The organism is Allobosea spartocytisi, from assembly GCF_014764685.1.
In the GTDB taxonomy this organism is placed as follows: domain Bacteria; phylum Pseudomonadota; class Alphaproteobacteria; order Rhizobiales; family Beijerinckiaceae; genus Allobosea; species Allobosea spartocytisi.
Window position 1 is genome coordinate 113,311 of record NZ_JACXWY010000012.1, and the last position, 49,774, is coordinate 163,084.

Below are 49,774 nucleotides of genomic sequence, written 5' to 3' on the forward strand. Positions count from 1 at the left end.
GCATGCGCCGCCGGCCGTCTGAGCGACCCTCCCCCGAGCCTCCGGACAAGGACAAGCCACTCACGACGGAGGGCGCATCGGTTGACAGAGATGAAATGTTATACTGTAACAAATTATCCTTTGTCCAAACCGGGCTCCTTCCGATGGCCGCATCTTCTCTCCTCCTCGACCGGCGCCTGCCGGTCACGGTCCTTTCCGGCTTCCTTGGCGCCGGCAAGACCACCTTGCTCAATCACATCCTGAACAACCGCGAGGGCCGGCGCGTCGCCGTCATCGTCAACGACATGAGCGAGGTGAACATCGACGCCGATCTCGTGCGCGAGGGCGGGGCCAACCTCTCCAAGACCGAGGAGAGCCTGGTCGAGATGAGCAATGGCTGCATCTGCTGCACATTGCGCGACGATTTGCTGACCGAGGTGCGACGCCTCGCCGAGGAGCGCAAATTCGATTACCTGCTGATCGAGGGCACCGGCATCGCCGAGCCCCTGCCGATCGCCGCGACCTTCTCCTTCCGCGACGAAGAGGATCGCTCGCTCGACGACGTCGCCCGGCTCGACACGATGGCGACGGTGGTCGACGCGCTCAACCTGCTCAAGGACTATGACAGCCGCGACTTCCTCGGCGATCGTGGCGAGACGGCCGGCGAAGGCGATGAGCGCACGCTGGTCGATCTCCTGGTCGAGCAGATCGAATTCGCCGATGTCGTGGTGATCAACAAGGCGAGCGAGGTCTCGGCCGAAGAGCTGGAGAGGGTCAGGCAGGTGGTGCGCGGGCTCAATGCCGATGCCCGCATCGTCGAGGCCGATTTCGGCCGCGTGCCGCTCGACCGATTGCTCGATACGAAGCTCTACAGCGAGGAGAAGGCGCAGACCCATCCCCTCTGGCACAAGGAGCTCTATGGCTTCCGCGACCATGTGCCGGAGACCGAGGAATACGGCATCCGCTCCTTCGTCTACCGGGCGCGCCGGCCGTTCCACCCGCTGAAGCTGCATGAGCTCATGGCTCAGCGCCTCCCGGGCGTGATCCGGGCCAAGGGGCATTTCTGGCTGGCAAGCCGGCCGCATTGGGTCGGCGAATACTCGCTGGCCGGGCGGATCACCCGCACCGAAGCGATGGGGCGCTGGTGGGCGGCGGTGCCCCGGGAGCGCTGGCCGCGCTCGGAGGAGTTCCAGTCGCTGATGCGCAAGCACTGGTCGCCGACATGGGGCGACCGGCGCCAGGAAATGGTGTTCATCGGCGGGCCGGAGATGGACGAGGCGACGATCCGCGCCGAACTCGATTCCTGCCTGACCGGCAGCCCGGCGACCGGGCTGACGCAGGCGCTGCTCGGGCTGGAAGACCCGTTTCCGCGTTGGGATCGCGACGCGGCCTGAACCTCAGGCCGCCGCGGCCGAACTCGGCGCGGCCCGCATCAGCATGCCGAAGAGGTCGCGCGGATCATCGGGGTCCGCGATCAGGTCGAGATCAACATAGGTGCCGGCCTCGCGGATGCGCTCATGGACATAGCGCAGCGCCGAGAAATCCTCGATGGCGAAGCCGACCGAGTCGAACAGCGTGATCTGGCTGGAATCGGTGCGGCCTTGAGCCGCCCCGGCGATGACCTTCCAGAGTTCCTCGACCGGGTGGTCGGGATCGAGCTGCTGGATGTCGCCCTCGATGCGGGTCTGCGGGGGATATTCGACGAAGATCGAGGACCGCAGCAGCACGTCGCGGTGGATCTCGGTCTTGCCGGGGCAATCGCCGCCGACCGCGTTGATATGGATGCCGGCGCCGACCATGTTGTCGGTCAGGATCGTGGCGTATTGCTTGTCGGCGGTGACGGTGGTCACGATCTGCGCGCCCTCGACCGCTTCCATCGCGGTGGTGCATCGGGTGATCCGAAAACCGTGGCGCGCGAGGTTGCGGGCGCATTTCTCGGTTGCGGCCGGATCGACGTCATAGAGCCGCAGATTCTCGATGCCGAGCAGGGCGCGGAAGGCGAAGGCCTGGAACTCGGACTGCGCGCCGTTGCCGATGATCGCCATGGTCGCCGCGTTCTTGGGCGCGAGGTGTCTGGCCGCCACCGCCGACATCGCCGCCGTGCGCAATGCCGTCAGGATGGTCATCTCCGAAAGCAGGACCGGATAGCCGGTCGCGACATCGGAGAGCAGGCCGAAGGCGGTGACCGTCTGCAAGCCGGCCTTCATGTTCTTGGGATGGCCGTTGACGTATTTGAAGCCGTAGAGCTTGCCGTCGCTGGTCGGCATCAATTCGATCACGCCTTCGAGGCTGTGCGAGGCGATGCGCGGCGTCTTGTCGAAGATCTCCCAGCGCCGGAAATCCTGCTCGATGTAAGCCGCGATGTCGGACAGCATCCGCTCGATGCCGATCGCGTGGACCAGCTTCATCATGTGGTCGACGCTGACGAAGGGCACGACGTTGAGCTGCTGAATCATGGGTCCCCGCGCTGTTCTTATGGAGAAGCCATTGTCCGTGTTTTCAGCGGCAGGTGATAGAAGCCAAATCGACCTGATCGGTGCCGATATTGATCGGATCGATAAAGTCGATTATCCATTATGAGCAATGGATGATATCGACCAGCGCCTCATCACCCTGCTGCGCCATGACGGGCGCCGCAGCATCTCGGACCTCGCCGCCGATCTCGGCCTGACGCGGGCGACGGTGCGCGCCCGGCTGGAGAAGCTGGAGCAATCGGGCGAGATCATCGGCTTCACCGTGATCCTGCGCTCGGACGCGATCGACCTGCCGGTGCGCGGGATCACCATGATCGAGATCGCCGGCCAGGCGGCCGATGCGGTCATCACCGCGCTCTCCGGCTTCAGCGAGGTCTCCAGCATCCACACCACCAATGGCAACTGGGACCTGGTGGTCGAGCTCGGCACCTCCGACCTGATCGCCTTCGACCAGGTGCTGCGGCGCATCCGCCTGATCCCCGGCGTCACCAACAGCGAGACCAGCCTGCTGCTGGCGACGCCGCGCAGCGTCAAGGCACGGCTCTGAGCACACTCATCTCCACCGTCATCCCGGGCGAAGCGAAGCGTAGACCCGGGATGACGCGGTGGTTCTCGTGAAGAACAGGCCCGGCACGTCCTCGCACAAGAAGCGCCACTGCATGGCCGCCATCCGCAAACGCGGCGCGGCACCCGGTGACAGGCGCGGATCCGCCCCCTAACGTTATGCCCCGTCAGATACAGCGTCGATGGCGGCCGGCGATGCATGATCGCGCAAGGCGGCCCGTTCGCATCCGACACCGACAGTTCCCGCTCGGGGCATCGATCGCCAGCCGCTTCCGGCAGGCTGTCCGCGCGCCCGAGCCAAGACAAGGCAGGAGACCAGACCATGGCGCATGAGCTCGAATTCTATATCGACGGCCAGTGGGTGAAGCCCTCGGGCAACCGCACGCTCGGCGTGATCGATCCGTCGAACGAGGAGGTCTTCGCCACGATCGCGCTCGGCGAGCAGGCCGATGTCGACAAGGCCGTCGCGGCCGCCCGCGCCGCCTTCCCGGCCTTCGCCGCGACCTCCAAGGCCGAGCGCCTCGCCCTGATGCGCCGCCTCGCCGAGGCCTACAAGAAGCGCTACGACGCCATCGCCGACATCCTGTCGCGCGAGATGGGCGCGCCGAAGGAACTGGCCCATCGCGCGCAGGCCGCGATGGGCACCGCCCATCTTGCCAAGATGATCGAGACCCTCGAAAACTTCGAGTTCGAGGAGCTGCGCGGCACCACTCTGATCGCCAAGGAGCCGATCGGCGTCGTCGGCATGATCACGCCGTGGAACTGGCCGCTCAACCAGATCATGTGCAAGGTCGCGCCCGCGCTCGCCGCCGGCTGCACCATGGTGCTGAAGCCCTCCGAGATCGCGCCGCTCAACGCCATCATCTTCGCCGAGGCGATGGACGAGGCCGGCGTGCCGAAGGGCGTGTTCAACCTCGTCAACGGCGACGGCCCGACGGTCGGCGAGGCCATTTCGCGCCATCCCGGCGTCGACATGGTCTCCTTCACCGGCTCGACGCGGGCCGGCATCCTCGTCGCCAAGGCAGCGGCAGACACCGTCAAGCGCGTGCACCAGGAACTCGGCGGCAAGTCGGCCAATATCATCCTCGACGATGCCGATCTCAAGAAGTCGGTGAAGCTCGGCGTCGAGAGCGTGATGCGCAACTCCGGCCAGTCCTGCAACGCGCCGACCCGGATGTTCGTGCCGGAGAAGCTGCACGAGGAAGCCCTCGCCATCGCCAAGCAGGTCGCCGAGCCGCTCAAGGTTGGTGCTCCCTCGGCGGACGGCGTCTTCCTTGGCCCCGTCGTCAGCGAGGTCCAGTACGAGAAGATCCAGCGCCTGATCGAGGCCGGCATCAAGGAAGGCGCGACGCTGGTCACCGGCGGCACGGGCCGTCCGGAGGGGCTCAACCGCGGCTACTATGTGCGCCCGACCGTGTTCGGCGGCGTCACCGACGAGATGACCATCGCCCGCGAGGAGATCTTCGGCCCCGTGCTGTCGATCCTGCCCTACAAGAGCGACGACGAGGTCGTCTCGCGCGCCAACGACACGCCCTACGGCCTGGCGTCCTATGTCCAGTCCGGCTCCCAGGAGCGCGCGCGCAAGATCGCCTCGCAGATGCGCTCGGGCAATGTCTACATCAACTACCCGGCCTGGGATGCGGGCGCGCCCTTCGGCGGCTACAAGCAGTCCGGCAACGGCCGCGAATACGCCGATTTCGGCCTCGAGGAGTTCCTCGAGATCAAGGGCACGGTCGGCTACGCCGCCGCCTGATCTGATCGCGACCCGATAGACAACGAGGCCCGGTGGACGCAACGCCACCGGGCCTTCATCTTATCCGCCATTCAATCGATTGAGAGGCTTGAGTCATGGTCAATCCCAACCGCTATGACGCGATGCGCTACAACCGCTGCGGCCGCAGCGGACTGATGCTGCCGGCGCTTTCGCTCGGCCTCTGGCAGAATTTCGGCGAGACCGGTGCCCGTGCCAATATGCGCGAGATCTGCCGCACGGCCTTCGACCTCGGCATTACCCATTTCGACCTCGCCAATAATTACGGCCCCCCGCCCGGCTCGGCCGAGACGGCCTTCGGCGAGGTCCTCCAGCAGGATTTCGCCGGCTATCGCGACGAGCTGGTGATCTCGACCAAGGCCGGCTACCGGATGTGGCCCGGCCCCTATGGCGAATGGGGCAGCCGCAAATACCTGATCTCCAGCCTCGACCAGAGCCTGAAGCGGATGAAGCTCGACTATGTCGACATCTTCTACTCGCACCGTTTCGACCCGAACACGCCGCTGGAGGAGACGATGGGGGCGCTCGACGCCATCGTCCGCCAGGGCAAGGCGCTCTATGTCGGCCTATCCTCCTACAACTCGAAGCGCACGCAGGAGGCAGTCGCGATCCTGCGCCGGCTCGGCACGCCCTGCCTGATCCACCAGCCGAGCTATTCGATGCTCAACCGCTGGATCGAGGAGGACGGTTTGCTCGACACGCTCGACGCGGAAGGGATCGGCTCGATCGTGTTCTCGCCGCTGGCGCAGGGCATGCTGACCGACAAGTACCTGAAGGGCGTGCCGGCCGGCAGCCGCGCCGACAAGAAGGCGCCCTCCTTCCGCGAAGGCTTCCTCAGCGACGACAACATCCAGCACATCGCGGCGCTGAACGAGATTGCCAGGGCACGCGGCCAGAGCCTCGCCCAGATGGCGATTTCCTGGGTGCTGCGCGGCGGGCGCGTCACCTCGGCCCTGATCGGCGCGAGCCGGCCGGAACAGGTGACGGATTGCGTCGCGGCGCTGGGGAACACCGAGTTTTCGACCGAAGAGCTGGCGGCGATCGACAGGCATGCGGTCGATGGCGGGATCAATATCTGGGCGGCTTCGGCGGAGCGGTAGACTCAGCCGTCATGCTCGGGCTTGACCCGAGCATCTCTCAAACCAGAGCCCTCTCGTTCCGAGGTTCTCGGGTCGCCGCTATGCGGCGCCCGAAAATGACGGCCTTGGTCAATCCTCCTCTGGCACCGCCGCGATCGGCAGCGCGCTGGAGCGCTTCACCTGGCCCAGCGCGAAGCTCGACTCGATCGAGGCGACGCCGTCGAGGCGGGTGAGCTTGTCCTTGAGGAATCGCTCATAGGCCGGCAGGTCGCGCACCACGATGCGCAGCAGATAGTCGCGCTGTCCGGTCATCAGGTAACAATCGACCACCTCGGGCCAGCGCGCCACGGCCTGCGAAAAGCGGTCGAGCTCGTCCTCGCGCTGGCGTTCCAGCCTGATCGAGACGAAGACGCTGATCGGCAGGCCGACCTTGGTCTGGTCGATGATCGCGGCATAGCCCTGGATGACGCCCGCCTCTTCGAGGATGCGGATGCGCCGCGCGCAAGGCGAGGCGGAAAGGCCGACCCGCTCGGCCAATTCCTGCACCGAGAGGCGCGAATTGGTCTGCAATTCCGCGATGATCTTGCGGTCGAGCGCATCGAGGCGCGGGCGGGCCATCCTTGTCCTCCGGCGGATCAGGTTCCGCCGTTCTACAGGACGGCGAGCATTCCGCCATCGACATAGATGATCTGGCCGTTGACGTAGTCGGAGGCCGGCGCGGCGAGGAAGACGGCGGCACCGATCAGTTCCTCCGGCTTGCCCCAGCGCTTCGACGGGGTGCGGCCCTTGACCCAGGCGTCGAACGCCGGGTTCTCGATCAGCGCCTGGTTCATGTCGGTCAGCATGTAGCCGGGGCCGATGGCATTGGCCTGGATGCCGTGCTCGGCCCATTCGGCGGCCATCGCCTGGGTCAGCATCTTGATGCCGCCCTTGGCGACCGTATAGGGCGCGACGGTGGCCCGGGCCAGCGCTGAGGTCAGCGAGCCGATGTTGATGACCTTGCCGTGGCCGCGCGCGATCATGCGCTTCGCGGCTTCCCGGCCGATGACGAAGGCCGAGGTCAGGTTGGTGTCGATGACCCGCTGCCAATCGGCCGTCGCCAACTCGACCATCGGCTTGCGGAACTGGATGCCGGCATTGTTGACGAGGATGTCGACGGCGATGCCGGCGGCGTCGAAGCCGGCGAAGGCCTTGACGACGGCGTCCTCGGAGGTGACGTCGAAGGGCGCGGCGTCGGCCTCATGGCCGGCCTGACGCATCTCCTTGACGGCGGTCGCGACCCGTTCCGCATCCGTGCCGTTGACGAGAATGCGGGCGCCGGCCGCCGCCAGCCCCTCCGCCATGGCGCGGCCGAGCCCGCGAGAAGAACCGGTGACGAGGGCCGTGCGGCCGGTGAGATCGAAGAGGCGATTGGTCATCACGTCATCTCAGAGGCTGGAGCGGCGGACCGTCAGGTCCGAGCGCTCGAACACCGCCGGCAGCAATTCGACGCCGAGGCCCGGAGCCTCCATCGGGTAGACATAGCCACCCTCGATCCGCGGCATCTCGGTGACCAGCTCCTTGTACCAGCCGGTGTAGAAGGCGCGTACCGATTCCTGGATCAGCGTGTTGGGCTGGCTGAAGGAGGCGTGGATCGCCGCGATGAAGCCGACCGGGCCGATGCAGTCATGCGGCGCGAAGGGGCGGTGATAGGTCTCCGCCATCGCCGCAATCTTGCGGCCTTCGGTGAGCCCGCCGGTCCAGCACAGATCGGCCATCACGACATGCATCGCGTCGCGGTCGAGCATGTCCTTGTAGGGAAAGCGCGAGCCCAGCGTCTCGCTCGCGGTCACCGAAACTTTGGTCGAGCGGGCGAATTCGGCCAGCGCCTGCGGCGAGTTCATCCGGATCGGGTCCTCGTACCAGCTCGGCTCGTATTGCTCGAGCACGCGTGCGATCTTGATCGCGGTCGGCAGGTTCCAGAGCGAGTGGAACTCGACCATGATCTCGATTTTGTCGCCGACGGCCTTGCGGATCTTCTCAAAGGGCTCGCAGGCCTTGCGCATCTGGTCGGGCGTGATGAACAGGCCCTGGTTCTCGATCGCCGGGGGATCGAAGGGCCAGATCTTCATCGCGGTGATGCCGCTTTCGAGCAGGCTTTCGGCGACCTCGTCGGCACGGGTCATGAAGCCGTGCAGGTCTTCATAGGGGCCCTCGGAGTGCCCGAAATTCCAGGTCGAGACCGGCTTGATGTTGTGCGAGCGGACATATCCATAGCCGGCACAGGTGTTGTAGATGCGCTGCTTGTCGCGGCAGAGGCCGCCCAGCATCTGGTGGACCGGCTGGCCGCAGACCTTGCCGAAGATGTCCCAGAGCGCGATGTCGACGGCCGAGGTCGCGCGCGATTCCGCACCCGTCGAGGCCTGCGCCATCGGCAGGTTGGTCATCTCCTTGTGCAGCGCCTCGATATGCAGCGGGTTCTTGCCGAGGAGCCGCATGGCGAGCGTGTCGTGGAGATGGGCCTCCACCGAGGCCGCGCCGTAGAAGGTCTCGCCGAGGCCGATCACCCCCGCATCGGTGTGCACGCGCACCCAGAGGACATTGGCGAACTCCTCGGTCCGCAACGTCTCGATCGCTGTGATTTTCAAAGTCCGCCTCCCTGGCGAGGGCTGGCTTCGACTTTGGTCGTGCCCTCCCATCCTTTACCCGCGCTTCCGTCGGCCTAGGATGGCGACGGAGCGTGCCGACCATAAGAGCGCTTGTAAAATATCACAACATGTTTATCGTCGCCGGCAAGCATGGGCCGGCAAGAGCCCGCTGCGGAGGAAACATGGCAAGACGCAAGGAGGAGCCGAAGCTCGCCGAGCTCGATGCGCTCGAGCCGCTGCCGCGCCGCAACCGCCTGAACTTCTTCGAACTGGCTTATGAACGCATCGAGTCGATGCTGATCGATTGCCAGCTCAAGCCCGGCCGCCTGCTGACGATGCAGGATCTGCAGGATCTGACCGGCTTCGGCCGCACCCCCGTCCACCACGCCGTCAACCGGCTCGCGGCGGACACGCTGATCAATATTCGCCCCCGGCATGGGCTCCAGATCGCGCCGATCGACCTGGCGCGCGAACGCGTGCTGCTCAAGCTGCGCGGCGATCTCGAGCGCTTCGTCGCGCGGCTCGCCGCCGAGCGCGCCGGGCCGACCCACCGCAACCAGATGCTGCATATGGCCCGGCTGCTCCGCGACCGCCGCGAGGAGCTGACGCTCGCCGAATTCAACAGCCTCGACCGGCGCATCGACCAGATGATCCTGGCGGCGGCGGGCGAGCCTTTCCTCGAGCATACGCTGAGGCCGCTGCACACCATCTTCCGACGCATCGGCTTCATCCATCACAGCTACATGCCCGGCCAGCACAATCTGGACGGGACCATCGACCATCATCTCGCCCTGCTCAACGGCATCGCCTCGTCGCAGGCCGAGCGCGCCATCGCCGCCTCCGAAAAGCTGATCGCCTTCGTCGACACCATGTTCGACGAGATGGAGGAGAACATCGATCCCTCCCTGCTCGACTGCAGCGTCGAGCCGCTGCTGCCCCGCTAAACTCCCGAACCGCCGGACATCCGAGACCATGCGCATCATCTTCCACGGCGAAAACGCCGCCAGCTTCAGCCACGGCTTCGCCGACCTGCTCGGCGGGCCGGCCGAGATCCAATTGCTGCCGGATGTGCTGGAGACCGAGGCGGAGCAGGCGGCCTATGCGCAGGCGCAGGCCATCATCGGCGTGAAGTTCGATGCGAGCCTGCCGGTGCCGGCGGGGCTCAAGCTCTTCCATGTGCCGGGCGCCGGCTACGATGCCGTCAATCTCGACCTGCTGCCGGCTTCCGCCGCCGTGTGCAACTGCTTCGGCCACGAGCAGGCCATCGCGGAATATGTGATGAGCGCCCTCCTCGCCCGCGCGATCCCGCTCACTGATGCCGACCGGAGGCTGCGCCAGGGCGACTGGGCCTATTGGGCCGGCGCGCCGGAGCGGGTGCATGACGAGATCGCCGGCCGGACCATCGGCCTCCTCGGCTTCGGCCATATCGGCAAGGCGATCGCCGCCCGCGCCAAGGCCTTCGAGATGCAGGTGCATGTCGCCAACCGAAGCCCGGTCGCGCCCTCGCCCCTCGTCGACCGCGCTTTCACCCTCGACCAGCTCGCTGCCTTCTGCGGCTCGGTCGATGTCGTCGTCGTCTCGGTTCCGCTGACGGAGGAGACCAAGGGCATCGTCGGCGCCGCGGCCTTCGCGGCGATGCGGCCCGACGCCGTCGTGGTCAATGTCGGGCGCGGGCCGACCATCGACGAAGAGGCGCTTTACGACGCCCTGAAGAGCCGCCGCATCGGCGGCGCGATCATCGACACCTGGTACCGTTATCCACAGGCTGGGGACGCCACGCCGCTGCCGTCGAAACTGCCTTTCCACGAGCTTTCAAACGTTTTAATGACCCCGCATATGTCCGGCTGGACCAGCGGAACGATCCGGCGGCGCCAGGCGGTCATTGCTGGTAACATCAGGCGCCGTTTCTCCGGCGAGCCGCTGGAGAACGTCGTCCGAAGGGGACAGTGAACCGAGAGGCATAACCACTTCTCGCCCATCAACCGGCCACAAGAAGCCGGGGACCAATCAGCGCGAATGCACCACAACGGGAGACGTCCAGTGAATATCCTCAAGCGTATCAAGATCGCCGGCGTGGCTCTCGCGCTCGGCGCCGGCATGCTCGCGGCGAGCCAGGCCTCGGCCCAGACGGTCACCGACATCATCAAGCGCGGCTCGGTGAAGATCGGCGTGCTGATCGGCGCCCCGCCCTATGGCTCGGTCGACTCGCAGGGCAACGCCATCGGCTATGACGCCGACGTCATCGCGCTGATCGGCAAATATCTCGGCGTCAAGGTCGAGATGGTGCAGCTCACCCCGCCGGCCCGCATCCCGGCGCTGGAGGCCAACAAGGTCGACTTCCTCGTCGCCACGCTGGCGCCCACGCCCGAGCGCGCCAAGGCGGTGATGTTCTCCATCCCCTACAGCGCCTTCCAGACCGGCATCTACGCCAAGAAGAACGTCGCCATCAAAACCTGGGACGACCTCAAGGGCCGCAAGGTCGGCGTCAACCGCGGCTCCAGCGTCGAGCGCGAGTTCACCAGCCGCGAGAAGGAGCTGAACCTCACCATCCTGCGCTTCGAGGACGACGCCACCACCATGCAGGCGCTGTTCTCCGGCCAGGTCGAGGCCATCGCCGGCCCCGACGCCCAGGCCAACGCCGCCATGAAGGCGCGCGGCGAGACCGAGACCGAGCTGAAGTTCGTGTTCGGCGTGCAGCCGAACTCGATGACCATGCGCAAGGACGCCTGGGAGCTGCGCCAGTGGCTCAACAACTTCATCTACTACGTCAAACAGAACGGCGAGCTCGACGCGATCGCGCAGAAGTGGGTCGGCAGCCCGCTGCCGCCGCTGCCGACCTTCTGATCCAACCCTCCGATCGGACCTGCCGGCGCGCCTGAGCGCGCGCCGGCGACCCTCGACCTCGCAGGCCGAAGGAGCGCGCCGTTGCTCTTCCAAGACGTCCTTTCCAAATGGCCGATGATCCTGCACGGGGTCTGGCTCACGATCGCGCTGTCCTTCATCGCGATCGCGCTCGGCCTCGTCCTGGCGACGGGCATGACCGCGTTGCGCAGCCTGGCGGGCAGCTGGGCCGGCTATCTCGTCGACGCCTATGTCGAGCTGATGCGCAACACGCCCTTCCTGGTGCAGCTCTTCATGATCTTCTTCGGGCTGCCGCAGTTGGGTATCCGCCTGAACGGGCTCGAAGCCTCCGTTCTGGCGATGACGCTCAATCTCGCCGCCTACGCCACCGAGATCATCCGGGCCGGCGTCGATTCCATCCATAAATCGCAGATCGAGGCCGGTCTCGCGCTGGCGATGACCAAGTGGCAGGTGCTGAAGCATGTCATCCTGCAGCCGGCCTTCGCCCGCGTCTGGCCGGCGCTGTCGAGCCAGTTCGTGCTGATGATGCTGGCCTCCAGCATCTGCTCCTTCGTCTCGGTGCAGGAATTGTCCGGAACGGCGGCGATCATCGAGCAGGACACGTTCCGCTCGTTCGAGACCTATATCGTCGTCACCGTGCTCTACCTCGTGCTGGCGCTCTCCTTCAAACTCTTCCTGAACTGGCTCGGCCGAAAGCTCTTCCCGCAGGTGTCGGGCCTTGCCCGGCTCACCGAAGCGCATGGGGAGGCCGCCTGATGCAGACCTTCGGTTGGCCCGAGGCCTATTTCATCCTGCGCTCCGCCGGCTGGACGCTGGCGCTCACGGCAATCGCCTTCTTCATCGGCAGCATCATCGGCGGCGTCTTCGCGATCATGCGCCTGTCGCGGCTCCGGTGGCTGCGCCGCTTCGCCGCCAGCTACATCCTGGTGATCCAGTCGATCCCGGTGCTGATGGTGCTGTTCATGAGCTATTACGGGCTCTCGGCGCTCGGCATCGAACTGCCGCCCTTCCTCGCGGCCTCGGCCTCGCTGTCGATCTATGTCTCGGCCTATCTCGCCGAGATCTGGCGCGGATCGATCGAATCCGTGCCGCGCCAGCAATGGGAGGCCTCGGCCTCGCTGGCGCATACGACGGCGCAGACCTACCGCCATGTCATCCTGCCGCAGGCGGTCCGGATTTCACTGCCGCCGACGGTCGGCTTCCTCGTCCAGCTCGTGAAGAACACCTCGATCGTCCAGGTCGTCGGCTTCGTCGACCTGATGCGCGCCGGCATGCTGGTCAACAACGCGACCTATCAGGCCTTCCAGATCTTCAGCCTGGTCGCGCTGATCTATTTCGCGATCTGCTTCCCACTGTCCCGGCTCAGCCGCCATCTCGAAAAGGTGATGAATGCCAGCCGTTCTCATTGAAGACATCCACAAGCGCTTCGGCTCGCTGGAGGTGCTGAAGGGCGTCTCGCTCAGCGTCGAGGCCGGCCAGGTGGTCGCCATCATCGGGCGCTCCGGCTCGGGCAAGTCGACGCTGCTGCGCTGCATCAACGGGCTCGAGAGCTTCCACGCCGGCAAGATCGAGGTCGCCGGGCACCTGACGACACAGGATCCGAAGAAGCTGCGCGAATTGCGCAAGGATGTCGGCATCGTGTTCCAGAGCTACAATCTGTTCCCGCACCTCACGGTCGGGCAGAACATCATGCTTTCGCCGCGCATCACCAAGGACGTGCCGCAGGCGGAAGCGCTGGCGCTGGCCAAGGAGGTGCTGGCGCAGGTCGGCTTGTCCGAGAAGTTCGACAGCTATCCGGACAATCTCTCCGGCGGCCAGCAGCAGCGCGTCGCCATCGCCCGCTCGCTGGCGATGAAGCCGAAGGTGATGCTGTTCGACGAGGTCACCTCGGCGCTCGACCCGGAACTGACCGGCGAGGTGCTGCTCGTCATGGAGAAGCTCGCCAAGGGCGGCATGACCATGCTGCTCGTGACCCACGAGATGAACTTCGCCCGCACGGTCGCGAACACCACCGTGTTCATGCATCAGGGCAAGATCTGGGAGCAGGGTCCGTCGAAGGAGCTCTTCGCCAACCCGCAGACGCCGGAGCTCAAGGCCTTCGTCAGCGCCGGCGCGCATTGAGCCTCGGCGGCCACGCCCGTCATGGCACCGGCTCGACCGGCCTCCAGGCCGTGGCCGTATCGTAGAAGAAGCGCTCTTCGACGATGCGGTCGCCGCGCCAGCGCTGGATCGCAAGCTCGTCGAGCCGGCGCGTGACACCGTCCTTGCCCGTCGCGTCGAAGGTCCAGTGGACGACCACCCGGTCGCCATCGACCAGCACGGCGCGCGGCGGATGGGTGTGCATGCGCTCAAGGCGCGCGAGCGCCCGCGCCTCATGCTCCATCAGCAGATCCCGGCCGCGCCGTGGCTCGGCCATGTTCTCCTGCATGGAAGCGTCTTCCCAGTAGAAGTCGCGGATCGCGGCGACATGATCGCCTCCGACAACGGCCGCGATGAAATCCTCGACACGCGAACGCTCGGGCATAGCTCTTCTCCAGAGAGAGGCCCTCGTTCTCGCAAGGGCGGAGGCACTGGCTTGTCAGCAGCGGCTGCGCTATCGACGCATACAATAGCAAGAATGTATGGCATGAGGGATCAGCCATGGCGCAAGCCGCGACAATGCCGTCATGGCTCGGTGAGCTCGACCCCGCTGCCGGGCCGCGCTACCTGCAAATCGTCGGGCTGATCGAACGCGCTGTCTCTGATGGACGCCTGCGGCCCGGTGACCGGTTGCCGCCTCAGCGGAAACTGGCCGAACTCCTCGAGGTCGACCTCACCACCGTGACCCGCGCCTTCGGCGAGGCGCGCGAGCGCGGGCTGCTCGATGCGGTGACGGGGCGCGGCTCCTTCATCTCGACCCGGCAGGAAGAGGCCGGCCCGCCGCTCGACCTGAGCATGACGATCCCGCCCGCGCCGAAAGGCGTGCGGCTGGGCGAGATGATGGAACGCGGCATCGCCGAGTTGCTGGCGCGCAGCAACGCCGACCAGCTGATGAACTACCATGCCGGCAGCGGCTCGCTGGCGGAGCGGGCGGCCGGCGCGGCCTGGCTTGCGCCTTTGATGGGTGCCCTGCCGCCGCAAAGGATCGTGGTGGCGCCCGGCGCCCAGACCGCACTCACCGCCCTGTTCCAGATGCTCGCCGCCCCCGGCTACACCGTCCTGATGGAACCGCTCGCCTATCCCGGCCAGATCGACGCGGCCCGCCGGCGCGGCCTCGCCATTGCACCGGTGGCGGAGGACGGCGATGGCCCCTTGCCGCAGGCGCTGGAGGAAGCCGCCCGCCGTTCCGGTGCCCGGCTGTTCTGCCTGACGCTGACGCTGCACAACCCGACCTGCCGGACTGTTCCACTCGGACGGCGGCAGGAGATCGCAGCCATGGCGCGCAAGCTCGACCTCACCTTGATCGAGGACGACCCCTACAGCCTGCTTGCGGGTGATGCACCGCCGCCCCTCGCCGTGCTGGCCCCGGAGCGGACATGGCATGTCGCGACCTTGTCAAAGGTGCTCACCCCCGGCCTGCGCACTGCCTTCGTCGTGCTGCCCGACGGCATCGAGGGCGACGGGCTTGTTGCTGCGTTGCGGGCCGCCGCGCTGATGCCGGCTCCCTTGATGACGGCTCTCGCCGCCCACTGGATCAGGATCGGTGCCGCGCAGGATTTGCTCGACGGCGTGCGCCGCGAGGCGGCCGAGCGGCAGGCGCTGGCGCGTGCGATCCTGCCTGCCTTGATGCAAGCGCATCCGCATGCGCTGCATCTCTGGCAGCCGCTGCCTCCGCATCGGGACCGGCACCGGCTGATCGAGAGCGCGCGTCAGGCAGGGCTCGGCGTGATGGCCTCGGATGCGTTCGCGACGGGCGAACAGGTGCCGGACGCGATCCGGGTCGCGCTCGGAGCCGTACCCGAGCGCGCGCGCCTTGCCGAGGCGCTGCGCCTGCTCGCCGGAATCATCGCCGGGGAACGCGCGCCGGCCTGAGCCGAGCCAATGGCCGGGTCAGGCGGCGGGGCTGTCCTTCGGCGTGGCGGGAGCCGCGAGGCGCCCTTCCTCGGCCTTGTGGAAGAACTGCGAGGCGACGAGCCAGCCCTTCAAGGGCTGCAAGGGCGGGATGCAGGTCAGCAGGATCAACGGCAGCGTCGTGACGAGATGCACCCAGGTCGGCGGGTTGTAGTTCAATTCCAGCCAGAGCGGGAAAGCCGCCGCGGGGATGCAGACGAACATCATCACGAAGAAGGCCGGACCATCGGCCGGGTCGGCGAAGGAATAGTCGAGGCCGCAGACCTCGCATTTCGGCTTCAGCTTCAGGAAGCTCTCGAACATCTTGCCCTGCCCACAGCGCGGGCAGCGGCCGCGCAGGCCGGTCTGGAGCGGAGAGAGTGGCGGCCAATGCTCGCCGGACATGGAACGTCTCCTCGGGACGGCGCCGTTCGCTCGGCGTCGCCCCTCAGATCATCCTCGATGAAGACAATGTCAAGATTGTATGCATCTTAGCCGGCGACCTGCGCGGATCGGTCGCGGCTCCTCAGATGTGCAGGGCGTGGCCGAGCGCCTTCATCGCGGCCTCCGGGAAAGCCTCGCCCAGCGTCGGATGGGCGTGGATCGTGCCGGCGATATCCTGCAGCGTCGCGCCCATCTCGATCGCGAGGCCGAAGGCGGCCGAGAGTTCCGAGACACCTTGCCCGACTGCCTGGATGCCGAGCACCAGCTCGCTGCCGGCCTGCGCCACGACGCGGACGAAGCCAGCCTCGCCATGGCGGGTCATGGCGCGGCCATTGGCGGCGAAGGGGAACTGGCCGATCTTGAGCTCGTGGCCGGCGCGCTTGGCTTCATCAGGCGAGAGGCCGACCGAGACAATCTCGGGATCGGTGAAGCAGATCGCCGCGATGCCGCGCTTGTCCCAGGCACGCGGCAATCCGGCGACGATCTCCGCCACCATCTCGCCCTGCGCCATGGCGCGATGCGCGAGCATGGGTTCGCCGGTGACGTCGCCGATGGCGTAAATGCCGCGCATCGCCGTCTCGCAGCGCTCGCCGATGCGGATAAAGCGGCCATCCATGTCGAGCACGAGGTTTTCGAGGCTTAAGCCCTCGGTCACCGGCTTGCGGCCGACCGTCACCAGGATCTTGTCGGCCGGCAGGCTGCGCTCCTTGCCATCCGCCGTCTCGATGCGCAGGCCGTCGCCCTTGGGGGTAGGCCCGAGCGCCTTGGCGCCGGTGAGCACCTCGACGCCGAGCGCGGTCAGGCGCTTGGAGATCGGGCCAGTCAGCTCGGCATCGTAGAGCGGCAGGATCTTGTCCTGCGCCTCGACGACGGTGACCTTGGCTCCGAGCTTGGCGAAGGCTGTGCCCAGCTCCAGCCCGATATAGCCGCCGCCGACGACGACGAGGCGCTTCGGCACCTCCGTCAGCGCCAGCGCGCCGGTCGAGGAGATCACGCTCCCGCCGAAAGGCAGGAAGGGCAATTCGACCGGGGCAGAGCCGGTGGCGATGACGATGGCCTCGGCCTGAATCGTCTTCGGGCCGGTCTCGGTCTCGACGACCACGGTCTTGCCGTCGCGGAAGCGGGCCTTGCCGTGGACGATCTTGACCTTGGCCTTGCGCAGCAGCGCCGCGACGCCGTTGTTGAGGCGCTGGACGATGCCGTCCTTCCAGGCCACCGCCTGCTTCAGGTCGAGCTTCGGCTCGGCCGCCGTCAGGCCGAAGGGCGTCTTGCCGGCCGCTGCTTCCGCCGCCTTCTCGAACTCCTCGGCGACATGGATCATCGCCTTGGAGGGGATGCAGCCGACATTGAGGCAGGAGCCGCCGAGCTTGGTGCTCTCGACAATGACGGTGTCGATGCCGAGCTGACCGGCACGGATGGCGCAGACATAGCCGCCGGGGCCGGCACCGATGACGAGGAGCTTGCAGGTGATTTCTGTCATGGCGTGCTCCTCATAGATCCACGAAGAGCGTGGCCGGGTTCTCCAGCAGCTCCTTCAGCCGCTGCACGAAGACGGCCGCGTCCCAGCCATCGATGACGCGGTGGTCGAAGCTCGAGGAGAGGTTCATCATCTTGCGCGGCACGAAGGTGGTGCCGTCCCAGACCGGGCGCACGACCATCTTGTTGACGCCGACGATGGCGACCTCCGGATAGTTGATCACCGGCGTCGTCGCGATGCCGCCGAGCGCGCCGAGCGAGGTGATGGTGATGGTCGAGCCGGTGAGCTCGTCGCGCGTCGCCGTGCCGTCGCGGCCGCGCTCGGCGAGGCGGGCGAGCTCGATGCCGCAGCCCCAGAGATCGCGGGCCTCGGCATGCTTCACCACCGGCACGATCAGGCCGGTCGGCGTCTGCGTGGCGATGCCGATATTGATCGCGGCATGCTGGCGCACGATCCCGGCCTCGTCGTCATAGAGCGCATTCAGCGCCGGCTGCTCGGCCAGCGCCTTGACCATGGCGCGCATCAGGAAAGGGAGCAGCGTCAGCTTCGGCCGCTCCGGCGTCGGCTTCCTGTTCAGCGTCGCGCGCAAATCCTCCAGCGGCGAGACGTTGACCTCTTCGACGATGGTGATGTGCGGGATGCGCGATTTCGACAGCGCCATCTTCTCGGCGATGCGGCGGCGCAGGCCGACGACCTTCACCTCGGTGACGGCGCTCTGCTCGACGAGCCCGCCGCCACGCGCCGGCTCCGGGCCGCGCAACAAGAAGGCGTCGATATCCTGATGGGTGACGCGGCCGGCAGGGCCGGTACCCTGGACCTGGCGCAGGTCGACCCCGGCCTCGCGCGCCTTCAGGCGCACGGCCGGCGAAGCCAGCGGCTTCTCGCCCGGCGCGCGGCGCTGGATAGGGGCCGCGTCGGCACGCACGGCCTTCGGCGGCGGAGGCGGTGCTGCCGGCTTGGCGGGAGCTGCCGATGCAGCAGGCTTCTCCCCCTTGGGCGCTGGTGCGACCGGAGCCGGCTTCTCGGCAGGCGCTTCCTCGGCAGGCTCTTCAGCCACCGCGCCTTCAGCGCCCGCCACCTTCAGCTTCACGATGGCCGAGCCGATCGCGACGGTGTCGCCGACCTCGGCGCCGACCCAGGTGACCTCGCCCTCGACAGGCGAGGGAATCTCGACCGTCGCCTTGTCGGTCATCACGGCGGCGAGCAGATCGTCCTCGCGGACGATGTCGCCGACCTTGACGTGCCACTCGACGAGTTCGGCTTCCGCGATGCCCTCGCCGACATCCGGCAGCTTGATGATGCGCTCGACCATCAGCGTGCCTCCATGATGTCTAGCAGCGCCTGTCCGAGGCGGGCGGGGCCGGGGAAGTAGTCCCATTCCTGCGCATGCGGATAGGGCGTGTCCCAGCCGGTGACGCGCATCACCGGCGCCTCCAGATGGTAGAAGCAGTGCTCCTGCACCAGTGCAGCAAGCTCGCCGCCGAAGCCGGAGGTCAGCGTCGCTTCGTGCAGCACGATGCAGCGGCCGGTCTTCTGGACCGAGGCGATGATCGCCTCCAAATCAAGCGGGACGAGCGTGCGCAGGTCGATGATTTCGGCATCGATGCCGGTATCCTCGGCCGCCGCCAGCGCGACATGGACCATGGTGCCATAGGCGAGGATGGTGACGGCGGAGCCTTCGCGACGCGTCACCGCCTTGCCGAGCGGCACGGTGTAATGGCCCTCCGGCACCTCCGCCAGCTCATGCTTCGACCAGGCCGTGACGGGCCGGTCATGGTGGCCGTCGAAGGGGCCGTTATAGAGCCGCTTCGGCTCTAGGAAGATCACCGGGTCGGGGTCCTCGATCGCGGCGATCAGCAGGCCCTTGGCGTCATAGGGGTTGGAGGGGACGATGGTCTTCAGGCCGGAGACGTGCGTGAAGAGCGCTTCCGGGCTCTGGCTATGGGTCTGGCCGCCGAAGATGCCGCCGCCAGTCGGCATGCGGATCACCATCGGACAGGTGAAGTCGCCGGCCGAACGGTAGCGCAGCCGGGCCGCTTCCGAGACGATCTGGTCATAGGCCGGATACATGTAGTCGGCGAACTGGATCTCGACGCAGGGTTTCAGGCCATAGGCCGCCATGCCGATGGCGGTGCCGACGATGCCGGCCTCGCTGATCGGCGCGTCGAAGCAGCGCGACATCCCGTATTTCTGCTGCAAACCGTGGGTGCAGCGGAAGACGCCGCCGAAGAAGCCGACATCCTCGCCGAAAACCACAACATCGTCGTCGCGGCCCATGGAGACGTCCATGGCGGAGCGGATCGCCTCGATCATCGTCATGCGTGCCATCGGGTCAGACTCCGATCTGCTGGCGCTGACGGCGCAGATGTGGCGGCAGCTCGGCATAGACGTCCTCGAAGATGTCGCGCGCCGAGGGCTTGCCGCCGGAATGCAGCGTGCCGAAGCTTTCGGCCTCCTTCTGCGCCGCGATGACGGTGGCGAGGATTTCCGCTTCCGCCTGCTTGTGGCGCTCCTCCGACCAGGCACCGACCGCGATCAAATGCTGCTTCAAGCGGATCAACGGGTCGCCCAAGGGCCAATCGTCGGATTCGTGCTTGGGGCGATAGGCGGAGGGGTCGTCCGAGGTGGAATGGGCGCCGGCGCGGTAGGTGACGTATTCGACCAGCGTCGGCCCGAGATTGCGGCGGGCGCGCTCGACTGCCCATTGCGCGACGGCATAGACCGCGAGGTAGTCGTTGCCGTCGACGCGCAAGGCCGGGATGCCGAAGCCGAGACCGCGCGCTGCGAAGGTGCCGGAGCCGCCGCGCGCGATGCCCTGAAAGGTCGAGATCGCCCACTGGTTGTTGACGACGTTGAGGACGACCGGCGCCTTGTAGGTCGAGGCGAAGACGAGCGCGGCGTGGAAATCCGATTCCGCGGTCGAACCGTCGCCGATCCAGGCGGCGGCGATGCGGGTGTCGTTCTTGATCGCCGAGGCCATCGCCCAGCCGACGGCCTGGACATATTGCGTCGCGAGGTTGCCGGAGATCGAGAAGAAGCCGTGCTCCTTGGAGGAGTACATCACCGGCAATTGCCGGCCCTTCATCGGGTCGCGCTCGTTCGAGTAGATCTGGCACATCATGTCGACGAGCGGATAGTCGTGCGCGATCAGCAGGCCGGCCTGGCGATAGGTCGGGAAGTTCATGTCGCCGGGCTGGAGCGCGATGCGGAAGGCGCAACTCACCGCCTCCTCGCCGGTGTGCTGCATGTAGAACGAGGTCTTGCCCTGGCGCTGCGCCATCTGCATGCGCCCGTCGAAGGTGCGCAGCGTCATCATGTGGCGCAGCCCCCGGATCAGATCGTCATGCGAGAGATCGGGCACCCAGGGGCCGACCGCCTCGCCCTCGCGGTTGAGGACGCGGATGATCGAATAGGCGAGATCGCGGATATCCTTGGGGTCGACATCGACGGGCGGGCGCGCGACGGAACCGGCCTTGGGGATCACGACATGGGAGAAGTCCGGTTTCTCGCCCGGGCGACTCGCCGGTTTGGGGACATGGAACTGCAGTGGCTGGGTTACTGCCGGCGCCTGGCCTGCCTTGTCGCTGCTCATGAGCGCCTCCATCCCTGTCGCCGCCAGCATTCCGCCTTTGCCGGCGTCCGGCAAGGCGTTCCGTCAACGGCGCTGCCATGCCCTGCGACCGCAGCCGCCGGCAATCGTTCCCCTTGCAACCAACGCTAGCTCCACCGCCCCGGAGGTTCCTTCCGAATTTGCCGGCATCCCGGAAGCGTGGCAGAAGATCATTCTGACTTGTAGCCAAAACCCAGAATGATCGCCCGATGAATAAAAAGAGCCAGAAGAGTCCTGCTCTCGATCCGATCGATCGCAAGATTCTTGCTGCATTGCGGGAAGACGGGCGATTGACCACCCAGGCCCTGGCCGAAAAGGTCGGCCTCTCGCCCTCGCCCTGCTGGACGCGGGTGAAGCGGCTGGAGGAGGCCGGCGTCATCGAGAAATACGTCGCCCTGCTGGATCATCAGGCGCTCGGCTACAACAATGTCGTCTTCGTCGAGATCACGCTCGACAAGCATGACGACAAGGTGCTCGACCAGTTCGCCGAGGCGCTGGTGAAGGCGCCGGAGGTGGTCGAGGCGCATCTGGTCACCGGCGAATACGACTATCTCGCCAAGGTCGTGGTCAGCGGCACCGACCATTACGAGCGCTTCCTGCGCGGCACGATCTACCGCATTCCGGGGGTCAGGCAGACGCGGACGACCTTCGGATTGCGGGCCCTGAAGCGGACGCTCTCGGTCGATCCGCTGAAGGTGGTGGGATGAGCGGTGTCGTCGATGACAGACGCGGGGAACCCCTCTCCCGGATGGGAGAGGGGCAGGGGTGAGGGCCTGCCGCTGATCGTTAAAAACGGGGCAGTGCCGTTGTGCCCTCAGTGCTGAGGACGGGCCCTCATCCGGCCCTCCGGGCCACCTTCTCCCATCCGGGAGAAGGAAAAAGCGTCGCGGTACCAGAGTCTGACTGGCGCCTTACGCCAGCATCTCCCGCACCAGCGGCACGACCTTCTCGCCGTAGAGCCGGATGCACTCCATCGCCTTCTCATGCGCCAGCGGGCCGGCGCTGTACTTGAGCTGGAAGCGGGCGATGCCCAGCCCCTTGGCGGTAGCAGTGATCTTGCGGGCCACCGTCTCGGGCGAGCCGAGATAGAGCGAGCCGCGCGCGACCTCCTGCTCGAACTCGTCGCGGCCCATCGGCGGCCAGCCGCGCTCGGCGCCGATGCGGTCGCGCATCTGCTTGTAGGCCGGGAAGAACTCCTCCTTGGCCTGCTCGTCGGTCGCGGCGACATAGCCCGGCGAATGCACGCCGACGGGCTTCGCCGGCTTGCCGATCTGGCCATAGGCGCGGTGGTACAAGTCGACGAACGGCTTGAAGCGCAGCGGGTCGCCGCCGATGATGGCGAGCATCAACGGCAGGTCGTAGCGCACCGCGCGCACCACCGATTCCGGGCTGCCGCCGACGCCGATCCAGGTCTTGAGCGGGCCGTTCTCGACCGGCGGATAGACGAGTTGGTCCTTCAACGACGGCCGGATCGAGCCCTGCCAGGTCAATGGCTCCTGCGGCAGCAGACCGGCGAAGAGATCGAGCTTCTCCTCGAACAGCTTCTCGTAGTCGCGCAGGTCGAGCCCGAAGAGCGGGAAGGACTCGGTGAAGGAGCCGCGCCCCAGGATCACCTCGGCGCGCCCGTTCGAGAGCGCATCGACCGTCGAGAAGCGCTGGAAGACGCGGATCGGATCGTCCGAGCTCAGCACGGTGACGGCCGAGCCAAGCTTGATCCGGCTGGTGCGCGTGGCCATGCCGGCCAGCACCGTCTCCGGCGACGAGACCGCGAAATCGGCACGGTGATGCTCGCCGACGCCGATGAAATCGATGCCGATCTCGTCGGCCAGGACGGCTTCGTCGACGAGATTGCGGATCACCTGCGCATGCGGCAGCGGCTTGCCGCCCGTCCCGTTGGTGACGTCGCCGAAGGTGTCGAGTCCGAATTCCAGTTCCTGTGCCATGATCATCCCGAGGCCGCGACGCGACCCTTTGCCTGCCGGCCATCCCGGCTCCCCGCAGTTAGGGTCGGGGTTGCTGCAGCGCAATTCTCCAGGCGTTGCCCTCACAGCAACAGCCTGTTTGCAGGGCTGCAACCGCCCCGCTTGCAACCGGCCGCCGCTATGCCGATGCTCTGCTGCGCGGCGGCATGCGTCGCATCCGAAGCGACCTCATGATCATTCGCCAACTGGTCTATCTCGACGCGCTTGCGCGCGAAAAACATTTCCGCCGCGCAGCCGAGGCCTGCCATGTCTCGCAGCCGACGCTCTCGGCCGCGATCGTGCAGCTCGAGGAAGAGCTCGGCGTGATGATCGTCGAGCGCGGGCGGCGTTTCCAGGGCTTCACCAAGGAAGGCGAGGTCGTGCTCGCCCATGCCAGGCGCATCCTGGCCGAGGCCGAGGTGATGAAGGATTCGATCGCGGAGCTGCGTGAAGGCGTCTCCGGCCGGATCAGGCTCGGCGCGATCCCGACCGCGCTGCCGATGATCGCCCATATCACCGCGCCCTTCTCGGAGCGCTATCCGGCGGTGTCGCTGACCGTGCTCTCGCTGACCTCGCAGGAGATCCAGCAGGGCATCGACGATTTCGAGCTCGATGTCGGGCTGACCTATCTCGACAACGAGCCGCTCGACCGGGTGATCTCGAAGCCGATCTACCAGGAATCCTATGTGCTGCTGACGCGCGAGGACGGGCCGTTCGGCGCGCGCGACACGATCACCTGGGCCGAGGCCGCCGAGCAAAAGCTCTGCCTGCTCACAGGCGACATGCAGAACCGGCGCATCATCGACGGCATCTTCCGCTCGGTCGGCACGGCGCCGCGCCCGATGATCGAGACGAACTCGATCTTCAACCTCTGTTCGCATGCCGGCATCCAGGGCGTCTCCAGCATCGTCTCGCTGCAATTGCTGGAATTCTTCGGCGTGCCGCTCGGCACGCGGGCGCTGTCGCTGGTCGAGCCGGAGGCGCAGCGCACGATCGGGCTGATCGTGGCGGACCGGCAGCCGGTGGCGCCGCTCGCGCGCAACCTCCTGATGATGACGAAGCCGGTCACCGATGCGGGCCTGCCGCGCCGCCCCATCATTCGATAGTCTTCGCCTATCGTCTTAGAAGCGGCGCAGCATTGTGCAGCGCAAAACGGCCCTCCGGGAGAATTTTTGGAGCCACCCAAACCCGCCGCATGGCGGACGCACGCCTATATCGCGCAGATTGATAGCTATAAACTATCACACATTCGAAAGAATCGATTTGAAATCATTCCAGTTTCAACCACCCTTCCCATAACGAGCGTCCGGCGAACCGGGCCTATGGAGGAAAGATGGCGGGTTATCCGGCCTGGGATCAGGACAGCGCACGCATGATCGTCGCGGGCCTCGCGCATCTGGAAGGCGCCACGCTGCCGATGCTGCACGCCCTTCAGGACGAGTTCGGCTATGTCGACCCTCAGGCCGTGCCGCTGATCGCGGAAGCGCTTAACCTGTCGCGCGCCGAGGTCCATGGCGCGATCTCCTTCTATCACGACTTCAAGACCACCCCGCAGCCGGCCCGGGTCATCAAGCTCTGCCGGGCGGAGGCCTGCCAGGCTTTGGGCTGCGAGAGCGTCGTCGACGAACTCGCCCGCAACCACGGCATCGCGGTCGACGGCCACCATGCCGGCGACGCCATCGTCGAAACGGTGTATTGTCTCGGCAATTGCGCGCTCGGGCCCTCGGCCCTGATCGATGGCGAACTGATCGGGCGCGTCGATGCCGCCCGCATCGCCGGGCTCTGCCAGCACGGAAGGGCGCATTCATGAGCGCCACCCCGGTTCGCATCTTCGTTCCCGTCGACGCCGCCGCCCTGTCGGTCGGCGCGGAAGCCGTCGCGCATGCCATCGCCTTTGAGGCGACGACGCGCGGGCTTTCCGTCGAGATCGTCCGCAACGGCTCGCGCGGGATGCTCTGGCTGGAGCCGCTGGTCGAGGTCGAGACGCTTGAAGGCCGCATCGCCTACGGGCCGGTCGCGGCGAAGGACGTCGCGTCGCTGTTCGATGCCGGCTTCGCTTCGGGCGGCGCTCACGCCTTGCGCCTCGGCAAGACCGAAGAACTCGACTGGATGAAGCGCCAGCAGCGGCTCACCTTCGAGCGCGTCGGCGTCATCGACCCGCTTTCGATCGCCGATTACCGCGCCTATGGCGGCTTCAAGGGGCTGGAGAAGGCGCTGGCGCTCACTGGCGGCGAGATCGTCGAGGCCGTGAAGGCCTCCGGCTTGCGCGGACGCGGCGGCGCGGGCTTCCCGACCGGGATCAAGTGGAAGACCGTCCACGACGCCAAGGCGGAGCAGAAATATATCGTCTGCAACGCCGACGAGGGCGATAGCGGCACCTTCGCCGACCGAATGCTGTTCGAAGGCGACCCCTATCTCGTGATCGAAGGCATGGCGATCGCCGCGATCGCGGTCGGGGCGACGCGCGGCTACATCTATCTGCGCTCGGAATACCCGCATGCCCATCGCACGCTCCAGCGCGCAATCCTGAAGGCGGAAGCCGCCGGACTGATCGGCGCCTCGGTTCTGGGCTCGGAGCACGCCTTCCATCTGGAAGTGCGGCTCGGGGCCGGTGCCTATATCTGCGGCGAGGAGACCTCGCTGCTCGAAAGCCTCGAAGGCAAGCGCGCCATCGTCCGTGCCAAGCCGCCGCTACCGGCGTTGCAGGGCCTGTTCGGCAAGCCGACCGTCGTCAACAACGTGCTCTCCTTCGCCGCCGTGCCCTGGATCATGGACCATGGTGCGCAGGCCTATGCTGATTACGGCATGGGCCGCTCGCGCGGCACGCTGCCGATCCAGCTCGGCGGCAATGTCAGGCGCGGCGGGCTGATCGAACTCGCCTTCGGCATCAGCTTGCGCGAGATCATCGAGGATATGGGCGGCGGCACGCTGTCCGGCCGGCCGATCCGGGCCGTGCAGGTCGGCGGGCCGCTCGGCGCCTATCTCACGGCCGGTCAGCTCGACGTGCAGATGGACTACGAGGCGCTCGCGGCGATGCGCGCGATGCTCGGCCATGGCGGCATCGTCGTGTTCGACGATAGCGTGGACATGGCCAAGCAGGCGCGCTTCGCCTTTGAATTCTGCGCCAAGGAAAGCTGCGGCAAGTGCACGCCATGCCGCATCGGCGCGACCCGCGGGGTCGAGACGATGGACCGCATCATCGCCGGCACCGAAGTGCCGAAGAACATTGCCGTGCTGCGGGATCTCTCGAAGCTGATGACCGACGCCTCGCTCTGCGCCATGGGCGGGCTGACCCCCATGCCGGTGCTGAGTGCGCTCAACCATTTCCCAGAGGATTTCGACCGTCCTCCGCTGCCGCTGGCAGCCGAGTGAGGAGGCCACGATGAGCCTGATCAAGGAAATCGACTACGGCACGCCGATCCGGCTTTCCGAGAAGACGGTGACGCTGAGCATCGACGGCCAGAGCGTCACGGTCCCGGCGGGCACCTCGGTGATGGCCGCCGCCATGAGCCTCGGCACCAAAATCCCCAAGCTCTGCGCCACCGACTCGCTCGAACCCTTCGGCTCCTGCCGACTCTGCCTCGTCGAGATCGAGGGTCGGCGCGGCACGCCGGCCTCCTGCACCACGCCGGCCGAAGAGGGCATGGTCGTGCGCACCCAGTCGGAGAACCTCTCCGGGCTGCGCAAGGGGGTGATGGAGCTCTATATCTCCGACCATCCGCTGGATTGCCTGACCTGCTCGGCCAATGGCGATTGCGAATTGCAGGACATGGCCGGCGCCGTCGGCCTGCGCGAGGTCCGCTACGGCTATGAGGGCGAGAACCACGTCTTCGCCAAGGGCAAGGACGGCGCGGTCAACGAGAACTGGCTCGCTAAGGACACCTCCAACCCGTATTTCACCTACGACCCGTCGAAATGCATCGTCTGCAATCGCTGCGTGCGGGCCTGCGAGGAGGTGCAGGGTACCTTCGCGCTGACGATCACCGGGCGCGGCTTCGACTCGCGCGTCGCGGCCGGCCCGACCGACTTCCTGGGTTCGGAATGCGTTTCCTGCGGCGCCTGCGTGCAGGCCTGCCCGACCGCGACGCTGATGGAGAACAAGGTCATCGAGCACGGCCAACCCGAGCATTCGGTGGTCACGACCTGCGCCTATTGCGGCGTCGGCTGCTCGTTCAAGGCGGAGATGCAGGGCGACCGCGTCATCCGCATGGTGCCCTACAAGGACGGCAAGGCGAACGAGGGCCACTCCTGCGTCAAGGGCCGCTTCGCCTGGGGCTATGCCACCCATACCGACCGCATCACCAAGCCGATGATCCGGGCGAAGATCACCGACCCGTGGCGCGAGGTGTCGTGGGAAGAGGCGATCAATTACGCGGCTTCCGAGTTCAAGCGCATCCAGGCCCAATACGGCCGTGAATCGGTCGGCGCCATCACCTCGTCGCGCTGCACCAACGAGGAGGTCTTCCTCGTCCAGAAGCTGGTGCGCGCCGCCTTCCGCAACAACAATGTCGATACCTGCGCCCGCGTCTGCCACTCGCCGACCGGCTATGGGCTGCGCACGACGCTCGGGACCTCGGCCGGCACGCAGGACTTCAAGTCCGTCGCCAAGTCCGACGTCATCCTGGTCATCGGCGCGAACCCGACCGACGGCCACCCGGTCTTCGCCTCGCGGATGAAGAAGCGCATCCGCCAGGGTGCCCGCCTGATCGTCGCCGACCCCCGCCGGATCGACATGGTGCAGTCGCCGCATGTGAAGGCGGACTACCACCTGCCGCTGCGCCCCGGCACCAATGTCGCGCTGCTCAATGCGCTCAGCCATGTCGTCGTTACCGAGGGGCTGATCGACGAGGCCTATGTCCGCGAGCGCTGCGATCTCGGCGATTTCGAGCACTGGGCCCGCTTCGTCGCCCGCGAGGAGAACTCGCCGGAGGCGAGCGAGACCTATACCGGCGTGCCGGCGGCCGATGTGCGCGCCGCGGCACGGCTCTACGCCACCGGCGGCAATGGCGCGATCTATTACGGGCTCGGCGTCACCGAGCACAGCCAGGGCTCGACCACGGTAATGGCGATGGCCAATCTCGCCATGGCGACCGGCAATATCGGGCGCGACGGCGTCGGCATCAACCCGCTGCGCGGGCAGAACAATGTCCAGGGCTCCTGCGACATGGGCTCCTTCCCGCACGAGTTCTCGGGCTATCGCCACGTCTCCGACGATTCGACCCGGCAGGTCTTCGAGATGCTCTGGGGCGTGCCGCTCGATCCCGAGCAGGGCCTGCGCATCAACAACATGCTGGACGAAGCGGTCGAGGGCACGTTCAAGGGCCTCTATGTCCAGGGCGAGGACATCGCCCAGTCCGACCCCAACACCAAGCATGTCACGGCCGGCCTCGCTTCGATGGAATGCGTCGTCATCCAGGACATCTTCCTGAACGAGACGGCGAAATACGCCCATGTCTTCCTGCCGGGCGCCTCCTTCCTGGAGAAGGACGGCACCTTCACCAATGCCGAGCGCCGCATCAACCGCGTGCGGCAGGTGATGGCTCCGCTCGCCGGCAAGGACGAGTGGCAGGTGACGATCGATCTGGCCCGCGCGCTGGGCTACGAGATGGCCTATGGCCATCCGAGCGAGATCATGGACGAGATCGCCCGGCTGACGCCGAGCTTCGCCGGCGTCTCCTACGACAAGCTCGACAAGCTCGGCTCGGTGCAGTGGCCCTGCAACGACAAGGCGCCGACCGGCACGCCCCTGATGCATGTCGACCGCTTCGTGCGCGGCAAGGGCAAGTTCATGATTACGGAATACGTCCCGACCGACGAGCGGACGGGGCCGCGCTTCCCGCTGCTGCTCACGACGGGCCGCATCCTCTCGCAATACAATGTCGGCGCGCAGACCCGCCGCACCGAGAACGGCGCCTGGCATGACGAGGACATGCTGGAGATCCACCCCTTCGACGCCGAGAGCCGTGGCATCCGCGACGGCGACCTCGTCGCGCTCGCCAGCCGTTCGGGCGACATCGCGCTCCGGGCGATAATTTCCGAGCGGATGCAGCCGGGCGTGGTCTACACCACCTTCCACCATGCCAAGACCGGCGCCAACGTCATCACCACCGACTATTCGGACTGGGCGACGAACTGCCCGGAATACAAGGTGACCGCCGTCGACGTTCGGCGCACCAATGCTTATTCCGCCTGGCAGGAGAAGAATTTCGAGGAGGACGTGACCTTGCGCCGGATCGCGGAGCGCCTGCCCGATGCCGCGGAATAACCCCGAAGCCCAGCCGCCGGCCTCGGCCGCCGTGACGGCGCAGCCGCTGCGCTTCGGCGCAGAGCGGGAGGGCGCGCGCGAGATCGAGGTCGCGGTCGAGACCCCCATCAACATCGTCTATGGCAACATGCCCTATGCGGTGATGATGGCGAGCCCGTCCGATCTGGAGGATTTCGTTGCCGGATTCAGCCTGACCGAGGGCATCGTTCGAGACGCCTCCGAGATCCGCAGCGTCACTGTCGAGCCGAAGGACGAGGGCGTCATCGTCACCGTCGAGCTCGCGCCGGGCCGCTTCCGCGAGCATCTGGCGCGGCGGCGCAATCTCTCGGGCCGGACCTCCTGCGGTCTCTGCGGGGTCGAGACCATCGAGGAAATTCCGATGGCCGATGCGGCGACGCGGGCCTCCCGCGCCGTATCGGCCTCGGCGATCGAGGCCGCGCTCGCAGCGCTCGACAAGCACCAGCCGCTGAATCAGCTGACCCGCGCCGTCCATGGCGCCGCCTGGTGCGATACCTCGGGCACGATCCTGGCCGTGCGCGAGGATGTCGGCCGCCACAACGCCCTCGACAAGCTGATCGGCGCGCGGCTGCGGGCCGACGCGGATGCCCGTGACGGCTTCCTGCTCGTCACCAGCCGCGCTTCCTTCGAGATGGTCGAGAAGGCCGCGATCTTCGGCGCGGGAACGCTGGTCGCGATCTCCGCGCCGACCTCGCTCGCGATCGAGCGGGCCCGGCATCTTGGCCTTACGCTCGCCGCCGTGGCGCGGCGCGACGGCTGCATCGTCTTCACCGGTGCGCTCGCGCCGAAGCCTGAGACGATCGCCCGATGACGGAGGCCGGCCTGACCACCGATCACCACGCCGAAAACGTCGAGAAGCTCCGGCGCATGGCCGGGCAGATCGCCGATTTCTTCAAGGCCTATCCGGAAGCGGAGGCCGCCGCCTCCGTCGCCGACCATATCAACCAGTTCTGGACCGGACGCATGCGCGGCGACTTCCTTGCCGCCTTCGTCAACCGGCCGGAGGACCTCACGCCCCTGCTGCGGCAAGCCCTGCCGAAGATCAGGCCGGGGCGCGGAGGTTAGCAGCCAGACGCCGGTCCTGCCGGCGACAAGAGATGACAACGAGCCGGGACCCTACCCGGCCCGAACGGCGAAGCCATGGGGAAAGGAACCGGGGAATGAGTGTCGCAGAGGATATCGGACAGGTCGGAGGCGGCATCGGCCTGCTCGACCGTGAACGGACCATCGCCAAGGCCGGCTTCAACCGCTGGCTCGTGCCGCCGGCTGCGCTCTGCATCCATCTCTGCATCGGCATGGCCTATGGCTTCTCGGTGTTCTGGCTGCCGCTGAGCCAGGCGATCGGCATCACCAAGCCCATCGCCTGCGCGGCGGATGTCAGCCTGATCGGCTCGCTCTTCACCACCGCCTGCGACTGGAAGGTCGCCGATCTCGGCTGGATGTACACGCTGTTCTTCGTCCTGCTCGGCTCCTCCGCCGCGATCTGGGGCGGCTGGCTGGAGCGCGTCGGCCCGCGCAAGGCGGCCTTCGTCTCGACCTTGTGCTGGTGCGGCGGCCTTCTGGTCTCGGCGCTCGGCGTCTACACGCACCAGCTCTGGCTGATGTGGCTCGGCTCCGGCGTGATCGGCGGCATCGGCCTCGGCCTCGGCTATATCTCGCCGGTCTCGACCTTGGTGAAATGGTTCCCGGACCGGCGCGGCATGGCCACCGGCATGGCGATCATGGGCTTCGGCGGCGGCGCGATGATCGGCTCGCCGCTGGCGGACATGCTGATGAACTATTTCAAGACCCCGGCCTCGGTCGGCGTCTGGCAGACCTTCGTCGCGATGGCCGCGATCTATTTCGTCTTCATGATGGCAGGCACCTTCGGTTATCGCGTGCCGCCGGCGAACTGGCGCCCCGACGGATGGATCCCGCCGGCGACGCAGAACGCGATGATCACCTCGGGCCATGTCCATCTCCAGAACGCGCACAAGACGCCGCAGTTCTGGCTGATCTGGGCGGTGCTCTGCCTCAACGTCTCCGCCGGCATCGGCGTGCTCGGCATGGCCTCGCCCATGTTGCAGGAGATCTTCGCTGGCAAGCTCATCGGCCAGCCGGAGATCGGCTTCGCCGCCCTCGACGCCGGGCAGAAGACGCAGATCGCCACGATCGCGGCTGCCTTCGTCGGCCTGCTCTCGCTGTTCAACATCGCCGGGCGCTTCTTCTGGGCCTCGCTCTCGGACAAGCTCGGCCGCAAATTGACCTATGCCACCTTCTTCGGGCTCGGCATCCTGCTCTACGCGCTCGCGCCCTGGGCGGCGCATGCCGGGTCGCTGGCGCTCTTCGTCGGCTTCTTCTGCATCATCCTGTCGATGTATGGCGGCGGCTTCGCCACGGTGCCGGCCTATCTCGCCGACATGTTCGGCACGCAGTTCGTCGGCGCCATCCATGGCCGCCTGCTGACGGCGTGGTCGACCGCCGGTATCATCGGCCCTGTCGTGGTGAACTATATCCGCGAGGCGCAGATCAATGCCGGCGTGCCGCGCGCGCAGGTCTATGACCGCACCATGTACATCCTCGCCGGCATGCTGGTGTTCGGCTTCCTCTGCAACCTGCTGGTTCGCCCGGTCGCGGCGAAGTGGTTCATGAAGGATGCCGAGGTCGCCGCATTGCAGAAGCGGTCGGCGAGCGTCGATGCGACAGCTCATTACGGCTCCTACGGCATAGGCAAAGGTGGGTTCGACGGCACGGCGTTGCTCGCCTGGGCCGTGGTCGGCCTGCCGATCGCTTGGGGCGTCTGGATCACGCTCTCGAAGTCGCTGGCGCTGTTCCGCTAGGCTTCTACCGCAACGACACGACGAGGCCCGCATCGGGAGACCGGTGCGGGCTTCTCTCTTGGATGACGGTGCTAAGATGCCCGCTGAGGCAAGCCTGGGATGGTGGGACGCCGGAGTCAGTCAGCGATGCCGTCCCGGCCTTCGATCGCCATCAGCGTGGCTGTCAGGAGCGCGATCAAGCGCTCCTTGCCGTCGCTTTCAGCGAACACCTCAGTTTGAGCAAGGGTGAGAGTGCGGCCCGCCTTGACCACCCTCCCTCGAGCGATAATGCGCTTGCCTGCCGCAGGCGCCAGCAGGTTGATCTTGAATTCGGTGGTGAGCACGCCCCGGTCCATGGGCATCATGCTGAGGGCCGCGTAACCGGCAGCGCTGTCGGCTATGGAGCTCACGGCTCCCGCATGGACAAAGCCATGCTGTTGCGAGATCTCGGGCATGGGAGTCAGCGCGATTTCCACTTGTCCGGGCAGCACTTCGCCGAGCGTTGCGCCGAGGGTTTGCATCAGGCCCTGCTTGGAAAAGCTTGTCCGAATGCGCTGGTCGATTTCGGCGATGCCGTGGCTCATGGTGTATCCTCCGCAAGTACCGTGGCAGGCGCGCGCGCGGCCGGCAACAGATCGGAAGCGGGCTATCTGCCCCCTACGGCCTCTCCCCGAGGTCGGCGCGTCGGCTGCTTTTCCTTGTCGGCGCTCGTGCGCCACATTTTATTGCCTGGCAGGAAGCGAACCCGACGGGTTCTGAACCGTTATCGGAAGACCGGCCCGTCAGGCGCCGCATGACTATCCGCAGCCAGAACAGGAGACAGCGTCATGGCGATCAACAAGACCGGCTCGGCCCATTGGGAAGGCGGCATCAAGGACGGCAAGGGCGCGATCTCGACGCAGACAGGCTCGCTCAAGGACTATCCTTACGGCTTCGCCAGCCGCTTCGAGGGCAAGCCCGGCAGCAACCCGGAAGAATTGCTCGGCGCGGCGCATGCCGCCTGCTTCACCATGGCGCTGTCGCTGATCCTCGGCGAAGCCAAGCTGACCGCCGAGGCGCTCGACACCACGGCGCAGGTGACGCTCGACAAGCTCGACGACGGCTACGCCATCACCGCGATCCAACTCACCCTCAAGGGCAAGGTGCCCGGCGCCGACCAGGCGACCTTCCAGTCGCTGGCCGACAAGGCGAAGGCCGGTTGTCCGGTCTCGAAGCTGTTCAAGGCGCCGATCACGCTCGAGGCGACATTGGTAGGTTGAGTTTCCGGCCGCAACGTCATGCTCGCCCTTGTGGCGAGCATCCACGTCTTGAACACCGCCTTCGCCGAAGGAAGACGTGGATGGTCGGGACAAGCTCGACCATGACGGAGAGGAACTGCCACCTCACGCGAAATGACAGGAGACGCTGACGCCACCCAGCATCCGCAACTCCGGCCGCTCGGCCCGGCAGCGATCGGCGGCGCGTGAGCAGCGCGGGTTGAAGCTGCAGCCCGGCGGCGGGTCGATCGGGCTCGGCACCTCGCCCGACATCGGCCGGCGCTCGCGGTTCGGCCGCTCGACATCGGGAATCGTGTCGAGCAGCAGCCGTGTATAGGGGTGGCGCGGCCGGCTGAAGACCTCCTCGGCCGGCCCCGCCTCGACGAAGCGGCCGAGATACATGATGGCGAGATCGTCCGACATGTGCCGGACGACCGAAAGATTGTGGCTGATGAAGAGATAGGTCAGCCCCAGCTCCTTCTGCAGCTTGACCATCAGGTTGAGGATCTGCGCCTGCACGGAGACGTCGAGCGCCGAGGTCGGCTCGTCGCAGACGAGGAAATCGGCCTCGGTCGCGAGGGCGCGGGCAATCGAGATGCGCTGGCGCTGGCCGCCGGAGAAGGCATGCGGGTAGCGGCTCGCATCGCTGCGCGACAGGCCGACGATCTCCAGCAGGTCGCCGACACGGTCTTTCGTGCTCGCGGCGTCCGGCCGCAGCTTCAATTCGCGGATCGGCTCGGCGATGATGTCGCCGACGCGCCAGCGCGGGTTGAGCGAGGCATAGGGGTCCTGGAAGATCATCTGCACGCGCGGCGGACCGAAGGAGCCGTCGGCGCGGCGGATGTCGCGGAAGTTCAGCATCCCCTGCGTCGGGCGCTGGAGGCCGACGACCATGCGCGCCAGGGTCGACTTCCCGCAGCCGGATTCGCCGACGATGCTGAAGGTCGTGCCGCGCCTGACCGTGAAAGAGACGTTTTCGACGGCACGCAGGATGCGGCGCGGCTGCTTCGAGAACAGCCGCGAGAGCGTCGGCGCCGAGACGTCGAAGCGGCAGGAGGCCGAGGCGACATCGAGGATGATGTCGTCCATGGTCGCCGTAGCGGTGGTCGCGATCTCCGGCACGGCCTGCCCTCGTTCGAGCGTGGTCACGGTATCACGCATGGGCCAACTCCTGCAGCGGGAAGTGGCAGGCCGCCGCATGGGCGACCGGCGGAAGGCCCGGCTTGTGATCGCGGCAGACGCCCTCCGCCCGGCCGCAGCGCGGGTTGAAGGCGCAGCCCGGCGGAATGGCGTTGAGCCGCGGCATGGCGCCGTCGATCTGGTTGAGCTGCGCATGCCGGGCATGGACGCTCGGGATCGAGGCCATCAGCCCGGCCGTGTAGGGGTGGCGCGGGCGGCGCACGACATCCTCGACCGGGCCGATCTCGACGATGCGGCCGGCATACATCACCGCGACGCGATCGGCGGTTTCGGCGATGACGCCCATATCATGCGTCACCAGCATGATGGACGTGCCGTGCTCGCGGCAGAGCCGCTTCAAGAGCGTGGTGATCTGCGCCTGAATGGAGACGTCGAGCGCGGTCGTCGGCTCGTCGGCGATGATCAGCGAAGGCTCGGCGCAGAGCGCGAGCGCGATGACGACGCGCTGGCGCATGCCGCCCGAGAACTGGTGCGGGTAGGCGTCGATGCGCGACTCGGCTGCGGGGATGCCGACCTCCTTGAGCAGGTCGAGCGCGCGCCTGCGCGCCTCCGCCTTGCCGACCGGCAGATGGGTGGTGATGGTCTCGACGAGCTGGTCGCCGACCGTCAGCAGCGGGTGCAGCGAGGTCAGCGGGTCCTGGAAGATCGCGCCGATGCGACGGCCGCGCAGGCGGCGCATTGTCTCCGCCGGCAGATCGTCGATGCGCTGGCCTTCCAGCCTGATCTCGCCGCCGGCGATGCGGCCGGGCGGATCGAGCAGGCCGATCACCGCCGTGCCGGTCAGAGATTTGCCGGCGCCGGACTCGCCGACCACGCCGAGGATCTCTCCCGGCGCGATGTCGAAGGAGACGCCGTCCAGCGCCGTCAGCGGGCCGTGGCGGCCGTCGAAGACGATGCGCAGGTCGCGCACGGAGAGCAAAGGCGCGGCGGCGGATGCGGTCATGCGATGGCCTCGCTGCGTTCGATGGCGTAGCTCGACGAGAAGATCTCGCTCATCGGCGGGTGTCCGAGGGTGCGTTCGGGGTAGCGCGCCATCAGCCCCTCGAACTGGGCCTGGGCGCGGGCGTTGTCGGCGGCCTCGTCGATGCCGGGGATGATGCGGTTTTCCATGACGAAGCGGCCGTCGATCACCACGGTCGAGACGTCGCGGCCATGGCCAGTCAGCATCATCGTCTGAATGGGGTCGATGACCTGCCCGCTATGGGGCCGGTCGAGCTCGAAGACGGTGATGTCGGCGCAGGCGCCCGGCTGGAGCCGGCCGAGATCGGGCCGCCGCAGCGCATCGGCGCCGCCGATGGTCGCGGCATCGTAATAATCCTCGGAGCGCACGGCGCCGGCGTTGCCCGCCATGGTGCGGGCGAGGATCATGCCGACCTGCAGGTTCGTCACCATGTCGGGCGGGCTCGTATCCGTGCCCATGGCGATGTTGAGCCCCATCGCGCGGTAGCGGCCGAAATGATCGATGGCATTGCCGTGCCGGCCCGAGACCAGCGGGCAATGGACGATGCTCGCGCCGGAATCGCGGATGATCTCGAGATCGCGGCCGGGCCGGTCGACGAGCCGGCTGCCGGAGACGACAGTGCCGTGCGGCAGCAGGCAGCGCTCGTTGAGGAAGCCGAGGCTCTCCAGCCATTCCGGCGGGCTTAATCCCTGCTGGGCGAGGACGAGGTCGTATTCGATCTTCGACTGGCAGCAATGCAGCCGGACGGGAATACCCAGCTCGCGCGAGGCCGCGGCCGTGCGGCGCAAGAGCTCCGCCGTCGAGGTCTCGATGCGGTCCGGCGCGAGCATGGCACGGATCAGACCGCCGGCGGCGCCTTCATGGCGTTTCGCGAAATCGATCGCGGCGGCGAGCTCGGCGAGGCCGCGCGCCTCGTCGTAATGGGTGACGATGCGGCCGTCTTCCTCGACCAGCTGGTTGCCGGTGCGATAGGCCGGGCCGAGATAGGCGCGGATGCCGAGCGCAGCGGCGGCTTCAGCGGCATCCTCGAACTCCTGCACCGTCTCGCCCCAGGCGCGGTAGAACAGCGAGGCGATCGGCAGCGCCGTGGTGATGCCGTTGCGGATCAGGGACGCGAAGGCGTGCTTCTTCTGGAAGGCCAGCTCCTCGCGGCTGTACATCTCGTAGGGTCCGGCCTCGAGATAGCTGCGCGGCCAGACACGGCCCTTCTTCCAGGCCGGCTGGTTGTCGTAGCCGAGGATGGTGGTGTCGAGATCGGAAAGCGCGTCGCAATCGACGAAGCCCGGCCCGATCAGGGCGTTGCCGTAGTCGACGCGTCTGCTGACCTCGCCGGGAAAGCCATGGCCGACGAAGACGATCCTGCCATCCTCGAAGACCACCTCGCCGTTCTCGTAGAGGCGATGGCGGCCGTCCTTGTGGCCGACGACCCAGCGCGCCGCCATGAGGATGCGGCCTTCGGGGCGCTTTGCCGGCTTGAGGCTCACGGCGCGGTCCTGACCGAAACGCCGTCGCGGGCGACGATCTTGCCGCGCTTGACGACGCGGCGCTTTGGAGAGCGGGTGACGACCGCCTCGGCCAGCGTCTCGCCCGGCAGGATGACGAAATCCGCCGCCTTGCCCTCGGCCAATCCGTAATCGGCGATCTCCATCACCTGCGCGCCGCCGAGCGTACAGACATCGAGCGCGATCCTGAGCTCGTCGTCGCGGCGGAAATTGTTGCGCAGGCCGACGAACATCGCCCGCTCCAGCATGTCGGCATTGCCATAGGGGCCCCAGGTGTCGCGGATGCCGTCCGAGCCTGAGCAGACGCGCACGCCGGCCTCGACCAGCTTCTTCACCGGCGGGGCGGCGCTGCGCGAGGGGGCGGTGGTCATGATCGCGATGTCGAGCCCGGCGAGCTGCGCGATCAGCGGATCGACCAGCGCAGGATCGGGTGAGCCCAGGCAGAAGGCGTGGCTGATCGTGACCTTGCCCTGCATGCCGAGCGCGCGGGTGCGCTCGATGATCAGCTCCGTCGAGAAGGCGCCCATCTCGCCGGGCTCGTGCAGATGGATGTCGAGCGGCTTGCCATATGTCTGGCAGAGCGCGAAGACGGCATCGAGATGGCCCTTGGGGTCGCGGTCGATGCCGCAGGGATCGAGGCCGCCGACGATCTCGCAGCCGGCCTTCATCGCCTGATCCATCAGCTCCAGCGTGCCGGGACGGCGCAGCAGGCCCGATTGCGGGAAGGCGACGAGCTCGATGTCGACGATGTCGCGGTAGTCGTCGCGGGTCTTCATCACGCCCTCGACGCCCCAGAGCCCGTGCTCGGTGTCAACGTCGACATGGCTGCGGATATGGGTCGTGCCCATCAGCGAGGACTGGATCGACTGCCGGGCCGACTGGCGGGCCGGCTCGATATCCAGCCGCTTCTTGCTCTCGCGCTCATTGTCGATCTTGTCGAGCAGCTTCGGCCCGACCTCGTTGACGTACCAGGGCTGGCCCCAGAGGCTCTTGTCGAGATGGGTGTGCGCCTCGACGAGGCCGGGGATGACGATCTCGCCGCGCCCATCCTCGACCGCCACGCCGGCGGGCGCGGCGATGTCCTTCGCCATGCGGGCGATGCGGCCGTTCTCGATGAGGATGTCGAGGGCAGCACCGGCGTTCGGGCGGACATTCTTGAGCAGCAGGGAGGCGGTCATATCAGGCATTTCCTCGTGGTTTCTTGTCAGCGAAGTTTCGGATTCAGCGCATCGCGCAGCCAGTCGCCGAGCAGGTTGACCGAGAGCACGATCAGCCCGAGCTGCAGCGAGGGGAACACGACGAGCCACCAGGAGCCGGAGAACAGGTACTGGTTGCCGATGCGAATCAGCGTACCCAGCGAAGGCTGGGTGATCGGCATGCCCACCCCCAGGAAGGAGAGCGTCGCCTCCGAGAGGATGGCGAGGCCGAGATTGAGCGTCGCCGCGACCATGACCGGCGTCAGCGTGTTCGGCAGGATGTGCCAGAGCATGATGCGCGTCGCCGGCACGCGGATGATGCGGGCGGCCAGCACATATTCCTTGCGGCGCTCGACCATGGTCGAGGCGCGCACGGTGCGGGCATACTGCACCCAGTTGGTCAGCGAGATCGCAAGCACCAGCACCATCGCGGCGAAGGGGTCGCGCAGTTCCGGCGGCAGCAGGCCGCGGAACACCGCCGAGACCAGGATCGCCATCAAGAGCGTCGGAATCGACAGCACGGTATCCCCGAGGCGCATCAGCAGATTGTCGATGCGCCCGCCATGGAAGCCGGCGACGAGCCCGACGGACACGCCGATCAGCATCGAGACGACCACGGCGGAAAAGCCGATGATCAGCGAGATGCGCGAGCCGTAGAGGATGGCGGAGAGCACGTCTCGGCCCTGCGGGTCGGTGCCGAGCAGGAAGGGCCATTCGCCGCCCTCCTGCCAGATCGGCGGGATCTCGGCCTTGTCGATGAAGATCTGCGAGAGATCATAGGGGTTCTGCGCCGCGATCAGCGGGGCCAGGAAGGCCGTGACGATCAGCAGCGTCAGCACCAGCGCCGAAATCCAGGCGGCGGGCGTCTTGCGGAAGCTCCAGCCGATGTCGCTGTCGAGAAAGCGCCGGATGCGGCCGGGCTTGGCATCGGCAGGCTTGGCATCGGCAGGTTTGGCGGCGGTCGCGACGGTTTCAGCGGGCATTGGCGGCTCCCGAGAGCGCGTCCTCGCGCAGGCGCGGATCGACCCAGGCATAGGTCAGGTCGACCAGGGTGTTCAGCGCGACGAAGATGAAGGAGACGATGATCAGATAGGCCGCCATCACCGGGATATCGACGAAGGTCACGGCCTGGACGAAGAGCATGCCCATGCCCGGCCACTGGAACACCGTCTCGGTGACCAGCGCGAAGGCGATGAGATTGCCGATCTGCAGGCCGGTGACGGTGATGACCGGCATCAGGCAGTTGCGCAGCGCATGGCCGAAATGGATCGAGCGGGCCGGCAGGCCGCGCGCCCTCGCGAAGCGGATGAAATCGGTGCGCATGGTCTCGAGCATCTCGGCCCGCACCAGCCGCATCACCAGCGTGATCTGGAAGAGCGAGAGGGTGATGCCGGGCAGGATCAGCGCCTTGCGCCCCGACGGCGTCAGGAAACCGGTGCTCCACCAGCCGAGCTTCACCACCTCGCCGCGGCCGAAGGCCGGCAGCCATTGCAGCGTCACCGAGAAGACGAGGATCAGCATGATGCCGAGCGCGAAGCTCGGCAGCGAGACGCCGAGCACCGAGCCGAATTGCAGCGCCTTGGCGAGGAGGCTTTCTCGTCGGATGGCGGTGTAGACCCCGAGCGGGATGCCGAGGGCGAGCGAGAGGAAGGTCGCGACCAGGACGAGCTCGAAGGTCGCCGGGAAGCGCTCCGAGATCAGCGCGAAGACATCCTGCTGATTGCGGTAGGAGATGCCGAAATCGCCCTGGGCCGCGTTCTTCACGAAGGTCGCGAATTGCAGCACGAAGCCCTTGTCGAGACCGAGGCGGGTCCGCAATTCGTCGCGCTGCTGCTGGCTCGCCTGCTCGTTCAGCATCAGTTCGACGGGATCGCCGACGAAGCGGAAGCTCAGGAAGGCGAGGAAGGCCACGGCGAGCATGACGCCGGCGGCATTCAGGAAGCGCTTGAGGAGGAAGGCCGGCATGGGCGGCTCCTGGGTTCCGGCGGCATTCCCGGGCTTCGCGTTGGCGAAGACCCGGGAAGCTCAGGCGGATGAAGGGCTCGTTTCCGAGATGGCCGGGTCAAACCCGGCCACGACGGCGGCGGTTCAGCCTCACTTCAGCTTGGTCAGCCACAGGCGCGGCTTGTTGTCGGAGGCCTGCACCATGGTCTCGACATTGGCACGCATCGCCCAGGCCATCGGCTGCTGGTGCAGCGGGATGAACAGGGTCTGCTCCTTCACCAGCTTGAGCGCCTGCTTCATCAATTCGATGCGTTTGGCGTTGTCGAGCTCGACGCCGGCCTTGTCGATCAGCGCGTCGACCTTCGGATCGCCCCAGTTGCCCCAGTTGAACACGCCGGCCGTGCCGGTCCTGGAGTGGATCACCTGCACGAGCAGGGAATAGGCGTCGATCATCGGCTCGTTGGCCCAGCCGAAGGAGAGGACGTCGAAATCGCCCTTGGTGCGCTTCGGCGTCTGCTGGGCGCGCGGCGCCATGCTGAGATTGGGCTTGAAGCCGGCGCGCGACCACATCGAGGCGACCGCCTGGCAGAACTCCTCCTCATTGACCAGCGAATCGCTCTGGCAATTCATCTGGAAGGAGAAGCCGTTGGGATAGCCGGCCTCGGTGAGCAGCTTCTTGGCGGCGTTCAGATCGAAGGGCGGACGCTCGTCCTGCGACGGCTCATAGCCCGGGATGGCGGGCGCGATGAGCGCGCCGGTGTTGCGCGAGAGGCCGCGCATGGCGCGCTTCTGGACCGCGTCGATGTCGATGGCGCGATAGAGCGCCTCGCGCACCCGGATGTCCTGGAAGGGATTCTTGCCCTTCACGTCGCTCTCGAAGAGCTGGTCCTTGAGATTGAAGGCGAAGAAGACCGAGCGCAATTCGTTGGTCTGCATCACCTTGACGTCGGACGACGCCTTGAGGCGCGGCAGATCCTGCAGCGGCGCGACATTGGTGTAGTCGATCTCGCCCGACAGCAGCGCCGCGACGCGGGTCGAGGCCGAGGCGATCGGGACGAACTCGATGCGGTCGATATTGTGCTGCGGCTTGTCCCACCAGCCCTGATTCCTGACGAGGATCGTCTTGGCGTCGGGCTGGCGGCTCTCGATCGAGAAGGGGCCGGTGCCGTTGGCGTGGTCGGTGGGATAGCCGGTGACGCCCTTGCCGACATCGGTCGGCTTCAGGGCGTTGTGCTCCTCCAGCCACTTCTTGTCGAAGATGAAGATGTTGGTGAGGTCGTTGAGCAGCAGCGGATAGGGGCCGTCGACCTCGATCTCGACGGTGTAGTCGTCGATCTTTTTCGAGGATTTATAGGCCGGCAGATTGCCCTTCAGCGGCGAGGCGGCATCCGAGACGCGAGCGAGCGAGGCGATGACGTCGTCGGCCGTGAAGGGGTCGCCATTGTGGAAGGTCACGCCCTTGCGCAGATGGAAGCGCCAGACCGTCGGCGACACCGTCTCCCAGGACTCGGCCAGCGCCGGCTCGATCTTGAGGTCGCCGGTGTAGCGCACCAACCCTTCATAGACATGGTTCAGGACCGACAGCGTGAAGGTCTCGCCGAAGGAATAGGGATCGAGCGAGGCGATCTCGCGACCCGCACCCCATTTCAGCGTCTTCGCCTCCGCCGCGCCGCTCAGCGCGAAAGCGGCAACAGCCGCCAGCAACCAGGCCTTCTTCATCGACACTCTCCCCTTTTCATTCGGCGCAGCCCGGAACGAAGCCACGCGGTCGTCACTGCCACCTCTGTGCGCATCGTGGCGCTTTCCGCGCCATCTCGTGTGCGATTAATGTTCAGTCTTGCATACGATTGTTTGATCGTATTGTATGCGATTATTGAACACAAGCGCAAACTGGAACGGAGCCCCGTCTCGTGACATTGACGGTCCCCAGCAAGGTCAGACCAAAGCGAGGACAGGCCGATATGGGCGAGTCACGGCTGCCGGGATTGCGTGCGCAATCCGTCTACAGGGCGCTTCGGCGCGCGATCATCGAACAGGCGCTGAAACCGGGCATGAAACTGCCCGAGGATTCGATCGGCGAGCAGCTCGGGGTCAGCCGCACGCTGGTCCGGGAGGCCTTCAACCGCCTTTCGGTGGAAGGGCTGGTCGAGCTTACGCCGAACAAGGGCGCCTCCGTCGCCTATCCGACGCTGGAGGAGGCGCGCGACGTCTTCGAGGTCCGGCGCGGGCTCGAGCGGCTCGTCGCCGAGAACCTCGCCGGGCGGTTGACCGCCGCGCAGGCGGCCGAGCTGGAAGCCCATGTCCGGCAGGAGGAAAAGGCGCATGGGCAGGACGGGCCGGAATCGATCCGTCTGTCCGGCGAGTTCCATATCAAGCTCGCGGAGATGACCGGCAACGCCCTGCTGCTGCGCTATGTGCAGGAATCCTCGTCGCGCTGTTCGCTGATCCTGGCGATCTACGGCCGGCCGCATTCCTCGGAATGCGCCGTCTCCGAACACCGCCAGCTGATCGAGGCCCTGCGCGACGGCGACGCCGCCCGCGCCGCCGACCTGATGGACCACCATTTGCGCGCCGTCGTCACCCGCGCGCTGCTGACACCCCGCATCGAGCGCGACATCCGCGACGTGCTCGCCCCCTATGCCCTGAGCGAAGGACTGACTCCATCATGACAGCGACGCCGGCCGTGCAGCCGCGGGCCGAGGAAGCCCCAGGCATCGTCACCTTCGATTTCGCGCAGCTGACGCCGCGCGAACGCTACAAGCTGCTGATCGGCGCCGTGGTGCCGCGGCCGATCGCGCTGGTGACAACGGTCGATGCGCAGGGCACGGTCAATGCCGCGCCCTTCTCCTTCTTCAACTGCCTCTCCGCCGATCCCGCGATCCTGGCGCTCGGCGTCGAATACCGCCCGACCGGCGCGCAGAAGGATACCGGCCGCAATATCCGCGAGACGCTGGCCTTCACCGTCAACATCGTCTCCGACGCGCTGGTCGCCGGCATGAACATCTGCGCCGTGCCCTTCGAGCCCGGCACGGACGAGCTCGCCGAGGCCGGCCTCACCGCCATGCCCGGCATCAAGGTGCCCTGTCCCTGGATCGGCCAGGCGCCGGCCGCCTTCGAATGCCGCCACCACACCACGCTCGGCATCGGCAGCTCGCGCGAGATCATCCTGGGCGAGATCGTCTATGCGCATTTCCGCGGCGATACCGTCGACGAACGCCTGCATGTCGACCCTGTCGCGCTCGACGCCGTCGGCCGCATGGGCGGCCATGGCTACGCGACGACGCGGGACTATTTCGATCTGCCGACCATGCCGCTCGCGACCTGGCGGACCGATCCGGACGCCGCAAACCGACGGGACTGACCTGCCGGTGCTGCGGCGAAGCGCAGCTTTGCCATGCAACAGACGCGCAACGGTTAGTCCTCCACCTATCGACCTTGCATTTATCGCATCCCGCCCCTCGCGCTCACGCCATGGCGGGCTCCGCCCGCATGGGTCATCCTGACCTGACGTGACGGCAGCGCTCTTCGGAGCGCGGCCGAAGAACAGCGGGGCGATGCACCGCGACAGGGGGAAGGCGGAACCATGGCGGCGCAGCCGCGCCATTGCTGCGCGGCACGGGGCCATGTCCGTTGGGTGACGACATGACGACGACAAGCGAGATCATCGACTTCCGGGCCGAGACGGATGACGGAGCCACGCTCCATTGCTTCCGCGAGGGCCATGGCCAGCCGCTGCTGCTGGTCAGCGGCCTCAGCGGCACCGCCGGATTCTGGACGAACATCGCCGCGACGCTCGGGCGTTCCTTCGAGATCATCCGCTTCGACCAGCGCGGCATCGGCGGCAGCAGCCGCGGCGAGGCGCCCTGCGACATCGAGAGGCTCGCCCGCGACGGCCTCGCCGTGCTCGACGCGGCCGGACTCGACCGGGCCGTCGTGCTCGGCCATTCGACCGGCGGCTGCATCGCGCAGGGGATGGCAAAGCTTGCGCCCGGCCGGTTCGACGGGCTCATCCTCAGCGGAAGCTGGCTCAAGGCCTGCCGCTACATGACCGCCCTGTTCGGTGCCCGGCGCGCCATCCTCGACTGCGCTCCGCAGGGCTTCGCCGCCCTGTCCGTGCTCAGCGCCTACCAGCCGCGCTGGATCGAGGCGAACTGGCACATCTATGACGACGCGATCGAGGCAGCGCCGGTAAGCGACCACGCCCGGACCGTGATGCGCGAACGCATCGACGCACTGCTCGCTTTCGACGGCACCGCCGATATCGAAGCCCTGCCGATGCCGATCCTGGTCATGGGGGCACGGGACGACATGGTCGTGCCGGTCTACCATCAGGAGGCGCTGGCCGCCGCCCTGCCCGGCTGCCGCCGCTCGATCATGGAAACCGGCGGGCATCTCTTCCCGGTCTCGCGCCCGGACATCTTCACCGCCTCCGTGGCGGAATGGATCGGCGAGCTCTGAGCGCCCCGCCCGCCCGGCCGCGTCGAAAGGACCCATATCGGCCCGGCGCCGGCCCGCGCTAAACCGGAACCGTTCCAAGGAAGACCCGGGCCGCAAGCCGGGCCCCGAAAGACGAGACCCATGCGCGCCGTTCTGCCCCGCTTCCTCGCTGTATCCTTCCTGACCTCATCGCTTCTGGCCCTGCCGCTCCTCGCCCATCCCGCCGCCGCGCAGGATCTCGAGGCCGGCCAGCGCTCCTTCAACAAATGCCGCGCCTGCCACCAGATCGGCGAGGGCGCGCGCAACCTCGTCGGGCCCGAGCTCAACGGTGTGATCGGCCGGCATTCCGGCGCGGCCGAGGGCTACAGCTACTCGAACGCCACCAAGAATTCCGGCCTGACCTGGGACGAGGCGACCTTCGCGGATTACATCAAGGATCCCAAGGCGAAGATCCCCGGCACCAAGATGATCTTCGCCGGCATCCGCAGCGAGAAGGAGATCCAGGATCTGATCGCCTTCCTCAAGCAGTTCGACAAGGACGGCAAGAAGCTCTGACGGCGCCTCTCGCCGCACAGCTCTCCGATCAGCCCCTGTCTCGCGCGGCGCCACGGCAGGCGGCGCCGGACGAAAAACGACGGCATGCGCTCAGATCAGGGCCGGTAATCCCCCGGCCATGACAGAACGCCTCTTCCATTTTCGCGATTGGATGCAATATTTATTCGTTCCGGCGGATCATCGCGATTCGGGAGCCGGAGAAATGTACTGCCCGGGAAAGGTCTCCACGCACCGATGAAGAAGGCCAAGCGGAAAACGGGAGAGAAGCGGTCGCAGATCGCCGCTGTGCCGATCCGCCGCGCCGCCGACGGTTCGATGGAGATCCTGCTCGTGACCTCGCGGACGACGCGCCGCTGGATCGTGCCGAAGGGCTGGCCGATCAAGGGCCTCAAGGACCACGACGCCGCTGCGCGCGAGGCTTATGAGGAAGCCGGCGTGATCGGCCGCATCGGCCACGAGCCGGCCGGGCGCTACAGCTACTGGAAGCGGATGAGCGACCATTTCGCGCTCTGCGAGGTGAAGCTCTATCTGCTGGCGGTCGAGAAGCAGCTCGGCAGCTTCCGCGAGCAGCACCAGCGCGACCTGCACTGGTTCAAGCTCGCCGACGCCGCCGACATCGTCGACGAGCCCGAGCTCAGCACCGCCATCCGCAAGCTGGAGACGCTGCCTGCCCTGGCGGCATGAAAGCCCGCGGCGACCGCGCCCGAATGACAGCGCCGAGACCTGACGATTACTGGCGCATTCGACGAAAATGACGTAGCGTCACCATCCGGAACAAAGAAAAGCGGAGGCCGGCAATGCCCGACCAGACGCGCCATGACGCATGGCAGGCCGGCGAGACTGACGAGCGCTTCATGGCGCGCTGGAGCCGGGAGCTGGCGCCGCGCTTCATCGACTGGTTGAACCCCCTGCCCGGCTTCGAATGGCTCGAGGTCGGCTGCGGCAGCGGCGCGCTCACCGAGGCGCTGCTCGGCCTGACCGTGCCGGTCAGCGTCGTCGCGGTCGACCCCTCGGAGGACTTCCTGGCGCTGGCGCGCGAGCGGATCACCAATCCCCGCGCCAGCTTTCGGAAGGGCAGCGCCGAGGCCCTGCCGGTGGCGAATACGAGCTGCGACGCCGTCGGCTCCGGGCTGGTGCTCGATATCGTGCCCGACCGAGCCAAGGCGCTGGCGGAGATGCGTCGGGTGGTGCGGCCGCGCGGGCTGATCTGCTTCTATGTCTGGGATTATCCGGGCGGCGGGGTGCAGTTCCTGCGCACCTTCTGGAGCGCCGCGACGGCGCTCGACCCGCAAGCCGCCGATCTCGGCGAGGACCGGCGCTTCCCCTTCTGCACCCAGGAGGGGCTGACCGGGCTCGCGCTCGCCGCCGGGCTCACCGACGTCACCTGCGCGCCGATCACGATCCCGACCGTGTTCCGCGACTTCGCGGATTTCTGGCAACCCTTCGCGCTCGGCACCGGGCCGGCTGCGGCCTATTACGCCGGCCTGGCGCCGGCGGCGCGCGAGTCCCTGCGGCAGAGGCTGCAGGACAGGCTGCCGATCGCCGAGGACGGCACGATCACGCTGGAGGCGCGCGCCTGGGCGGTACAGGGCATCTCGCCCTGAGAGGGCGGCATTGGCCGATGCCTGCCACGCAAGCCAACACCCCGCCCGCCTTGCGGCGTTCGTTCGAGAGCGAGGGGCAGCGGAGCGCCGCGAGGCGCGGTTGGGTATCGGGCCGCTTCCATTGAGCCAGGATGCGGCGCGGAAGGATTGAGCCACCTTCCGCACGCCCCGTGGCGCTCCGCTTGCCGGCGTTCTTTAAGTCTCCGGGCCGCGCTTATCGGGCCTGCGGCCATCCTTCGCCGCGAGCCCTTTCGACGCCAGTGCGGCTCATCGCCTTGTCGCGTCTACTCGGGCATGGGACGAAGGCGTGATGCCATCGGCCGTTCCCAGCGAGCTCCTCGCACAGGGATCGTAGTGTCCCCAGGGCGGTGCCCCGAAGCCTCCCGGGAGTGGATCGTGACTCCACCCGCAGGCGCCGACCTCATCCCCACCAACGGCACACCTCCGGATGGCTGCCCCTCGGGGATGAGGTGGCCCGAGGATAGGCGCGGCTTGCAAGGGCGGGGATAAGTTTTGGCGAGCCGCGACGCCTCTTCCCTTCTCCCCCTGCGGGAGAAGGGTTCCCGCGCCCTCCATCGGCCGCGCAAGACGGGGATGCGCGGCACAAGGCCGAGCCTGACGGCGGGCCGGGTTTCGACTCCACGCCGGGATGGCGGCATGGCATAAGCGCCCCTCCAAGGAGCCAGCATGCCAATTCGCCCCGAACAGCCCGCGGACGCAGCCGCCATCCGCGCCCTAACCACCGAAGCCTTCGCGGCGGCGCCGCATAGCAGCGGCACCGAAGCGGCCATCATCGACGGCTTGCGCGCGGCCGGGGCGCTGACGTTCTCGCTCGTCGCGGTCGAGGGCGACGAGATTGTCGGTCATGTCGCCTTCTCGCCGGTGACGATCGACGGGGCGGAACGCGGCTGGTTCGGGCTCGGGCCGGTCTCGGTGCGGCCGGGCCGGCAGCGCGACGGCATCGGCTCGGGCCTGATCCGCGAGGGCTTGCAGCGCCTGCGCGAGATCGGCGCCGGCGGCTGCGTGTTGCTCGGCGACCCCGGCTATTACGGCCGCTTCGGTTTTGCTGCCGATCCGGCGCTGGTGCTGGAGGGCGTGCCGCCGGAATATTTCATGCGCCTCGCCTTCGGCGCCGGGGTGCCGGCCGGCACAGTGCGCTATCACGCGGCTTTCGACGGGGCCTGAGGCTCAGGAGCGATAGGTCTGCCGAACCGCTACGCCTTTCCTTCTCCCGGCTGGGAGAAGGTGGCGCGGAGCGCCGGATGAGGATGTGCGTTTTCTGAAGAAGGCTCAACGGCTCCGTTGCGGCTAGACGATCAGCGGCGGTCCCTCACCCCTGCCCCTCTCCCATCCGGGAGAGGGGTTCTCCGCGCCTAACCTTTTGCCCGGAAGGTAACGAGCACGGCCAGTACCGCCGCATCGGCCTAATGCGTGGTGCCGAGCCCGAGCTCATCGCGCGCATCGAGCAGGAAGTGTTCGAAATCGCGGGAAGCGTGGATGAGGATGGAGGGGACGGTCATGGGGGCGAGGATAGGCGATGGTGCCTCTTCGATTATCGCTAGTTCCCCACAGCCGCAACATTATCGCGGTTATTTGCACCAACGAACTGTTGGCATTCATGTCTCATCGGGTATGTTTGCAGGGGAGCTTCTTTGATTGGGCGAGAGTCGTGGCACGGATTGAAGGTTTTCGGGTAAGAAATTATCGAGCACTTAAAGATGTCACTCTAGGCCGCCTTTGGAATTTTCGGGACGACTCTCCTCTCACTCCGCTAACAGCGGTAATAGGCCGCAATGGCGTTGGAAAAAGCACGCTATTTGATGCCTTTGGATTCCTGTCAGACTGCCTACGCGTTGGCGTCGAAGAAGCTTGCGATCAACACGGAAGAGGCGGCTTTCAGAGAATTCGCACTCAAGGAGTCAATGACCCAATCGAATTTGATATATACTACAAGGAAGACAATAATTCTCGCCCAATAACATACGAACTTGCGATCGACCTTGATCAAACCGGGCGACCATACGTGCTTCGTGAGCGACTGCGACAACGCCGAAGAGGAAGCGCGCGAGGATGGCCATTCTCTTTCTTAATCCTAAACGCAGGCCGCGGCGCAGCATGGAAGGGCGACGAGGAAGGCCTAAAGGAAGAGAAAGATATTAGCATCGACGATCTCCTTGATTTTGTATCAAAGCAAGAACAAGTAGAGTCAGGAGAAACTGAAGTTGTTGAGCTTGATGACCCTCGACGTTTGGGGATATCTACACTCGGATCGCTCAAACAGCACCCTCGGATTGCAGCCTTTCGTCGCTTCATTGAGGGATGGCACCTTAGCTACTTTACTCCAGATGCCGCCCGTGGACTACCGATGGCAGGACCACAACGGCACTTAAACGTCCATGGAGACAACCTAGGCAACGTCGTTCAGTATCTGGAACGAGAACACCCCAAGCTATTTCGGGAAATATTGCTTCGCATATCGCAGAAAATTCCGGGAATATCGAAAATCGACACCCACAAAACAGAGGATGGCCGCCTCCTTCTTAGATTTAACGATAGTGGATTCTCAGATCCATTTTTTGCTCAGCAAATGTCAGATGGCACTTTAAAGATTTTTGCCTACCTACTTCTTCTGGAAGACCCAGAGCCGCCGCCATTTTTATGCATTGAAGAGCCGGAGAACGGACTATACCATAAGCTCTTGGAATCTCTTGCTGCAGAATTTCGCTCACATGCCAATGGCCGCAGAAATTCATCTCAAATATTCGTCACAACCCATCAGCCATATCTCGTAGACGCCCTTAATCCCGAGGAGGTGTGGGTTATGGAAAAAGGTCCGGATGGGCTATCGACTATCCGGCGAGCAAGCGCCGACCCGATTATTAGCAATATGGTAGACGAAGGTATTCCCTTGGGTAGCCTCTGGTATAGCAATTATCTGGACTAAAAATGATCCATTTTGAATTCCTGATCGAGGATCAGTCCGGCGCTACATTCCTGAGCCATTTTTTACCCAAGCTTGGCTCTGGCTTCACATCTAGGCCTCGTGGACAAAGCTTGACCTGAGACACGCGGATTGATTCAAGGCTTCTTTTTGGAGGAAGCCTTGGGCGAGCGGATCGGTCTGACGGACGAGGAATGGGCGTTGATTGGGCCTTTGCTGC

48 protein-coding genes (1 of these 48 cut by a window edge) are annotated in these 49,774 nt (G+C 66.4%); 29 read left to right on the forward strand and 19 right to left on the reverse strand.

Translation table 11 applies throughout. The annotated features are described in order from the left end of the window. Together IED13_RS18555 and IED13_RS18560 are read left to right on the forward strand one after the other, a co-directional pair. Positions 1-22: the 3' portion of a LysR family transcriptional regulator gene (locus IED13_RS18555; protein WP_191125050.1), read on the forward strand. It extends 866 nt beyond the left edge of the window; only the last 22 of its 888 coding nucleotides appear in the window; its start codon lies beyond the left edge, outside the window; it ends in the stop codon at positions 20-22. Between the two features lie 121 nt (positions 23-143). Further along, a complete protein-coding gene (locus IED13_RS18560; protein WP_191125051.1) occupies positions 144-1,373 on the forward strand; it encodes a GTP-binding protein in 1,230 nt (409 codons plus the stop codon). Between the two features lie 3 nt (positions 1,374-1,376). Here the strand turns inward: IED13_RS18560 and IED13_RS18565 are convergent, their stop codons facing one another. After that, positions 1,377-2,435, reverse strand: coding sequence for an ornithine cyclodeaminase (locus tag IED13_RS18565; protein ID WP_142022252.1), 1,059 nt, complete (start codon positions 2,433-2,435; stop codon positions 1,377-1,379). A gap of 127 nt (positions 2,436-2,562) precedes the next feature. Here IED13_RS18565 and IED13_RS18570 point away from each other — a divergent pair, with 127 nt between their 5' ends. The 3 genes from IED13_RS18570 to mgrA all read left to right on the forward strand — a co-directional run bounded on the left by IED13_RS18570 (position 2,563) and on the right by mgrA (position 5,888). Then, entirely contained in the window at positions 2,563-3,000 is a 438-nt protein-coding gene (locus IED13_RS18570) for an Lrp/AsnC family transcriptional regulator (protein ID WP_191125052.1), read from the forward strand. A 339-nt stretch (positions 3,001-3,339) separates the two neighbouring features. Further along, positions 3,340-4,770 carry an aldehyde dehydrogenase family protein gene (locus IED13_RS18575; protein ID WP_133565949.1) on the forward strand — a complete coding sequence of 477 codons (1,431 nt, stop codon included), beginning with the start codon at positions 3,340-3,342 and terminating at the stop codon, positions 4,768-4,770. Between the two features lie 95 nt (positions 4,771-4,865). Then, positions 4,866-5,888 carry an L-glyceraldehyde 3-phosphate reductase gene (mgrA, locus tag IED13_RS18580; RefSeq protein WP_191125053.1) on the forward strand — a complete coding sequence of 341 codons (1,023 nt, stop codon included), beginning with the start codon at positions 4,866-4,868 and terminating at the stop codon, positions 5,886-5,888. 108 nt (positions 5,889-5,996) lie between these two features. Here the strand turns inward: mgrA and IED13_RS18585 are convergent, their stop codons facing one another. The 3 genes from IED13_RS18585 to IED13_RS18595 are packed head-to-tail and all read right to left on the reverse strand — an operon-like array spanning position 5,997 to position 8,494. Beyond that, positions 5,997-6,485: an Lrp/AsnC family transcriptional regulator gene (locus IED13_RS18585; protein WP_191125054.1), complete on the reverse strand. Its 489-nt coding sequence runs from the start codon at positions 6,483-6,485 to the stop codon at positions 5,997-5,999. A 32-nt stretch (positions 6,486-6,517) separates the two neighbouring features. Further along, positions 6,518-7,285, reverse strand: coding sequence for an SDR family oxidoreductase (locus tag IED13_RS18590; protein WP_191125055.1), 768 nt, complete (start codon positions 7,283-7,285; stop codon positions 6,518-6,520). 9 nt (positions 7,286-7,294) lie between these two features. Beyond that, a complete protein-coding gene (locus IED13_RS18595; RefSeq protein ID WP_191125056.1) occupies positions 7,295-8,494 on the reverse strand; it encodes a mandelate racemase/muconate lactonizing enzyme family protein in 1,200 nt (399 codons plus the stop codon). A gap of 182 nt (positions 8,495-8,676) precedes the next feature. Between IED13_RS18595 and IED13_RS18600 the strand changes: the two genes are divergently transcribed. The 6 genes from IED13_RS18600 to IED13_RS18625 all read left to right on the forward strand — a co-directional run bounded on the left by IED13_RS18600 (position 8,677) and on the right by IED13_RS18625 (position 13,477). After that, entirely contained in the window at positions 8,677-9,438 is a 762-nt protein-coding gene (locus tag IED13_RS18600; protein ID WP_038366701.1) for a GntR family transcriptional regulator, read from the forward strand. 28 nt (positions 9,439-9,466) lie between these two features. After that, on the forward strand, positions 9,467-10,444 hold the full coding sequence (locus tag IED13_RS18605) for a 2-hydroxyacid dehydrogenase (RefSeq protein WP_133565945.1): 978 nt from the start codon (positions 9,467-9,469) through the stop codon (positions 10,442-10,444). Positions 10,445-10,534: 90 nt separating this feature from the next. Further along, positions 10,535-11,338 carry a transporter substrate-binding domain-containing protein gene (locus tag IED13_RS18610; RefSeq protein ID WP_260368371.1) on the forward strand — a complete coding sequence of 268 codons (804 nt, stop codon included), beginning with the start codon at positions 10,535-10,537 and terminating at the stop codon, positions 11,336-11,338. 114 nt (positions 11,339-11,452) lie between these two features. Beyond that, the gene (locus tag IED13_RS18615; RefSeq protein WP_191125081.1) at positions 11,453-12,112 is read left to right on the forward strand and encodes an amino acid ABC transporter permease; all 660 of its coding nucleotides are present in this window, start codon (positions 11,453-11,455) and stop codon (positions 12,110-12,112) included. After that, positions 12,112-12,765, forward strand: a complete 654-nt coding sequence (locus tag IED13_RS18620) for an amino acid ABC transporter permease (RefSeq protein ID WP_038366689.1) — start codon at positions 12,112-12,114, stop codon at positions 12,763-12,765. The genes IED13_RS18615 and IED13_RS18620 overlap by 1 nt, the downstream gene beginning before the upstream one ends. Continuing rightward, positions 12,746-13,477, forward strand: coding sequence for an amino acid ABC transporter ATP-binding protein (locus tag IED13_RS18625; RefSeq protein ID WP_038366686.1), 732 nt, complete (start codon positions 12,746-12,748; stop codon positions 13,475-13,477). Before IED13_RS18620 ends, IED13_RS18625 begins: the two co-directional genes overlap by 20 nt. Positions 13,478-13,496: 19 nt before the next feature. Here IED13_RS18625 and IED13_RS18630 read toward each other — a convergent pair whose 3' ends face one another. Next, positions 13,497-13,880, reverse strand: coding sequence for a nuclear transport factor 2 family protein (locus IED13_RS18630; RefSeq protein WP_113254462.1), 384 nt, complete (start codon positions 13,878-13,880; stop codon positions 13,497-13,499). 116 nt (positions 13,881-13,996) lie between these two features. On the opposite strand from IED13_RS18630, the gene IED13_RS18635 reads away from it, so the two are divergent. Continuing rightward, a complete protein-coding gene (locus IED13_RS18635) occupies positions 13,997-15,367 on the forward strand; it encodes an aminotransferase-like domain-containing protein (protein WP_191125058.1) in 1,371 nt (456 codons plus the stop codon). A gap of 18 nt (positions 15,368-15,385) precedes the next feature. On the opposite strand, the gene IED13_RS18640 is transcribed toward IED13_RS18635, so the two are convergent. The 5 genes from IED13_RS18640 to IED13_RS18660 form a co-directional block, all read right to left on the reverse strand. Then, positions 15,386-15,790 carry a DUF983 domain-containing protein gene (locus IED13_RS18640; protein WP_038366678.1) on the reverse strand — a complete coding sequence of 135 codons (405 nt, stop codon included), beginning with the start codon at positions 15,788-15,790 and terminating at the stop codon, positions 15,386-15,388. A 121-nt stretch (positions 15,791-15,911) separates the two neighbouring features. After that, on the reverse strand, positions 15,912-17,309 hold the full coding sequence (lpdA, locus tag IED13_RS18645) for a dihydrolipoyl dehydrogenase (RefSeq protein WP_191125059.1): 1,398 nt from the start codon (positions 17,307-17,309) through the stop codon (positions 15,912-15,914). A 10-nt stretch (positions 17,310-17,319) separates the two neighbouring features. Beyond that, positions 17,320-18,618, reverse strand: a complete 1,299-nt coding sequence (locus IED13_RS18650; RefSeq protein WP_191125060.1) for a dihydrolipoamide acetyltransferase family protein — start codon at positions 18,616-18,618, stop codon at positions 17,320-17,322. Then, a complete protein-coding gene (locus IED13_RS18655; protein WP_191125061.1) occupies positions 18,618-19,634 on the reverse strand; it encodes an alpha-ketoacid dehydrogenase subunit beta in 1,017 nt (338 codons plus the stop codon). Before IED13_RS18655 ends, IED13_RS18650 begins: the two co-directional genes overlap by 1 nt. 4 nt (positions 19,635-19,638) lie before the next feature. After that, a complete protein-coding gene (locus IED13_RS18660; protein WP_113254478.1) occupies positions 19,639-20,898 on the reverse strand; it encodes a 3-methyl-2-oxobutanoate dehydrogenase (2-methylpropanoyl-transferring) subunit alpha in 1,260 nt (419 codons plus the stop codon). A 227-nt stretch (positions 20,899-21,125) separates the two neighbouring features. On the opposite strand from IED13_RS18660, the gene IED13_RS18665 reads away from it, so the two are divergent. After that, positions 21,126-21,623, forward strand: coding sequence for an Lrp/AsnC family transcriptional regulator (locus tag IED13_RS18665; protein WP_112763874.1), 498 nt, complete (start codon positions 21,126-21,128; stop codon positions 21,621-21,623). 204 nt (positions 21,624-21,827) lie between these two features. On the opposite strand, the gene IED13_RS18670 is transcribed toward IED13_RS18665, so the two are convergent. After that, entirely contained in the window at positions 21,828-22,859 is a 1,032-nt protein-coding gene (locus IED13_RS18670) for an LLM class flavin-dependent oxidoreductase (protein ID WP_191125062.1), read from the reverse strand. Between the two features lie 209 nt (positions 22,860-23,068). On the opposite strand from IED13_RS18670, the gene IED13_RS18675 reads away from it, so the two are divergent. From IED13_RS18675 to IED13_RS18705, 7 genes are all read left to right on the forward strand, one after another. Continuing rightward, complete coding sequence (locus IED13_RS18675; protein ID WP_210323668.1) at positions 23,069-23,983, forward strand: LysR family transcriptional regulator; 915 nt, start codon at positions 23,069-23,071, stop codon at positions 23,981-23,983. A 227-nt stretch (positions 23,984-24,210) separates the two neighbouring features. Beyond that, positions 24,211-24,687 (forward strand): NAD(P)H-dependent oxidoreductase subunit E, encoded by a 477-nt coding sequence (locus tag IED13_RS18680; RefSeq protein WP_191125063.1) that lies wholly within the window; start codon positions 24,211-24,213, stop codon positions 24,685-24,687. After that, entirely contained in the window at positions 24,684-26,249 is a 1,566-nt protein-coding gene (locus IED13_RS18685) for a formate dehydrogenase beta subunit (RefSeq protein ID WP_191125064.1), read from the forward strand. Before IED13_RS18680 ends, IED13_RS18685 begins: the two co-directional genes overlap by 4 nt. A 10-nt stretch (positions 26,250-26,259) precedes the next feature. Next, complete coding sequence (gene fdhF, locus IED13_RS18690) at positions 26,260-29,142, forward strand: formate dehydrogenase subunit alpha (protein ID WP_191125065.1); 2,883 nt, start codon at positions 26,260-26,262, stop codon at positions 29,140-29,142. Continuing rightward, positions 29,129-29,971 (forward strand): formate dehydrogenase accessory sulfurtransferase FdhD, encoded by an 843-nt coding sequence (fdhD, locus tag IED13_RS18695; RefSeq protein WP_191125066.1) that lies wholly within the window; start codon positions 29,129-29,131, stop codon positions 29,969-29,971. The genes fdhF and fdhD overlap by 14 nt, the downstream gene beginning before the upstream one ends. Then, positions 29,968-30,225 (forward strand): formate dehydrogenase subunit delta, encoded by a 258-nt coding sequence (locus IED13_RS18700; protein ID WP_191125067.1) that lies wholly within the window; start codon positions 29,968-29,970, stop codon positions 30,223-30,225. The genes fdhD and IED13_RS18700 overlap by 4 nt, the downstream gene beginning before the upstream one ends. Positions 30,226-30,320: 95 nt before the next feature. Then, positions 30,321-31,979, forward strand: coding sequence for an OFA family MFS transporter (locus IED13_RS18705; RefSeq protein WP_191125068.1), 1,659 nt, complete (start codon positions 30,321-30,323; stop codon positions 31,977-31,979). 116 nt (positions 31,980-32,095) lie between these two features. Here IED13_RS18705 and IED13_RS18710 read toward each other — a convergent pair whose 3' ends face one another. After that, positions 32,096-32,542 (reverse strand): PaaI family thioesterase, encoded by a 447-nt coding sequence (locus IED13_RS18710; RefSeq protein WP_191125069.1) that lies wholly within the window; start codon positions 32,540-32,542, stop codon positions 32,096-32,098. 243 nt (positions 32,543-32,785) lie between these two features. Between IED13_RS18710 and IED13_RS18715 the strand changes: the two genes are divergently transcribed. Continuing rightward, on the forward strand, positions 32,786-33,217 hold the full coding sequence (locus tag IED13_RS18715; RefSeq protein ID WP_191125070.1) for an OsmC family protein: 432 nt from the start codon (positions 32,786-32,788) through the stop codon (positions 33,215-33,217). 123 nt (positions 33,218-33,340) lie between these two features. Here the strand turns inward: IED13_RS18715 and IED13_RS18720 are convergent, their stop codons facing one another. From IED13_RS18720 to IED13_RS18750, 7 genes are all read right to left on the reverse strand, one after another. Continuing rightward, positions 33,341-34,303: an ABC transporter ATP-binding protein gene (locus IED13_RS18720; protein ID WP_191125083.1), complete on the reverse strand. Its 963-nt coding sequence runs from the start codon at positions 34,301-34,303 to the stop codon at positions 33,341-33,343. 64 nt (positions 34,304-34,367) lie between these two features. Next, the gene (locus IED13_RS18725; RefSeq protein ID WP_191125071.1) at positions 34,368-35,357 is read right to left on the reverse strand and encodes an ABC transporter ATP-binding protein; all 990 of its coding nucleotides are present in this window, start codon (positions 35,355-35,357) and stop codon (positions 34,368-34,370) included. Beyond that, positions 35,354-36,817 (reverse strand): amidohydrolase family protein, encoded by a 1,464-nt coding sequence (locus IED13_RS18730; protein ID WP_191125084.1) that lies wholly within the window; start codon positions 36,815-36,817, stop codon positions 35,354-35,356. Before IED13_RS18730 ends, IED13_RS18725 begins: the two co-directional genes overlap by 4 nt. A gap of 38 nt (positions 36,818-36,855) precedes the next feature. Further along, the gene (locus IED13_RS18735; protein WP_191125072.1) at positions 36,856-38,055 is read right to left on the reverse strand and encodes an amidohydrolase family protein; all 1,200 of its coding nucleotides are present in this window, start codon (positions 38,053-38,055) and stop codon (positions 36,856-36,858) included. A 26-nt stretch (positions 38,056-38,081) separates the two neighbouring features. Beyond that, complete coding sequence (locus tag IED13_RS18740; protein ID WP_191125073.1) at positions 38,082-39,056, reverse strand: ABC transporter permease; 975 nt, start codon at positions 39,054-39,056, stop codon at positions 38,082-38,084. Further along, positions 39,046-40,038 carry an ABC transporter permease gene (locus IED13_RS18745; protein WP_038366644.1) on the reverse strand — a complete coding sequence of 331 codons (993 nt, stop codon included), beginning with the start codon at positions 40,036-40,038 and terminating at the stop codon, positions 39,046-39,048. The genes IED13_RS18740 and IED13_RS18745 overlap by 11 nt, the downstream gene beginning before the upstream one ends. Before the next feature lie 129 nt (positions 40,039-40,167). Beyond that, the gene (locus IED13_RS18750) at positions 40,168-41,736 is read right to left on the reverse strand and encodes an ABC transporter substrate-binding protein (RefSeq protein ID WP_191125074.1); all 1,569 of its coding nucleotides are present in this window, start codon (positions 41,734-41,736) and stop codon (positions 40,168-40,170) included. A gap of 242 nt (positions 41,737-41,978) precedes the next feature. On the opposite strand from IED13_RS18750, the gene IED13_RS18755 reads away from it, so the two are divergent. The 8 genes from IED13_RS18755 (at position 41,979) to IED13_RS18790 (ending at position 49,557) form a co-directional block, all read left to right on the forward strand. Further along, positions 41,979-42,686: a GntR family transcriptional regulator gene (locus IED13_RS18755; protein ID WP_038366639.1), complete on the forward strand. Its 708-nt coding sequence runs from the start codon at positions 41,979-41,981 to the stop codon at positions 42,684-42,686. Next, positions 42,683-43,378: a flavin reductase family protein gene (locus IED13_RS18760; RefSeq protein ID WP_197062796.1), complete on the forward strand. Its 696-nt coding sequence runs from the start codon at positions 42,683-42,685 to the stop codon at positions 43,376-43,378. The genes IED13_RS18755 and IED13_RS18760 overlap by 4 nt, the downstream gene beginning before the upstream one ends. 281 nt (positions 43,379-43,659) lie before the next feature. Further along, entirely contained in the window at positions 43,660-44,475 is an 816-nt protein-coding gene (locus IED13_RS18765; RefSeq protein ID WP_051988372.1) for an alpha/beta fold hydrolase, read from the forward strand. Between the two features lie 120 nt (positions 44,476-44,595). Beyond that, positions 44,596-45,009 (forward strand): c-type cytochrome, encoded by a 414-nt coding sequence (locus IED13_RS18770; RefSeq protein ID WP_191125075.1) that lies wholly within the window; start codon positions 44,596-44,598, stop codon positions 45,007-45,009. 234 nt (positions 45,010-45,243) lie between these two features. Beyond that, a complete protein-coding gene (locus tag IED13_RS18775; RefSeq protein ID WP_112763888.1) occupies positions 45,244-45,693 on the forward strand; it encodes an NUDIX hydrolase in 450 nt (149 codons plus the stop codon). Between the two features lie 113 nt (positions 45,694-45,806). Continuing rightward, positions 45,807-46,613, forward strand: coding sequence for a class I SAM-dependent methyltransferase (locus IED13_RS18780; protein WP_191125076.1), 807 nt, complete (start codon positions 45,807-45,809; stop codon positions 46,611-46,613). Positions 46,614-47,300: 687 nt separating this feature from the next. Beyond that, complete coding sequence (locus tag IED13_RS18785; RefSeq protein WP_191125077.1) at positions 47,301-47,798, forward strand: GNAT family N-acetyltransferase; 498 nt, start codon at positions 47,301-47,303, stop codon at positions 47,796-47,798. A gap of 352 nt (positions 47,799-48,150) precedes the next feature. Further along, positions 48,151-49,557, forward strand: a complete 1,407-nt coding sequence (locus IED13_RS18790) for an AAA family ATPase (protein WP_210323669.1) — start codon at positions 48,151-48,153, stop codon at positions 49,555-49,557. Positions 49,558-49,774 lie beyond the last annotated feature (217 nt).

Coding starts and splice junctions, on each gene's coding strand:
- IED13_RS18560 (WP_191125051.1), top strand. CDS start 144: ATGGCCGCATCTTCTCTCCTCCTCGACCGGCGCCTGCCGGTCACGGTC.
- IED13_RS18565 (WP_142022252.1), bottom strand. CDS start 2,435: ATGATTCAGCAGCTCAACGTCGTGCCCTTCGTCAGCGTCGACCACATG.
- IED13_RS18570 (WP_191125052.1), top strand. CDS start 2,563: ATGGATGATATCGACCAGCGCCTCATCACCCTGCTGCGCCATGACGGG.
- IED13_RS18575 (WP_133565949.1), top strand. CDS start 3,340: ATGGCGCATGAGCTCGAATTCTATATCGACGGCCAGTGGGTGAAGCCC.
- mgrA (WP_191125053.1), top strand. CDS start 4,866: ATGGTCAATCCCAACCGCTATGACGCGATGCGCTACAACCGCTGCGGC.
- IED13_RS18585 (WP_191125054.1), bottom strand. CDS start 6,485: ATGGCCCGCCCGCGCCTCGATGCGCTCGACCGCAAGATCATCGCGGAA.
- IED13_RS18590 (WP_191125055.1), bottom strand. CDS start 7,285: ATGACCAATCGCCTCTTCGATCTCACCGGCCGCACGGCCCTCGTCACC.
- IED13_RS18600 (WP_038366701.1), top strand. CDS start 8,677: ATGGCAAGACGCAAGGAGGAGCCGAAGCTCGCCGAGCTCGATGCGCTC.
- IED13_RS18605 (WP_133565945.1), top strand. CDS start 9,467: ATGCGCATCATCTTCCACGGCGAAAACGCCGCCAGCTTCAGCCACGGC.
- IED13_RS18615 (WP_191125081.1), top strand. CDS start 11,453: ATGATCCTGCACGGGGTCTGGCTCACGATCGCGCTGTCCTTCATCGCG.
- IED13_RS18620 (WP_038366689.1), top strand. CDS start 12,112: ATGCAGACCTTCGGTTGGCCCGAGGCCTATTTCATCCTGCGCTCCGCC.
- IED13_RS18625 (WP_038366686.1), top strand. CDS start 12,746: ATGCCAGCCGTTCTCATTGAAGACATCCACAAGCGCTTCGGCTCGCTG.
- IED13_RS18630 (WP_113254462.1), bottom strand. CDS start 13,880: ATGCCCGAGCGTTCGCGTGTCGAGGATTTCATCGCGGCCGTTGTCGGA.
- IED13_RS18635 (WP_191125058.1), top strand. CDS start 13,997: ATGGCGCAAGCCGCGACAATGCCGTCATGGCTCGGTGAGCTCGACCCC.
- IED13_RS18640 (WP_038366678.1), bottom strand. CDS start 15,790: ATGTCCGGCGAGCATTGGCCGCCACTCTCTCCGCTCCAGACCGGCCTG.
- lpdA (WP_191125059.1), bottom strand. CDS start 17,309: ATGACAGAAATCACCTGCAAGCTCCTCGTCATCGGTGCCGGCCCCGGC.
- IED13_RS18650 (WP_191125060.1), bottom strand. CDS start 18,618: ATGGTCGAGCGCATCATCAAGCTGCCGGATGTCGGCGAGGGCATCGCG.
- IED13_RS18655 (WP_191125061.1), bottom strand. CDS start 19,634: ATGGCACGCATGACGATGATCGAGGCGATCCGCTCCGCCATGGACGTC.
- IED13_RS18660 (WP_113254478.1), bottom strand. CDS start 20,898: ATGAGCAGCGACAAGGCAGGCCAGGCGCCGGCAGTAACCCAGCCACTG.
- IED13_RS18665 (WP_112763874.1), top strand. CDS start 21,126: ATGAATAAAAAGAGCCAGAAGAGTCCTGCTCTCGATCCGATCGATCGC.
- IED13_RS18670 (WP_191125062.1), bottom strand. CDS start 22,859: ATGGCACAGGAACTGGAATTCGGACTCGACACCTTCGGCGACGTCACC.
- IED13_RS18675 (WP_210323668.1), top strand. CDS start 23,069: ATGATCATTCGCCAACTGGTCTATCTCGACGCGCTTGCGCGCGAAAAA.
- IED13_RS18680 (WP_191125063.1), top strand. CDS start 24,211: ATGGCGGGTTATCCGGCCTGGGATCAGGACAGCGCACGCATGATCGTC.
- IED13_RS18685 (WP_191125064.1), top strand. CDS start 24,684: ATGAGCGCCACCCCGGTTCGCATCTTCGTTCCCGTCGACGCCGCCGCC.
- fdhF (WP_191125065.1), top strand. CDS start 26,260: ATGAGCCTGATCAAGGAAATCGACTACGGCACGCCGATCCGGCTTTCC.
- fdhD (WP_191125066.1), top strand. CDS start 29,129: ATGCCGCGGAATAACCCCGAAGCCCAGCCGCCGGCCTCGGCCGCCGTG.
- IED13_RS18700 (WP_191125067.1), top strand. CDS start 29,968: ATGACGGAGGCCGGCCTGACCACCGATCACCACGCCGAAAACGTCGAG.
- IED13_RS18705 (WP_191125068.1), top strand. CDS start 30,321: ATGAGTGTCGCAGAGGATATCGGACAGGTCGGAGGCGGCATCGGCCTG.
- IED13_RS18710 (WP_191125069.1), bottom strand. CDS start 32,542: ATGAGCCACGGCATCGCCGAAATCGACCAGCGCATTCGGACAAGCTTT.
- IED13_RS18715 (WP_191125070.1), top strand. CDS start 32,786: ATGGCGATCAACAAGACCGGCTCGGCCCATTGGGAAGGCGGCATCAAG.
- IED13_RS18720 (WP_191125083.1), bottom strand. CDS start 34,303: ATGGACGACATCATCCTCGATGTCGCCTCGGCCTCCTGCCGCTTCGAC.
- IED13_RS18725 (WP_191125071.1), bottom strand. CDS start 35,357: ATGACCGCATCCGCCGCCGCGCCTTTGCTCTCCGTGCGCGACCTGCGC.
- IED13_RS18730 (WP_191125084.1), bottom strand. CDS start 36,817: ATGGCGGCGCGCTGGGTCGTCGGCCACAAGGACGGCCGCCATCGCCTC.
- IED13_RS18735 (WP_191125072.1), bottom strand. CDS start 38,055: ATGACCGCCTCCCTGCTGCTCAAGAATGTCCGCCCGAACGCCGGTGCT.
- IED13_RS18740 (WP_191125073.1), bottom strand. CDS start 39,056: ATGCCCGCTGAAACCGTCGCGACCGCCGCCAAACCTGCCGATGCCAAG.
- IED13_RS18745 (WP_038366644.1), bottom strand. CDS start 40,038: ATGCCGGCCTTCCTCCTCAAGCGCTTCCTGAATGCCGCCGGCGTCATG.
- IED13_RS18750 (WP_191125074.1), bottom strand. CDS start 41,736: ATGAAGAAGGCCTGGTTGCTGGCGGCTGTTGCCGCTTTCGCGCTGAGC.
- IED13_RS18755 (WP_038366639.1), top strand. CDS start 41,979: ATGGGCGAGTCACGGCTGCCGGGATTGCGTGCGCAATCCGTCTACAGG.
- IED13_RS18760 (WP_197062796.1), top strand. CDS start 42,683: ATGACAGCGACGCCGGCCGTGCAGCCGCGGGCCGAGGAAGCCCCAGGC.
- IED13_RS18765 (WP_051988372.1), top strand. CDS start 43,660: ATGACGACGACAAGCGAGATCATCGACTTCCGGGCCGAGACGGATGAC.
- IED13_RS18770 (WP_191125075.1), top strand. CDS start 44,596: ATGCGCGCCGTTCTGCCCCGCTTCCTCGCTGTATCCTTCCTGACCTCA.
- IED13_RS18775 (WP_112763888.1), top strand. CDS start 45,244: ATGAAGAAGGCCAAGCGGAAAACGGGAGAGAAGCGGTCGCAGATCGCC.
- IED13_RS18780 (WP_191125076.1), top strand. CDS start 45,807: ATGCCCGACCAGACGCGCCATGACGCATGGCAGGCCGGCGAGACTGAC.
- IED13_RS18785 (WP_191125077.1), top strand. CDS start 47,301: ATGCCAATTCGCCCCGAACAGCCCGCGGACGCAGCCGCCATCCGCGCC.
- IED13_RS18790 (WP_210323669.1), top strand. CDS start 48,151: ATGGTGCCTCTTCGATTATCGCTAGTTCCCCACAGCCGCAACATTATC.